This is a genomic window from Skermanella aerolata KACC 11604 (genome assembly GCF_000936425.1).
GTDB lineage: Bacteria > Pseudomonadota > Alphaproteobacteria > Azospirillales > Azospirillaceae > Skermanella > Skermanella aerolata.
This window is the reverse complement of the sequence record NZ_AVFK01000014.1, coordinates 1-56,554: the sequence shown is the minus strand read 5'-3', so window position 1 is coordinate 56,554 and position 56,554 is coordinate 1. Positions and strand designations below refer to the sequence as shown.

General features: G+C 64.5%; 53 protein-coding genes and 3 tRNA genes (1 of these 56 cut by a window edge). 18 read left to right on the top strand and 38 right to left on the bottom strand.

Annotated elements, in window-relative coordinates:
- From N826_RS17810 to N826_RS17795, 6 genes are all read right to left on the bottom strand, one after another.
- Window positions 1-237 carry the start of a multicopper oxidase domain-containing protein gene (locus N826_RS17810; RefSeq protein WP_084720855.1) on the bottom strand. The gene continues 927 nt to the left of window position 1, outside the view, so the window shows 237 of its 1,164 coding nt (coding positions 1-237); the start codon lies at window positions 235-237; its stop codon lies off the left edge, out of view.
- Window positions 238-692: 455 nt separating this feature from the next.
- Window positions 693-1,067 carry an anti-sigma factor family protein gene (locus N826_RS17805; protein WP_044431045.1) on the bottom strand — a complete coding sequence of 125 codons (375 nt, stop codon included), beginning with the start codon at window positions 1,065-1,067 and terminating at the stop codon, window positions 693-695.
- A gap of 329 nt (window positions 1,068-1,396) precedes the next feature.
- On the bottom strand, window positions 1,397-1,912 hold the full coding sequence (locus tag N826_RS17800; RefSeq protein WP_044431043.1) for an RNA polymerase sigma factor: 516 nt from the start codon (window positions 1,910-1,912) through the stop codon (window positions 1,397-1,399).
- A gap of 289 nt (window positions 1,913-2,201) precedes the next feature.
- Window positions 2,202-2,372: a hypothetical protein gene (locus N826_RS43100; protein WP_157599347.1), complete on the bottom strand. Its 171-nt coding sequence runs from the start codon at window positions 2,370-2,372 to the stop codon at window positions 2,202-2,204.
- A gap of 70 nt (window positions 2,373-2,442) precedes the next feature.
- Window positions 2,443-2,613: a hypothetical protein gene (locus tag N826_RS44215; protein WP_169789370.1), complete on the bottom strand. Its 171-nt coding sequence runs from the start codon at window positions 2,611-2,613 to the stop codon at window positions 2,443-2,445.
- 45 nt (window positions 2,614-2,658) lie between these two features.
- Window positions 2,659-3,669, bottom strand: coding sequence for an aldo/keto reductase (locus N826_RS17795; protein WP_044431041.1), 1,011 nt, complete (start codon window positions 3,667-3,669; stop codon window positions 2,659-2,661).
- Between the two features lie 70 nt (window positions 3,670-3,739).
- On the opposite strand from N826_RS17795, the gene N826_RS17790 reads away from it, so the two are divergent.
- The 3 genes from N826_RS17790 (at window position 3,740) to hpnH (ending at window position 6,580) form a co-directional block, all read left to right on the top strand.
- On the top strand, window positions 3,740-4,246 hold the full coding sequence (locus N826_RS17790) for an RbsD/FucU family protein (protein ID WP_211099323.1): 507 nt from the start codon (window positions 3,740-3,742) through the stop codon (window positions 4,244-4,246).
- A 222-nt stretch (window positions 4,247-4,468) separates the two neighbouring features.
- A complete protein-coding gene (ispH, locus tag N826_RS17785; protein WP_044431039.1) occupies window positions 4,469-5,434 on the top strand; it encodes a 4-hydroxy-3-methylbut-2-enyl diphosphate reductase in 966 nt (321 codons plus the stop codon).
- 6 nt (window positions 5,435-5,440) lie between these two features.
- On the top strand, window positions 5,441-6,580 hold the full coding sequence (gene hpnH, locus N826_RS17780) for an adenosyl-hopene transferase HpnH (RefSeq protein WP_044431036.1): 1,140 nt from the start codon (window positions 5,441-5,443) through the stop codon (window positions 6,578-6,580).
- 21 nt (window positions 6,581-6,601) lie between these two features.
- Here the strand turns inward: hpnH and N826_RS17775 are convergent, their stop codons facing one another.
- The 3 genes from N826_RS17775 to shc all read right to left on the bottom strand — a co-directional run bounded on the left by N826_RS17775 (window position 6,602) and on the right by shc (window position 9,860).
- Window positions 6,602-7,363, bottom strand: a complete 762-nt coding sequence (locus tag N826_RS17775; protein WP_147040575.1) for an Ntn hydrolase family protein — start codon at window positions 7,361-7,363, stop codon at window positions 6,602-6,604.
- 4 nt (window positions 7,364-7,367) lie between these two features.
- Window positions 7,368-7,805, bottom strand: a complete 438-nt coding sequence (locus N826_RS17770) for a hypothetical protein (RefSeq protein WP_044431033.1) — start codon at window positions 7,803-7,805, stop codon at window positions 7,368-7,370.
- A 90-nt stretch (window positions 7,806-7,895) separates the two neighbouring features.
- The gene (gene shc, locus N826_RS17765; RefSeq protein ID WP_052831511.1) at window positions 7,896-9,860 is read right to left on the bottom strand and encodes a squalene--hopene cyclase; all 1,965 of its coding nucleotides are present in this window, start codon (window positions 9,858-9,860) and stop codon (window positions 7,896-7,898) included.
- Window positions 9,861-10,223: 363 nt separating this feature from the next.
- On the opposite strand from shc, the gene N826_RS17760 reads away from it, so the two are divergent.
- From N826_RS17760 to N826_RS17745, 4 genes are all read left to right on the top strand, one after another.
- Entirely contained in the window at window positions 10,224-12,485 is a 2,262-nt protein-coding gene (locus N826_RS17760) for an AAA family ATPase (RefSeq protein WP_044431030.1), read from the top strand.
- 141 nt (window positions 12,486-12,626) lie between these two features.
- A complete protein-coding gene (locus tag N826_RS17755) occupies window positions 12,627-14,618 on the top strand; it encodes a PAS domain-containing sensor histidine kinase (RefSeq protein ID WP_044431027.1) in 1,992 nt (663 codons plus the stop codon).
- 10 nt (window positions 14,619-14,628) lie between these two features.
- On the top strand, window positions 14,629-15,075 hold the full coding sequence (locus tag N826_RS17750; RefSeq protein ID WP_044431025.1) for a YqaA family protein: 447 nt from the start codon (window positions 14,629-14,631) through the stop codon (window positions 15,073-15,075).
- A 109-nt stretch (window positions 15,076-15,184) separates the two neighbouring features.
- Window positions 15,185-16,654 (top strand): sensor histidine kinase, encoded by a 1,470-nt coding sequence (locus tag N826_RS17745; protein WP_044431024.1) that lies wholly within the window; start codon window positions 15,185-15,187, stop codon window positions 16,652-16,654.
- Here the strand turns inward: N826_RS17745 and N826_RS17740 are convergent.
- Window positions 16,617-17,408 carry a UDP-2,3-diacylglucosamine diphosphatase gene (locus tag N826_RS17740; protein WP_044431023.1) on the bottom strand — a complete coding sequence of 264 codons (792 nt, stop codon included), beginning with the start codon at window positions 17,406-17,408 and terminating at the stop codon, window positions 16,617-16,619. The genes N826_RS17745 and N826_RS17740 overlap by 38 nt on opposite strands.
- Window positions 17,409-17,806: 398 nt before the next feature.
- Between N826_RS17740 and N826_RS17735 the strand changes: the two genes are divergently transcribed.
- Window positions 17,807-19,531, top strand: coding sequence for an MFS transporter (locus tag N826_RS17735; protein ID WP_244619554.1), 1,725 nt, complete (start codon window positions 17,807-17,809; stop codon window positions 19,529-19,531).
- Window positions 19,532-19,718: 187 nt separating this feature from the next.
- The gene (locus tag N826_RS17730) at window positions 19,719-21,020 is read left to right on the top strand and encodes a tetratricopeptide repeat protein (protein ID WP_169789369.1); all 1,302 of its coding nucleotides are present in this window, start codon (window positions 19,719-19,721) and stop codon (window positions 21,018-21,020) included.
- Here N826_RS17730 and N826_RS17725 read toward each other — a convergent pair.
- Complete coding sequence (locus tag N826_RS17725; protein ID WP_044431017.1) at window positions 21,014-21,394, bottom strand: hypothetical protein; 381 nt, start codon at window positions 21,392-21,394, stop codon at window positions 21,014-21,016. The genes N826_RS17730 and N826_RS17725 overlap by 7 nt on opposite strands.
- Before the next feature lie 200 nt (window positions 21,395-21,594).
- Entirely contained in the window at window positions 21,595-23,085 is a 1,491-nt protein-coding gene (locus N826_RS17720) for a helix-turn-helix domain-containing protein (protein ID WP_044431015.1), read from the bottom strand.
- Window positions 23,086-23,291: 206 nt separating this feature from the next.
- Between N826_RS17720 and N826_RS17715 the strand changes: the two genes are divergently transcribed.
- The 5 genes from N826_RS17715 to N826_RS17695 all read left to right on the top strand — a co-directional run bounded on the left by N826_RS17715 (window position 23,292) and on the right by N826_RS17695 (window position 30,145).
- Window positions 23,292-24,824, top strand: coding sequence for an acyl-CoA carboxylase subunit beta (locus N826_RS17715; protein ID WP_044431012.1), 1,533 nt, complete (start codon window positions 23,292-23,294; stop codon window positions 24,822-24,824).
- Between the two features lie 13 nt (window positions 24,825-24,837).
- Window positions 24,838-26,823, top strand: coding sequence for an acetyl-CoA carboxylase biotin carboxylase subunit (locus tag N826_RS17710; RefSeq protein ID WP_044431009.1), 1,986 nt, complete (start codon window positions 24,838-24,840; stop codon window positions 26,821-26,823).
- Between the two features lie 44 nt (window positions 26,824-26,867).
- Window positions 26,868-27,464 carry a biotin transporter BioY gene (locus N826_RS17705; protein WP_052831509.1) on the top strand — a complete coding sequence of 199 codons (597 nt, stop codon included), beginning with the start codon at window positions 26,868-26,870 and terminating at the stop codon, window positions 27,462-27,464.
- 63 nt (window positions 27,465-27,527) lie between these two features.
- Window positions 27,528-29,663, top strand: a complete 2,136-nt coding sequence (scpA, locus tag N826_RS17700) for a methylmalonyl-CoA mutase (RefSeq protein ID WP_044431006.1) — start codon at window positions 27,528-27,530, stop codon at window positions 29,661-29,663.
- Between the two features lie 122 nt (window positions 29,664-29,785).
- Window positions 29,786-30,145 carry a NifB/NifX family molybdenum-iron cluster-binding protein gene (locus tag N826_RS17695; protein WP_044431003.1) on the top strand — a complete coding sequence of 120 codons (360 nt, stop codon included), beginning with the start codon at window positions 29,786-29,788 and terminating at the stop codon, window positions 30,143-30,145.
- A gap of 24 nt (window positions 30,146-30,169) precedes the next feature.
- On the opposite strand, the gene hypE is transcribed toward N826_RS17695, so the two are convergent.
- The 15 genes from hypE to N826_RS17620 all read right to left on the bottom strand — a co-directional run bounded on the left by hypE (window position 30,170) and on the right by N826_RS17620 (window position 41,860).
- Window positions 30,170-31,216, bottom strand: coding sequence for a hydrogenase expression/formation protein HypE (gene hypE, locus N826_RS17690; protein WP_044431001.1), 1,047 nt, complete (start codon window positions 31,214-31,216; stop codon window positions 30,170-30,172).
- Entirely contained in the window at window positions 31,213-31,491 is a 279-nt protein-coding gene (locus tag N826_RS17685) for a type II toxin-antitoxin system HicB family antitoxin (protein WP_052831507.1), read from the bottom strand. Before N826_RS17685 ends, hypE begins: the two co-directional genes overlap by 4 nt.
- A gap of 13 nt (window positions 31,492-31,504) precedes the next feature.
- Window positions 31,505-32,629, bottom strand: a complete 1,125-nt coding sequence (hypD, locus tag N826_RS17680; protein WP_044430998.1) for a hydrogenase formation protein HypD — start codon at window positions 32,627-32,629, stop codon at window positions 31,505-31,507.
- Complete coding sequence (locus N826_RS17675; RefSeq protein ID WP_044430997.1) at window positions 32,626-32,853, bottom strand: HypC/HybG/HupF family hydrogenase formation chaperone; 228 nt, start codon at window positions 32,851-32,853, stop codon at window positions 32,626-32,628. The genes hypD and N826_RS17675 overlap by 4 nt, the downstream gene beginning before the upstream one ends.
- An 11-nt stretch (window positions 32,854-32,864) precedes the next feature.
- A complete protein-coding gene (gene hypB, locus N826_RS17670; protein ID WP_044430995.1) occupies window positions 32,865-33,710 on the bottom strand; it encodes a hydrogenase nickel incorporation protein HypB in 846 nt (281 codons plus the stop codon).
- Window positions 33,710-34,057 carry a hydrogenase maturation nickel metallochaperone HypA gene (gene hypA, locus N826_RS17665; RefSeq protein ID WP_244619555.1) on the bottom strand — a complete coding sequence of 116 codons (348 nt, stop codon included), beginning with the start codon at window positions 34,055-34,057 and terminating at the stop codon, window positions 33,710-33,712. The genes hypB and hypA overlap by 1 nt, the downstream gene beginning before the upstream one ends.
- Window positions 34,044-35,222 (bottom strand): nickel-dependent hydrogenase large subunit, encoded by a 1,179-nt coding sequence (locus tag N826_RS17660; protein ID WP_052831506.1) that lies wholly within the window; start codon window positions 35,220-35,222, stop codon window positions 34,044-34,046. The genes hypA and N826_RS17660 overlap by 14 nt, the downstream gene beginning before the upstream one ends.
- A gap of 3 nt (window positions 35,223-35,225) precedes the next feature.
- Window positions 35,226-35,918, bottom strand: coding sequence for a [NiFe]-hydrogenase assembly chaperone HybE (gene hybE / locus N826_RS17655; protein ID WP_044430992.1), 693 nt, complete (start codon window positions 35,916-35,918; stop codon window positions 35,226-35,228).
- A complete protein-coding gene (locus N826_RS17650; RefSeq protein ID WP_084720853.1) occupies window positions 35,915-36,769 on the bottom strand; it encodes a hydrogenase expression/formation protein in 855 nt (284 codons plus the stop codon). Before N826_RS17650 ends, hybE begins: the two co-directional genes overlap by 4 nt.
- Before the next feature lie 38 nt (window positions 36,770-36,807).
- On the bottom strand, window positions 36,808-37,176 hold the full coding sequence (locus N826_RS17645) for a thioredoxin domain-containing protein (protein ID WP_044430988.1): 369 nt from the start codon (window positions 37,174-37,176) through the stop codon (window positions 36,808-36,810).
- On the bottom strand, window positions 37,176-37,487 hold the full coding sequence (locus tag N826_RS17640; protein ID WP_044430985.1) for a HypC/HybG/HupF family hydrogenase formation chaperone: 312 nt from the start codon (window positions 37,485-37,487) through the stop codon (window positions 37,176-37,178). The genes N826_RS17645 and N826_RS17640 overlap by 1 nt, the downstream gene beginning before the upstream one ends.
- A gap of 14 nt (window positions 37,488-37,501) precedes the next feature.
- Complete coding sequence (locus N826_RS17635; RefSeq protein WP_211099322.1) at window positions 37,502-38,113, bottom strand: HyaD/HybD family hydrogenase maturation endopeptidase; 612 nt, start codon at window positions 38,111-38,113, stop codon at window positions 37,502-37,504.
- Window positions 38,110-38,856, bottom strand: coding sequence for a Ni/Fe-hydrogenase, b-type cytochrome subunit (gene cybH / locus N826_RS17630; RefSeq protein WP_084720852.1), 747 nt, complete (start codon window positions 38,854-38,856; stop codon window positions 38,110-38,112). Before cybH ends, N826_RS17635 begins: the two co-directional genes overlap by 4 nt.
- 24 nt (window positions 38,857-38,880) lie before the next feature.
- A complete protein-coding gene (locus tag N826_RS17625; protein ID WP_044430982.1) occupies window positions 38,881-40,674 on the bottom strand; it encodes a nickel-dependent hydrogenase large subunit in 1,794 nt (597 codons plus the stop codon).
- A 76-nt stretch (window positions 40,675-40,750) separates the two neighbouring features.
- A complete protein-coding gene (locus N826_RS17620; RefSeq protein WP_169789368.1) occupies window positions 40,751-41,860 on the bottom strand; it encodes a hydrogenase small subunit in 1,110 nt (369 codons plus the stop codon).
- Between the two features lie 332 nt (window positions 41,861-42,192).
- On the opposite strand from N826_RS17620, the gene N826_RS17615 reads away from it, so the two are divergent.
- On the top strand, window positions 42,193-42,795 hold the full coding sequence (locus N826_RS17615; RefSeq protein WP_044430980.1) for a HupE/UreJ family protein: 603 nt from the start codon (window positions 42,193-42,195) through the stop codon (window positions 42,793-42,795).
- 97 nt (window positions 42,796-42,892) lie between these two features.
- On the opposite strand, the gene N826_RS43095 is transcribed toward N826_RS17615, so the two are convergent.
- The 10 genes from N826_RS43095 to N826_RS17565 form a co-directional block, all read right to left on the bottom strand.
- Window positions 42,893-43,522: a hypothetical protein gene (locus N826_RS43095; protein ID WP_147040577.1), complete on the bottom strand. Its 630-nt coding sequence runs from the start codon at window positions 43,520-43,522 to the stop codon at window positions 42,893-42,895.
- Between the two features lie 367 nt (window positions 43,523-43,889).
- Window positions 43,890-44,531, bottom strand: coding sequence for a helix-turn-helix domain-containing protein (locus tag N826_RS17605; protein WP_044430975.1), 642 nt, complete (start codon window positions 44,529-44,531; stop codon window positions 43,890-43,892).
- Window positions 44,532-44,651: 120 nt separating this feature from the next.
- Complete coding sequence (locus N826_RS17600; RefSeq protein WP_186818084.1) at window positions 44,652-45,743, bottom strand: CgeB family protein; 1,092 nt, start codon at window positions 45,741-45,743, stop codon at window positions 44,652-44,654.
- Window positions 45,740-46,837 carry a CgeB family protein gene (locus N826_RS17595; RefSeq protein WP_044430973.1) on the bottom strand — a complete coding sequence of 366 codons (1,098 nt, stop codon included), beginning with the start codon at window positions 46,835-46,837 and terminating at the stop codon, window positions 45,740-45,742. The genes N826_RS17600 and N826_RS17595 overlap by 4 nt, the downstream gene beginning before the upstream one ends.
- Window positions 46,837-47,955 (bottom strand): CgeB family protein, encoded by a 1,119-nt coding sequence (locus tag N826_RS17590; RefSeq protein WP_044430971.1) that lies wholly within the window; start codon window positions 47,953-47,955, stop codon window positions 46,837-46,839. Before N826_RS17590 ends, N826_RS17595 begins: the two co-directional genes overlap by 1 nt.
- A gap of 22 nt (window positions 47,956-47,977) precedes the next feature.
- Window positions 47,978-49,159 carry a glycosyltransferase family 4 protein gene (locus N826_RS17585; RefSeq protein WP_044430968.1) on the bottom strand — a complete coding sequence of 394 codons (1,182 nt, stop codon included), beginning with the start codon at window positions 49,157-49,159 and terminating at the stop codon, window positions 47,978-47,980.
- A gap of 81 nt (window positions 49,160-49,240) precedes the next feature.
- Window positions 49,241-51,166: an SDR family NAD(P)-dependent oxidoreductase gene (locus N826_RS45305; protein WP_044430966.1), complete on the bottom strand. Its 1,926-nt coding sequence runs from the start codon at window positions 51,164-51,166 to the stop codon at window positions 49,241-49,243.
- Window positions 51,163-52,281, bottom strand: coding sequence for an SDR family NAD(P)-dependent oxidoreductase (locus N826_RS17575; protein ID WP_044430963.1), 1,119 nt, complete (start codon window positions 52,279-52,281; stop codon window positions 51,163-51,165). The genes N826_RS45305 and N826_RS17575 overlap by 4 nt, the downstream gene beginning before the upstream one ends.
- Before the next feature lie 165 nt (window positions 52,282-52,446).
- On the bottom strand, window positions 52,447-52,821 hold the full coding sequence (locus tag N826_RS17570; RefSeq protein ID WP_052831504.1) for a hypothetical protein: 375 nt from the start codon (window positions 52,819-52,821) through the stop codon (window positions 52,447-52,449).
- Between the two features lie 200 nt (window positions 52,822-53,021).
- Window positions 53,022-53,096, bottom strand: a tRNA-Thr gene (locus N826_RS17565).
- A gap of 180 nt (window positions 53,097-53,276) precedes the next feature.
- On the opposite strand from N826_RS17565, the gene N826_RS17560 reads away from it, so the two are divergent.
- A complete protein-coding gene (locus N826_RS17560) occupies window positions 53,277-55,217 on the top strand; it encodes a bifunctional 2',3'-cyclic-nucleotide 2'-phosphodiesterase/3'-nucleotidase (protein ID WP_052831503.1) in 1,941 nt (646 codons plus the stop codon).
- A gap of 3 nt (window positions 55,218-55,220) precedes the next feature.
- Here the strand turns inward: N826_RS17560 and rlmB are convergent, their stop codons facing one another.
- Entirely contained in the window at window positions 55,221-56,054 is an 834-nt protein-coding gene (gene rlmB, locus N826_RS17555; protein WP_044430962.1) for a 23S rRNA (guanosine(2251)-2'-O)-methyltransferase RlmB, read from the bottom strand.
- A 125-nt stretch (window positions 56,055-56,179) separates the two neighbouring features.
- On the opposite strand from rlmB, the gene N826_RS17550 reads away from it, so the two are divergent.
- Window positions 56,180-56,265 (top strand) — tRNA-Tyr (locus N826_RS17550).
- 75 nt (window positions 56,266-56,340) lie between these two features.
- Window positions 56,341-56,414 (top strand) — tRNA-Gly (locus N826_RS17545).
- Window positions 56,415-56,554: the final 140 nt, after the last annotated feature.

Here is a 56,554-nt window from a genome sequence, read left to right as displayed (position 1 = left end):
ACCGTTGATGCAGAAGGCGTACATGAAGACCGTGCTGCCGTCGATCAACTCGTAATCGACATCCTGGATCGTTAGATCCACCTCGACATCACCGCCACCAACACCCGGTTCGGGATCGCCGGATGTTACCTCGTCGTCGCTCGCGAATACGAAAGACGATAGAGTGGTCGTTGCCGATGCGAAGGCGACAGCCGAAGCGCCATAACGCAGCAATTGGCGTCTGCTCAGTACAGTCATAACCGCTCTCCAAGAAGCGCGAGATGCCTCATCAAGGCCATCTCCGCTAAAAATCGAACCAACTGTCGGGAAGGTTCGGTCGGGAGCGCGGTGTGAAATTACGGTACTCGGACTTTGCCGAAACTTACAAGCATATTCTGGATCATATAACTACCGCGCTGCAACACTCATAAGTCATGGAATCTGTACCGCCGGCCAGACGCAGGGGGTAATCCTTCAGGAGTGGGAATAACGACGTTTGTACGCCCGTCGTGAAAGCGTCGGGAAGGAACGGTCGGTGCGGTTAACCGACGGAATACACGAAACGAAATCAGCAGAAAATTCAAACGAAGGAAATGAGCTTGGCATGGATGCCGGCTAACAGGGAGCTTTGCGCAATCGACCTGAACACCGATCGGCCTCGATGCCGATTTATTACTTGGGGACAATGACGCGCGGAATACCCTTTCCTGTCATCATGCCTTGCGTTGCAGGCGGACGGGCCCCGAAGCCGTACCGGTCATCGGTCGGCAGGGCCGTGTCTGCTTGATCGCAGGCGGCATGGGCGCAGCGTCAGGATTCTCACGCGTAGGAGCAACCTGTTCCCCGCTGTTCCGGGAGACGGCTTCGGCCGGTTCGGCGTCATCGAGGAACGCGGATTTCAAAAGAGCGGAACTGGAACGCATCAACTCGGCGATTTCGCGGGCTTCGGCGCTTCTTGCCAGTAGGCCTTCGACATATCGCCGACCTTCGGTATCCAGTTCGTCGTCAACATAGGCCATTATCAGGCCTTCATCGGGGATCTCCGCTCCGGCGCTGTATACTTCTCCCCCGACGGTCAACTTCGGCATGAACTCTCTCCTGCGAGACAGGCAATTAAACTAGATACCGGCAGCAACTGTCCAGCCGGCATGTGCGTACGTCCCAAGTCACCGGCAAGCCGCCAAACCTTCAACACAGATATCGGCGACTTGTTCCAAAGTCTGTAAAATTTTATTAAAAACACTCAATAATCCTAAGCCACTTTCCGGTGTGCCTTGGGTAATTACGACGGTGTTGGATTTTTTTATACAACGGGTCTGTCCTCCCCTATCGATCACACTATTATGACTGTCGCAGTCGCTCGATGCATCTCTTATGTAGACAACGATTGACGAGGCTACTTATTCCTTCAATTGGCTTAATTATCGGCAGGAGCCTTGCTGGCTGCCGTGTCAATTCGTCTTGCCAGAGCCAATCTGGCGCGCGCCAGACGGCTCATCACCGTTCCGATCGGAACGTCGAGGATTGCCGCCACTTCCCGATAAGGTAAGCCGATGATGCAGACCAGGATAAGTACAATGCGCTGTTCGGTCGACAGATGATGGAGTTCCCGGCAGGTGGCTTCCAGAATGAGCCGGGAATCCACCACCCGTTCGCCGTCATCGGCGAATAGGTCTGCCGCATCGTCAAGGGACGTTTGAAAACGGGTCCTCGCCGACTTTTTCTCGTCGCTCCAGCAATTCTGGATAATTCGGTATAGCCAGCTGTCGAGACGCGTTCCCGGCTTCCAGCGATGATCGAACGCCAGTGCGCGTTCACAGGCATGCTGCACGAGATCGTCGGCATCCGCGGGAGAGCCAGCCAGACGAAGGGCGAAGCTCCTGAGCCTTGGATAGAGATGCACCAAGGCGCGGCGCATGGCTTCATCGACCATTCGTTTAGCATCTCCGACCGCATGCCATCATAGCTATCAGAGACTAGACGCCGGCAGGAGCTATAAATTCCCTCATATGCTTTTGGGGTATGGACCGGGGGAGATGTCGAGCTACGCGCCGCCGGTCCTGCCAAGTTGGGCGCCGGGATGAACGGCGGCTAGCTTCCGAGCCCCATCCCCATAGGCCAACCCCATAAGTCTGCGCCTGGTGAGTGATCCGGGCCAGGCCCGCTCCCGGCCTCGACCGGATCCACCGAAGCGTCCTCTTCATCGCCTTCACATCCCGGTGCTAACGGGCTTCGTTTCCGAAGCGGTGCTCGGCCGTGGACTCTTCGCCGACGCGGGTGCTGGAGGTGGAAAAGGCGTCGTAGGCGGGGTTGCCCAGGAAGGTCGGCATCAGGATACCCGCGGCGATGGCGATCACGATTGCCGTCAGGGTGCCCAGCAGAAACATTTTCATCGGCTCTCCTAGTCTTGATCGTCTCACCCCCGGGAGCGCGTTGCGCGCGTTCCCGGGGGTGAGCAGGTGTCTACCGGCCTTCGCGATCCCGTCCGGCCTTGTCGCGGATCTCGTCGCGTTCGCCCATTTCCTCGAACTTGCGTTCGGGGCTCTTGTCGGTGTCGCCCGATGCCTTGCCGGTCTTTTCGTCCAGAGCCTTCTCGATCTGGGCGGCGGCGTCGGAACTCTTGCCGGTACTCATGGCGTCCTCCCTCCTGTTCGATAGCCTGAACGCCTCGCGCTCGGATCAGGGGAGCGGGGCATCCTGACGGATCAACCCTTCAGACCGCAGTTCCGCCCACATGTCGGATGGAATTTTGTGGGCCAGCAGGTCCATGTTCTCGGCGATGCGCTTCGGGCTGCCCATGCCGGGGATGACCGATGCCACGGTCGGGTGGCCCAGCGGGAACTGGAGGGCCGCGGCCTGGAGCGGGACGCCATGGCGGCGGCAGACGGCTTCGATCCGCCGGGTCTTGTCGAGGATTTCAGGAGAGGCGGGGGCGTAGTCGTAGTGGGCGCCCTCGACCGGACCGGTTGCCAGGATGCCGGAGTTGTAGGGGCCGCCCAGGACGATGCCGATGCCGCGTTTCTCGCAGAGCGGCATGAAGCTGTCCAGGCTTTCCTGGTCGAGCAGCGTATAGCGGCCGGCCAGCAGGAAGCAGTCGAAATCGCCGGCCTCAGCGAACCGCTGGCAGGCTTCCCACTCGTTCAGCCCGGCGCCGATCGCCTTGATGACACCTTCCTCGCGCAGCTTCAGCAAGGCGGGATAGGCACCTTCCATGGCTTCCTTGTAGCGCTGCTCGTAGGCATCGCCCTGGTTGCGCCGGTCGGCGTCATGGATGAAGACGATATCGACGCGGTCGGTGCCGAGCCGCTGGAGGCTGTCGTCGAACGACCGCATCACGCCGTCGTAGCTATAGTCGATCCCCCGGCGGAACGGCGGCACGTCCATGAACAGGCCGGCTTCCGTCGGTTGCCCGCGCGCCGGGAACAGGCGCCAGCCGACCTTGGTGGACAGCACGACGTCCTCGCCGCGCACGCTCCGGAGCCAGCCGCCGACGCGATGCTCGCTCAGGCCATGCCCGTAGAGCGGAGCGGTGTCCACATAGCGCACACCGGCCTTGTGGCTCGCCTCCAGCGCTTCCATGGCCGCCTTGTCGTCGATCGCGCGATACATGTTGCCGAGCGATGTGCCGCCGAAACCGAACACCGTCAGCGACACGTCGGTACGACCGAGTTTCCGTCTTTCGAGTTCCATGCCATCCTCCCTGAACAATTGTTAACCAATCATGCGGCCGACCGATCCCAGGCGATCGGACCGCCTTATCGTGAAGCCTGACCGTCCGTCGCCCCAACGCCCGATCAACCTGCTGCCCCCGATCAACCTGCCGAAGGAACATCCAGCCATGCTCAAGACCCTCGACCCGCTGCTGAGCGGAGCTCTGCTCCAGATCCTTGCCGATATGGGGCACGGTGACGAGATCGTCATCGTCGATGCGAACTATCCGGCATCGGCCAATGCCAAACGTCTGGTAAGGCTGGATGGCATCACCGCGACGGCGGCATTGAAGGCGGTGGTTTCGCTGCTGCCGCTGGACGACTTCGTGGATGCGCCCGCCGCCGTCATGACACCGGCAACCGGCCGTCCGCCCGTGCTGGACGAGTTTCAGACGCTGATCGACGGCGCCGAGGGCAAGCCGATCCGGATGACGGAGATGGAACGGTTCGCCTTCTATGAACGTGCCCGCAGCGCCTACGCGATGATCGCAACGGGAGAACGGCGGCTTTACGGCAACATCATCCTGATGAAAGGGGTGATCAGGCCGGACGAGTGAAGCCGCGGCTGTTTCCAGCTTTTTTTGGACAATAAAATGCATATCTCGATATGATGTATAGTCGCGACAGGTATCACCGTCTCGTGATCTACATGGCAGGCACACATCCGCAACTGCTCCAAATGCGTGTTTGTCGTGTTTTCGCCTGGGCGATAGCCTTACTCATCCAAACGGTGCCGTCCGGCGCCGTTCGCTCTTTGGATACTCTCAGAGGACGAACGCATGCAGGTCATCCTGGCCCAACCCCGAGGCTTCTGCGCCGGCGTCGAGCGGGCGATAGAGATCGTCGAGAGGGCCTTGACGCTTTATGGCCCCCCGATCTACGTCCGGCATGAAATCGTCCACAACGGCCACGTGGTCGAACGGCTGCGCGCCAAGGGCGTGACGTTCGTAGACGAGGTGGAGGAAGTGCCTCCCGGCAGCGTGACCATCTTCAGCGCCCACGGCGTTTCGCTGGCGGTGGACGAGGCCGCCAGGGCCAGGGGACTGAAGGTGATCGACGCGACCTGTCCGCTGGTCGCCCGCGTCCACCTGGAAGGCGCGCGCTACGCCAAGCAGGGCAGGGACGTCGTGCTGATCGGCCACGCGGGACACGCCGAGGTCGAGGGCACGCTCGGCCGGCTGACCGGTCCCGTCCATCTCGTGGCCTCGGCCGAGGACGTGGCGGACCTGAAGGTGGAGCGGCCCGACCACGTCGCCTACATCACCCAGACGACACTGAGCGTCGACGACACCCGTGGCATCATCGACGCGCTGAAGGCCCGGTTTCCGACGATCGTCGGTCCCGATACCGACGATATCTGCTACGCCACCCAGAACCGCCAGCGCGCGGTGCTGGATCTGGCGCCGAAGGTCGATCTGATGCTGGTGGTCGGCGCCGCGAACAGCTCCAATTCCAACCGCCTGCGAGAGATCGCCGGGACGGCCGGCGTTCCCGCCTACCTGATCGAGGATGCCACGTCGCTCGATCCCGGCTGGCTCGACGGCGTATCGGTCGTCGGCGTCACCGCCGGGGCGTCCGCTCCGGAAGACCTCGTCCAGGAAGTCGTTGCGGTGTTGAAACAGCGCGGCGGGGTGCGCGTCAGCACCTTGCCCGGTATCGAGGAAGCGCTGCGTTTCCGCCTGCCGGTCGAACTCGAACAGACCGCCGCCACCTACCAAGTTGCCATCCCTCCCGTTGCCGAGTGAGCTGAAATGGCCGTTCCTCTACTTCAATCCGCCATGGTCGGCGCCTATGTCGTCGGCCGCCATCTGCGCGGCGTGAAACGCTACCCGCTTGTCCTGATGCTGGAACCCCTGTTCCGCTGCAATCTAGCCTGCGCCGGCTGCGGTAAGATCGATTATCCGGCCCCGTTGCTGAACCGTCGTCTCAGCGTGGACGAATGCCTGGACGCAGCAAACGACTGCGGCGCTCCGGTCGTCTCGATCGCCGGCGGCGAGCCGCTGCTCCATGCCGAGATGGCCCAGGTCGTCGAGGGCCTGATCAAGCAGCGGCGCTTCGTCTACCTGTGCACCAATGCGCTGCTGATGGAAAAGCGCATGGACCAGTACAAGCCCAGTCCGTTCTTCACATGGTCGGTCCACCTGGACGGCAGCCGGGAAGAGCACGACGCGGCGGTGTGCCAGGGCGGCGTCTACGACCGGGCTGTCGCGGCGATCAAGGAGGCCAAGAAGCGGGGCTTCCGCGTCAACATCAATTGCACGCTGTTCGATGGCGCCGATCCGGACAAGGTCTCGGACTTCTTCACCGAGGCGATGGCCGCCGGGATCGACGGCATTACCGTGTCGCCGGGCTATGCCTATGAGCGGGCGCCCGACCAGGCGCACTTCCTGAACCGCCAGCGCACCAAGCAGCTCTTCCGCGACATCTTCAAGCGGGGCGAGGGCAAGAAATGGCAGTTCAGCCAGTCGCCCCTGTTCCTGGACTTCCTGGCCGGCAACCAGACCTACCAGTGCAGCCCGTGGGGCAACCCGACCCGCAACATCTTCGGCTGGCAGCGGCCCTGCTACTTGCTGGGCGAAGGTTATGCCAAGACCTACAGCGAGCTGATGGACGGCACCGACTGGGACGCCTACGGCACCGGCAACTATGAGAAATGCGCCGATTGCATGGTCCACAGCGGCTACGAGGCGACGGCGGTGGCCGACACCATCCGCAACCCGCTGAAGGCGCTGTCGGTAGTCCGGAAGGGCATGAAGACCGACGGCGAAATGGCTCCGGATATCCCCCTGGACCGCCAGCGTCCCGCCGAATACGTCTTCTCCCGCCATGTCGAGCAGGCGCTGACGGAGGAAGACCGGGCTTCGCCGAAGCGCCGGCGCGCCGGGGGGTGAAGCGGGAGCGGGGACGGTCGGCTAGCGCCGCCCGTCGGTCGACCGTCGGTGAGGCAAGTCGTTTTCGACCACGGTGCCGTCCTGGCCGAAAACGATCTGGCTTATCCGGCCGTTGATCTCCTGGATCTTGTTTTCGTACTGGTCCGTGTCGTCGATCGACAGGTGGTCGTAACCGGCGGAGCCATCCCGCTTGAGGAAGTATTGCAGTTGGATGGGGCCTCGGACGCCGCCCGTGTTCGTCTCGATGACGTGATCGATGATCCAGTACGACAGCAGGCGACCGTTTTCGACCTTCAGCGTGCGGAAATCGCAGGTGTTCTGAAGGAATGACATGAAAGGGTCGGCGAACTGCTTGCCGCTGCCATGGGCGACGTAGAAATAGTCCTTCGAATAGAATTGGGGCCGGAAGCCTCCGCTGAATAGAATAAGCTCCGGCGCTCCCTTGAAGATGATGCCGAGCATGATCGTGCAATCGATGCCTTTCAGGGGATCGGTTACGTATTTGCTGAACATCTTCTCCAACCCGGTGCAGATGCGGTCGCCGAGGTCGTCGGCCGTAGTCGACTCCTCCAGCCACGCCGGCAGGAACGAGGCGAGGCGACGCCTGATCCGCTCGGCCACGATAGAATTGCCCGAGTAGGCGAAAATGACGTCGTCCATCAAATAAAAGATTTTGGGCGCCTTCATCTCCGTCGTGGCGCCGTCATGGGTCGCGATGGTGATGGCGCTGTCGGTCGCGATGACCAGGCCGTCCGTGCAGAACAGGCCGATGGCGATCGTCATGGCGTCACCCGGCACTTACCCGATAGACGCTATGCTTCTTCATGGCGGGGTATTCTTTGTAGATTACCTGGACGATTTTGTCGAAATCAGAGCGCAGCAGCCATCTTACGACATCGACGATGTATTCTTCGACGTCCGGCGGGAGCGTCTTTGCCAGCTTCCTGCCTTTTTCCAAGCCTTCCGGGGTGAGCGCATAGGTCCTGTATCGGGATCTGTGGTTGACGAATCGCATCAGCTTGCGGCCGGCCAGTTCCTCCACCGCGTCGTACACGGTCTTGTCGTAAGGCCCGAAATCGTGAGGGGTGAAGTTGAATTTCTTTCCACCGATCTCATCGGCGCAGTTTTCGTCGATCAGGAAGAAGAGCTTCTGCATATGGACCGGCTGGTAATCCGCATCCGGTACGCTGGCGAGCGCAGCCAGTACGAGATCATTCCTGTCCATGCCCAGTCTCCGAAGTCGCGCCGCATTCTTTCGACTTTATGCGTGACTCGGTTTAGGCATCCTTAAAGGAACGGGGCTGCACCCGGAGACTCACAGCCCCCAGGGAACCTCCCGCTGTCCCTCTTCCATCATCGTCCGGTACCGGGCGATGGCCCAGAGCGGGAAGATGGCGGGGTAGCCGTGGTAGCGCAGGTAGAAGACGCGGGGGAATCCTACGGCGGTGAAGTCTTCCTCGTCCCACAGGCCGGCGGCGTTCCGGTTCTCGATCAGGAAGCGGACGCCGCGCGCGGTGGCGGGGTTGGCAACTTCGCCGGCCGCCATCAGGCCCAGCAAGGCCCACGCCGTCTGTGACGGCGTGCTGGCGCAGCGGTCGTCGGCGATGCGGTCGGGCCAGTAGGAAACTCCGCCCTCGCCCCAGCCGCCATCGGGGTTCTGGCGGCTGAGCAGCCAGTCCACGGCCCGCCTGACCATGGGGTTCTCCGGGCGGATGCCGACCGCGTTGAGCCCGCACAGCGCCGACCAGGTGCCGTAGATGTAGTTGGTGCCCCAGCGGCCGAACCAGGAGCCGTTCGGCTCCTGCTCCCGCCGCAGGAACTCCAGCCCCGATGCCACGGACTTGTGGTCGGCCTTGAAGCCGAGTTGCGCCAGCATGCCGATGCAGCGGGCCGTGACGTCGACCGTCGGCGGGTCGAGCAGGGCGCCATGGTCGGCGAACGGGATGTGGTTGAGATAATGCGCGCAGTTGTCGGCGTCGAAGGCGCCCCAGCCGCCGTTGGAGCTTTGCAGCCCCTCGATCCACTCGCGGCCCCGCTCGATCGGTTCGGCGAACTCCTCGGCCCCGCAGCGGTCCAGCGCCATCACGACGACGGCGGTGTCATCGGTGTCGGGATAGTGAGGGTTGGCGTACTGGAAAGGCCAGCCGCCCGGCCGCACGTTGGGCCGCCGCCAGCTCCAGTCGCCCGGCTCGTCCAGCACCTGCCGCTCGACCAGCCATGCGGAACCGGCAAGGGCCGATTGGCGGGCTTCCGGCGTGCCGACCTCCGCCACGGCGTGGCAGGCGAGCGCCGTATCCCAGACCGGAGACAGGCAGGGCTGGCACATGATCTCGCCGCCGTCCATCGGCAGCAGCAGCTTGTCCATCGCCCGCCGGGCGGTGACGGCGTCGGGGTGGTCTGCCGGATAGCCCAGGCAGTCGTACATCATGATCGTGTTGGCCATGGCCGGGAAGATGGCGCCGAGGCCGTCCTCGCCGTTCAGCCGCTCCGTCACGAACTTGACGGCGCGGTCGATGGCCGCCCGGCGGCCCGATTTCGGCAGCCTCGGCTCGATCAGAGACAGGAAGCTGTCGATCCCCCGGAACAGCCGGGCCAGCGCCGTGTCGTCGGGAGCCGAGTGCCAGTCCACCACCCTGTCGGCTGGGACGGTGAACAGTTCGGATATCCCGATGCCGCGCGGGTTGCGGGCCTGCGGCTTGTGGGCCATCACGACCAGCAAGGGCACGACGACGGTCCGCGACCAGTAGGAGATGCGGGAGATGTGGACCGGCGACCACGCCGGCAGGTTGAGGATCTCCACCGGCATGACCGGCACGCCGCGCCAGGGGATCTGGCCGAACAGCGCCAGCAGGATGCGGGTGAAGACGTTGCAGCGGGCCGCGCCCCCATGGGCCAGCACCGCTTCCCGCGCCCGCTTCATGTGCGGCGCGTCCACCGGGTCGCCCGCCGCCTTGAGGGCGAAGTAGGCCTTGACCGTGCAACTCAAGTCGAGGGTGCCGCCGTGGAACAGCGGCCAGCCGCCGTCTTCCCCCTGGTGGCTGCGGATGAATGCGGCGAGGCCGGACTCGACCTCCGGGTCGATCTCGTCCAGGAAATGCTGGAGAAGGATATGCTCGGCCGGAATGGTTGCGTCGGCTTCCAGCGGAAAGATCCAGTGTCCGTCGGAATGCTGGAGTTGAATAAGCGCCCGTGCGGCGGACTCAACCGCCTCGTTCAGGTTGGCCACAGAAATGGCCGGGTTTAGTTCATGGATATCGGTGCCCGTATTCGGGAGAAGCATGCTCGCCCACCTGTTTGTGGTCGATATAGAATGATTTCACGAAGCGGACTGCCCGTGGAATTGGTGAACCATCCCAATATGCCGCCCGTCACGGCAGTGTCATCAGCGCAAAAGGTGACCTGTGCTTCCTAATGGCGAGCGGATTCGGCACATCGCAATAATCAATGGGTAAGATCGGTCATCATACTCCAGTATGAACCGCTTGTTTCTGGAACGCTGCCAGTAAAGAGCGGCTCACTTAAAACGAAACTATGGTTAACGATAAATTTACCATGAAGGCCCAAAGAATCCATTCATGAGCGCGGCGCCGGGTCTCATGAGGGGTCCGGGAGGGCGCTCGCCAGAGACAGGAGAGGCCCGTATATGCTCAGCAGCGCCGCCGCACAGTCTGTCAGGAACGCCTATCAACTTGCCGCACAATATGGTCATGGCGGCCCCGGCCAGGAACATCTTCTGCTCTCGCTGACCGGCGATCCGGACGCGGTCGCCGCCTTGCTGGCCTGCGGCGCCGACCCGCGCGCGATCCACGCCGAAGTCGACCGGCTCCTGCCCCGGATCCCCGAGCGCCATACGACCGACAACCCACTGGAACGGGCGGTCGAGCGCGCCGAGCGCTTCAAGCCCGAGACGCCCTGCGACGGCGCCTGCCTGCTGCTGGCGCTCCTGGTCGATCGCGGCGCCTCGCCGGCGACGATCCTGCGGCGCCACGGCGTTTCCCGCGACCGTGTGGTCGAGCATATGGTCCAGCGCGACGTCGCCGCCCGCCGCCGCGAAAAGTCGCCCAGGCGCGCCCTCGACGCTTCCGATCCGGTCAAGCCGGGAGCGCCGGCCGCCGACAGCGCGCTGGCGAGCTGGTGCATCGACCTCAACGCCAAGGCCGAGGCCGGCAAGATCGATCCGGTGATCGGCCGCGACGACGCGATCGCCCGCACCATCCAGATCTTGTGCCGCCGGACCAAGAACAACCCGGTGCTGGTCGGTGAACCCGGCGTCGGCAAAACGGCTATCGCCGAAGGGCTGGCGCTGCGGATCGTGGAGGGACTGGCCCCCGAAGCGCTAGCGAATGCCCGCATCTTCACGCTCGACCTGGGTTCGCTGGTGGCGGGCACCCGCTATCGCGGCGACTTCGAGGAGCGGTTGAAGAACGTCATCGCCGAGATCGGCAGCACGCCCGGCGCCGTCCTGTTCATCGACGAGATGCACACCATCGTCGGCGCGGGCGGGGCCGGCGGCGCCATGGACGCGGCCAACCTGCTGAAGCCGGCGCTGGCCGCCGGAACGCTCCGCTGCATCGGCGCCACCACCTACCGCGAATACCGCCTCCACATCGAGCGCGACCCGGCGCTGGTCCGCCGTTTCGGCAAGATCGACGTGACCGAGCCGTCGATCGAGGATGCCGTCGCCATCCTGGAGGGCGTGGCGGAGCGCTACGCCGACCATCACGGCGTGCTCTACAGCCGCGACGCGATCCGGTCGGCGGTCGAGCTTTCCGCCCGCTACATCACCGACCGGCACCTGCCGGACAAGGCGATCGACGTGCTGGACGAGGCCGGCGCCATGGCGAGGCTGGACGCCCGCCGGGACTGGCCCAGGCGGATCGAGGCGCCCGATATCGAGACGGTCGTCGCCCGGATGGCGAACATGCCGATCCGGCGCGCCGGGACCGACGAGCGTGCGGTGCTGCGCGGCCTGGAAGGCGAGCTGAAGGCCGCTGTGTTCGGCCAGGACGAAGCGGTCGAGGCGGTCACCTCGGCGATCAAGATCGCCCGCTCCGGCCTGCGCGATGCGGAAAAGCCGATGGGGTCCTACCTGTTCGCAGGGCCGACCGGCGTCGGCAAGACCGAGATCGCGCGGCGGCTGGCGACGACGCTGGGCTTGCCGCTGCTCCGCTTCGACATGTCGGAATACATGGAACCGCACACGATAAGCCGCCTGATCGGCGCCCCTCCCGGCTATGTCGGGTTCGACCAGGAAGGCCTGCTGACTTCCGCGGTTTCCAGGACCCCGCACGCGGTCCTGCTGCTGGACGAGATCGAGAAGGCCCATCCCGACCTGTTTGCCCTGCTGCTTCAGGTGATGGACGCCGGGCGCCTGACCGACACGACCGGCAAGACCATCGATTTCCGCCACGTCATCGTCATCATGACGACGAACGTGGGTGCCGCCGAGATGGCGCGGCCGTCCATCGGGTTCGGCATGAACGGGACCGACGGCGATGCCGCCGACGCCGCTTCCGCCGCGATCAAGCGCCTGTTCTCGCCGGAATTCCGCAACCGGCTGGATGCTGTGGTCAATTTCCGGCCGCTCACGCATGAGACTGTTTGCCGCATCGCGCAGGGGCACATCGACCAGCTTGCGGCGCATCTGGCGGACCGCAACATCGCGCTGACCATTACCGAGGATGCCCTGCGATGGCTCGCCCGCCACGGTTTCGAGCCGGCGATGGGTGCCCGGCCGCTGGCCCGGCTGATCGAGCGCACCGTGAAGCTGCCGCTGGCCGAACACCTCCTGTTCGGCGGTCTTGCGGAGAATGGCGGCCGGATCACGTTGAATGTGGTGGACGGTATGCTTGATCTGGCGGTCGAGCAAACCCATGTCGCAGTCTCCGAACCAATACCGGCGTGACCACTCCTATCGCACATCGTCCGGCCGTATCCCTTCGCGGTTTCAAGTATGAACGGTCGCCTTGATACAGGGAGCCGGCGGCAGGCCGATCTGGTGGAAAGCGTCGGGAGAAACCTTGCACTTCCGGAGCTTTCCGCCCCAATGACCATCGGTAACGGCACAGCATCGACCGCATCGGCGAGCCAGACGCTGGGCCACTTCATCTCCGCGCTCGCCCAGGAGGTTCCCGACACGAACCTCCTCCTGCGCATCGTCGATCGCGTTCCTGCCGGCGTCGCCATCGTGCGCGGTCCGGATATGCGCTTCACCCTGGCTAATAAGGCCTATGCCGCGATTCCGGCGAAGCCCGGGCGGATGGTGGGGCGAAGCGTGGCCGAGGTCTTCCCCGGCATGCCCAAATCCTCCCATGCCATGCTGGAAAAGGTCTATGCGACCGGCGAGACCTTGAGTCTGCGGGGGCATCAGGCCGAAACCGACCTGGGACGCGGCCCGACCTTCTGGGACATGGACTTCATCGCGCTGCCGGAGAGCGGCGGTGGCAGCCAGCCCGACGAAAAGGGCGTGCTGATCGTCGCCCGCGACGTGACGCGGCAGATCCTGTCGGAGCGGGCGGGAGAGTCCCTGCGGGCGACCGAGGCGCGGCTGAACATAGCGCTGGAAGCGGCTGATCTAGGCGCCTGGAGCGCCCGCGACGAACTCGGCGAGTTCATGTCGTCGCCCCATGCCGCCGTGCTGCACGGCCTCAGCCCCGATACCGTCTTCGATCACGACACCGCCATGTCGGTCATCCATCCCGACGACCGCGAGGCGGTGCGGACGGCGCTGGAACGGGCCATCGCCACCAAGGGCGTCGTGTCGGTCGAGTACCGTGCCGTGCCGCCCGGAACTTCGGGTACCGGCGGCGCGGAACGGTGGATGGCGTCGCGCGGGCGCTGGATCGACGATCCGTTCACATCGGGCGGACAGCTCTTCGGCATCGTCCGCGATATCACCGGACGTAAGCATGCGGATGCCGAACGCGAAAGCCTGATCACCCGGATGGCCAGCGATCAGGCCCGGTTCGAGGCGCTGGTGGAAAGCCTTCCGGCCGGCGTCCTGGTGGCGGAAGCGCCCGAAGGCCGGATCGTCTATGGCAACCGCCGGATCGAAGAGATCCTGCGCCATCCCGTGCTGCAGTCGGCCAGCGTCGAAGCTTATGGCGAATGGGTCGGCTGGCATCCGGACGGCAACCCCGTGGCGGCGGACCAGTGGCCGCTGGCCCGCGCGCTGAAGGGAGAGTTCGTGCCGGGCGACGAGTTCCTGTACCGGCGGGGCGACGGTACGACAGGCTGGATCAGGGTCTGCGGTGCGCCCGTCATCGATGCGGCCGGCACCATCACCGGCAGCGTCGTCGTCCTCTATGACGTGGACCGGGAGAAGCAGGCGGTGGTAGCGCTGCGGAACAGCGAGGAGCGGGTCCGCAGCGTGCTGGGCGAGAAGGAAACCCTGCTGGCCCAGAAGGACATGCTGCTGAAAGAAGTCAACCACCGGGTCAAGAACTCCCTCCAGCTGGTCGCCAGCCTGCTCAACCTCCAGGGCCGCCAGGTCGAGGACCCGAAGAGCCGGCAGGCCTTCGAGGATGCCGTGTCGCGCGTCGGCGCCATCGCCCAGGTCCATGAGCAGCTCTATAAGAACGACGACGTCAGCAAGGTGGAGTTCGGCTCCTACCTGCGCACGCTCTGCACCCAGTACGGCGGCGAGAGCAGTATTGCTATCGAGGCCGCGACGACCGAGATTTCGACCGACGTCGCGATCCCGCTAGGTCTTTTGGCGGTCGAGCTGCTGACCAACGCGCTCAAGCATGCCGGTCCGGGAACTCCCAAGCAGCCCCTCGAGATCTTCTTCGGCGAGAGCCGGGATTCGAAGGCCGGAGATTCGAAGGCCGGGGGGAACACACCGGTCTTGTCCCTGTCGGTGCGCGACCATGGGCCGGGTATTGCTCCTGAATTCCTCGATGCGCGCAACCGCCGGCGCAGCGCCAGCCTCGGCATGCGCCTGATCGAGTCGCTGGCCGGTCAGATCGAAGCCCGCATCGAGGTGGAGAATACCTGTCCCGGCGTCAGGTGGACCCTGATGCTGCCCGTCGGTCCATGAAGCGGATGTCATGACCAGCGATCTCGCGGCCTATGGCGGGCTGTTCGCGGCGGCCCTCGTGGCGGCGACGATCCTGCCCGCGCAGTCGGAGCTGCTGCTGGCAGGATTGCTGAATGCCGGGCATCAGAGCCCGGTGCTTCTGGTAGCATTCGCTTCCCTGGGCAATGTACTGGGATCGATCGTCAACTGGATGCTGGGCCGGTTCCTGATCCATCTGAGGGATCGCCGCTGGTTTCCCTTGAAGCCGAAGGTCTACGACCGGGCGGTCGCCTGGTTCGGCAAGTACGGTCTATGGTCGCTTCTTCTGGCCTGGGTGCCCGTGATCGGCGATCCTTTGACGGTAGTGGCGGGTGCCTTGAGGGTCGATCTGGTGCGGTTTACCGTGCTTGTCGCCATCGGCAAGGTCGGACGATACGTCTTCATCGCCTTGTCGGTCCTTTGGTGGTCAGGACACTGAGAAGTTTGGCGGGAAGTGACAGGCGGAGCATTCGGGTCAAATCGAAGAAGCGATGAACTACCGTGAGTTGACGCTGTTTGCATGACTGGAGCCTCTGGTGAGAAAAAATATGGGTGAACGCAGCGGCATATGGCTGATTGCGGCGGCGGCGGCGGCTCCAGGGCTGCTGATGGCCGCCGCGTCGCCCATGCTCGACCGTGCTCCCGATGGGCCGCCCGCCATGGTGCAGAATGTCGGGCAGGTCGCTGCCCCGGCTTCGGCGGGAGCCATCATGCCGGCCGGCGCCATTCCCGGCTCGCCCACGGCTGGTGCGGTCGTCATGTTGCAGCCCGTCGCCATCGCCGGACTTGTCGCGGCCCTCGTCTCGGGACTGCTGGCAGCCGGTGCCGCGCGGCGCGTGATGCGGAACGCCACGGCGCGGCTTTCCCGGGCGCCGGCAGGCGGGCCTCACGCGGACGGTTTGAGCGATGCCGCCGGGTTCTGGGACGTCAGCGACGAGCGCCTGCGCGACATGGCCGAAGCCCTGCCGCAGATCGTCTGGATCACCAGCGCCTCCGGCTCGATCGAGTATTACAGCCGGCGCTGGTTCGAGTATTCCGGCGCGTCCCCCGGCACCGCCCAGCAGGCGCATTGGCGTTCCTTCGTTCATGGGGAAGACCTGGAGCGGCTTGTGTCGTCCTGGAAGGAAGCCGCGGCGCAGGGACAGCCATGGCAGGCGGAATACCGGCTGCGGCGGGCGGACGGCACCTATCGCTGGCATCTCGGGCAGGCCATCCCGGTGACCGGTCCCGACGGCACGATCCTGCGCTGGTTCGGCAGCGCCACCGATATCGACGGTCAGAAATGCGTCGAGGCGGAACTTGGCCGCACGGCGGCGGAACGCGCCCGCCTGTTGCAGCAGAAGGACATCCTGCTGCTGGAGATCCAGCACAGGGTCCGCAACAACCTGCAACTCATCTCCAGCCTGCTGAGCCTCCAGAACCGATCGATCACCGATCCTGATACGCTTCAGCAGTTCATCGAGGCGCGCGGAAGGATCCAGACCGTCGCCCAGGTCCATGAACAGCTCTACCTGACCGACGAGCCGGACCGGATGGACTTCGCGGCCTTGCTGCGGGAGATGTGCCTGAACCAGTCAAAACCCGGCATCGACGTGAACTGCCGGCGCAACCGCGCTCTGGACCTGCCGATCGACGAGGCGACGCCGCTGGCCCTGATCGCCAACGAGCTGATTTCCAACGCCGTGGAATATGCCTATCCGGTCGATGGCGGTCTGCGGACCGGCGGCGGCGAAGTGCGAGTCACGCTGGAGGGCCGCTCCCCCGGCGATGTCGAGCTGCGGGTCGAGGACGACGGGATCGGCCTGCCTCCCGACCTGGAGGGGCACCGGACAAGCCTTGGAATGCGCCTGGTGCGACAGTTGACGAGGCAGTTGCGCGGGGAGATCGAGACCCAGTCCGGCGAAGCCGGTACGCGGATAAGCATCCGCTTCGTCAGCCATCCGGTGCCGGAACTCGATCTGTTCGACGGCGGCAGGACCGTCAGGAAACCAGGGAAATCACCTCGGCCATCGGCCTGACGGCGGGCGTCTCGGGCCAGCGCAGCAGCTCCAGCTCACCGGAGTGATGCTCTACGAGGGCGGTGCGGTTATCCACCCAGTCGCCGTCGTTGTAGTAGAGGATGCCGTCCAGGATCTTCTGCTCGGGATAGTGGATATGCCCGCAGACGACGCCGTCGACGCCGCGTCTCCGCGCTTCCTCCACCAGGGCCTTCTCATAATTCGCGATGAACTGGCCGCGATGCTTGACCTTGTGCTTCAGGTAGCCCGACAGCGACCAGTAAGGGTATCCCAGCTTCAGCCGCCCCCAGTTGAACCACTGGTTCACCAGCTGGGAAGCGGCGTTGGCATGGGTGCCCAAATGCCCGAGCCACGGTGCGCGAGCCACCACGCTGTCGAACTGATCGCCATGGATGACGAGCAGCCGGCGGCCGTCGGCCAATACGTGGATCGCATCGCCGACCACCAGGATATGTCCGAACTCATGGTCGACATAGCCGCGAAGCATGTCGTCATGGTTGCCGGGAGTCAGGATGACGCGGGTTCCCTTGCGAGCTTTCCGCAGAAGCTTCTGGATCACATCGTTGTGGCTCTGCGGCCAGTAGCGCGCGCGGCGCATCCGCCAGAAGTCGATTACGTCGCCGACCAGATACATCGTGTCGCATTCGACCGATCGCAGGAAGTCTAGAAGCGGTTCCGCCTGACAGCCGCGTGTCCCGAGGTGAATATCGGAAATCCAAACCGTCCTGTAGCGATGCTGCGATCCATCGGTCATTCCTGAAGTCCCCGCTCCTGCAACGTAGCTCGCCGTTTCTTGTCTGGCATGGAGGTGCCGGTGCCGCAAGTTATGTTTAGATGATATTTTGGATGCCCCGTTGGGTGAAAAGGGCGCAAGACATCGCCGAAATATAAACGAAACGCCGTAGCGCAAACTCCAGTCGATGCTATCACCGTCAGTATCCATCGGAAAACTATGGTTAATATCAAGCACAGATCAAGCAACCACGCCGCACTGCAAAAATTCATAGTCAAAAATTAGCAAAGCTATTTAACTTCGCCTTATAAAATTTATGTTACGCTTGATGCTAAGGCGCCCTAACGCTGTATGGGGAGACGACGTGCGCCTGTGAATGCCGTCCGAAGAAGAACAAGAACGCCATGGGAGTTTAGTTCATGACGGGAGTGACCCTTTCTGAAATCGAAGCGCGCAAACGGCCGATGACCCGCGAGGAAAAGCGGGTGATCCTGGCATCGTCGGCGGGCACCATCTTCGAGTGGTATGACTTTTATCTTTATGGGGCCTTGGCTGCGGTCATCGGCGCGCAGTTCTTCTCTTCGTTTCCGGAGGCGACGCGCAACGTCTTCGCCCTTCTGGCCTTCGCGGCGGGCTTCCTGGTACGGCCGTTCGGAGCCCTGGTGTTCGGCCGTCTCGGCGACATGGTGGGACGCAAATACACCTTCCTGATCACCATCATGATCATGGGTGTCTCGACCTTCCTGGTCGGGCTGCTGCCCAGCTACGAGTCCATCGGCTGGGTAGCACCAGTCCTGCTGATCGTCCTGCGCATGCTTCAGGGGCTGGCGCTGGGCGGCGAATACGGTGGAGCGGTCGTCTATGTGGCGGAACACGCGCCGAACCACCGGCGCGGCTTCTACACGAGCTGGATCCAGACGACGGCCACGCTCGGGCTGCTGCTGTCGCTGGTCGTGATCCTCAGCGTGCGGACGATCCTGGGGGAAACCGACTTCGCAGCCTGGGGCTGGCGCGTTCCCTTCATCCTGTCGATCGTGCTGCTGGCGATTTCGGTCTGGATACGGCTCCAGATGAACGAATCCCCCGCCTTCAAGAAGATGAAGGAGGAGGGCACCCACTCCAAGGCGCCGATCTCGGAAGCCTTCGGCCAATGGAAGAATGCGAAGATCGCCCTGCTGGCCCTGTTCGGCCTCGTCGCGGGGCAGGCGGTCGTCTGGTACACCGGGCAGTTTTACGCGCTGTTCTTCCTTCAGAACATCCTGCGGGTGGACCTGTTCACCGCCAACGTGCTGATCGCATGGTCGCTGATCCTGGGAACCGGCGGTTTCATCGTCTTTGGCACGCTGTCGGACAAGATCGGGCGGAAGCCGATCATCCTGGCCGGCTGCCTGATCGCGGCGGTGTCGTACTTCCCCGTCTTCAAGCTGATCACGGCGACCGCCAACCCGATGCTGCATCAGGCCCAGCAATCGACGCCGGTCACCGTCGTCGCCGACCCTGACGACTGCTCGTTCCAGTTCAATCCGACCGGCACGTCCAAGTTCACCAACTCTTGCGACATCGCCAAGGCGTTCCTGGCGCGCAACTCGGTCAACTACTCGATCGAGAACGGGCCTCCCGGCAGTGCGGCGGTGATCCGCGTCGGCGGCGCCGGCAGTGCGGAGTTCACCGCCTACGATGCGGCCAAGCTGAGCGGCGACGCGGCCAAGTCGACGCCAGCCGCCTTCAACAAGTCGGTCGGCGACGCGCTGGCCGCCGCCGGTTACCCGACGGCCGGCAATCCGGAGATCGTCAAGCTGTCCGGCTTCTTCGACATCTTCCGCGCCCAGCCCTTTACGCTGGTCCTGGTCCTGACCTTCCTGGTGATCCTGGTCACCATGGTCTACGGGCCGATCGCGGCGGCACTGGTCGAACTGTTCCCGACCCGCATCCGCTATACCGGCATGTCGCTGCCCTATCACATCGGCAACGGCTGGTTCGGCGGCCTGATGCCGGCGACCGCCTTCGCCATGATCGCGCAGACCGGCGACATCTATTACGGGCTCTGGTATCCGATCGTCATCGCCGTGATGACGCTGGTGATCGGTGCTCTCTTCCTGCCGGAAACGAAGGATCGGGACATCTTCTCCGACGCGAAGCAGTAAGCATCGCCGCTTCGTCATGACGAGGCCGCCGGGAGCGATCCCGGCGGCCTTCGTTTTTCTTTGGATGAGCCTCTCCGGTTACAGCTTTGTCACCGTAACGTATGCGGAGTGTTAACCCGGCATTGCCAGACTGGGGACTTTGCGGTCTCAGGATTTGGGCATGTCGGAAGCCGGAATTTCGCCAGTCATGGATCGGCCCGCTGCGGATGGCGTCGAGTGGTACAAGCTCGAGCGGTGTCCGGGTTCCGACCGTCTGGTCATCGTGTTCTCCCATATCAACGAGAAGCCGGGACGCTTCTCGTTCTACGGGACGTTCCGGGATATCGCCGTCAACAAGCTGTTCGTGAACATTCCCGGCAACCGCTGGTACCAGGACGGCATTCCGGGCCTCGGCGACGGGATCGAGGCCACCGCCGACGGCATCCGCATCGTCATGCAGGAGGTAGCGCCGCGTTCCGTCATGTGCGTCGGCAACTCGATGGGTGCCTATGCGGCCCTGCTGTTCGGGACGCTGGTCAATGCCGACCACGTCCTGGCGATCGGACCGGAAACCCTGCTGAAGCTGCCCGGCAGCCGGAGCCGGGCCTATATCGGCAGCCGGCCGGACACGGGCTTCGACGATCTGCTGCCATACCTCGGTCTGCCTTCCGCCGGCCGGAAGACCGACATCATCTTCGGCGAGTCCGACCTGATCGATGTCCAGTGCGCCCGGCGCGTGGCTCATCTGGAAGGCGTCAATGTGCGGAGCCTGCGCGGCGTCGGGCATGAGGTGCCGGCCATGCTCCATCGCTTCGAGGCGTGGAAGCCGCTGGTCGACGGCTATGTCCGCGACGGCACGCTGCCCTCGACGCTGCCGCTGGAAGGCGGTTTGTTCAGGGCCGGGGATGCGGCGGATGCCCTGCTCGACGGACGCCGGCTGAAGGGGGAAGGAATGATGAAGGAGGCTCGAGCGCGGCTGCGCCGCTGCCTCGTCCTCTACCCGGATGCCGACGCGGCCCATGACGATATCGGACTGATCGACCAGCACGAAGGCGCCTTCATCAAGGCGGAGGCCGCGCACCGGCGGGCGCTGAGGCTGGCTCCCGACCGGGCGATCTACCATCTGCATCTCGGCATGGCGCTGGCTCGGCAGGGCAGGGACGAGGAGGCGGAGGCAACCCTGACCACGGCCCTGTCGGACGCCTCCGGCAGCGCCGCGGTCCACCACCAACTGGGGCTGCTGTACGCCGGGCAGGGGCGGCATGGCAGGGCGGAGGCGGCGCAGCGCGCCGCCATCGCATCCGCCCCCCGGCACGCCCATTTCCACCATCATCTGGCGCTTGCTCTGGACGCCCAGGGCCGCTTCGAGGAAGGCTTGGCGGCCCACGCCGAGGCCCGTTCGCTGAACCCTCACAATCCGGAGCTTGCCCGCTGCTTGATCGAGGCGGAACGGCGGTCAGGAGCCGATCGGCAGGGCCGCTGGGGCGAGGTTGGATTCTTCGCTCAGTAGGACGAGACGCCGTCCACTTCAGCCCCGAATCGGGTGTAGATCTGGATGGCGCGGCAGGTCATGCCGTCGTTCTCGACCACCAGCTGGCCGGGCTGGCCGGCCAGCCGCATCCAGGCGATGTAGCGGGAAACCCTGTCGTTCGTCGTGTCCAGGATTTCGGTATAGTAAAGCTCCGTGACGCTGTCGGCGGCGATGCCAGCCCCCTGCAAGGCTCCGGCGGTGCGGTCGTTGCAGCGATGGGCCGTGAACTGGTCCAGACGCGCTTGATAGGCCGGGTCGGTCGCCGCCTGCTGCGGCGGGTTCAATCCGGCACAGGCCGTCAGCAACGCGGCGCCCATCAGGAGGGGAGCCGCTTTCTTGAGGCCGTGGTTCATTGGCTTGGTCCTTGGATTTCCGGATCGTATGCTTTCGATATGGGTGTCGAGGCCGCCGGAATTGATTATCCGGGTGAGGTATGACCCAAAACCTTTTCTACGATTATCGAAGTGCCCACGCTCCCCTATGTCACAAACGTCCCCATTCCGTCATGCCAAGACTTGATCTTGGCATCTCCCATCAGCAACTTCGCACAAGCCTATCCCCCGACGCCTTCGACCACGCCGTTCGGCGTACCTGCTCCTCCCGCTTCCTCCCCAGCCTGGGTGAACAGGTAGGGCACGAAGCTGCGGTGGTGTTCGTCGACCGTCAGGTGGCTGCCGATCGGGGGGAAGGCGCGTTGCTGGCAGTCGGCGCGCTCGCAGATGCGGCAACTGACGCCGATCGGCACGGCGGCGTCGGCGTTGCTGGTGTCCAACCCGGCCGAATAGACCACCTCCGATGCATAGGCCGCTTCGCAGCCAAGCCCGATGGCGAACTGGCGGGTCGGCTTCAGATAGGCGCCGGCGCGCTTGGTGACGCTGCGCGCGACGCAGATATAGGCGACGTTGTCCGGCATACGCGCCAGCTGGACCAGGATCTTTCCTGGCTGGGCGAAGGCCTCGTGGACGTTCCACAGCGGGCAGGCGCCGCCGAAGCGGGCGAAGTGGAAGCGGGTGGCGCTGTGGCGCTTGGTGATATTGCCGGCCATATCGACGCGGACGAAGTAGAACGGCACGCCGCGCGCTCCCGGCCGTTGCAGGGTGCTGAGCCGGTGGCAGACCTGTTCGAAGCTGACGCCGAAGCGGCTTTGCAACTGTTCGATATCGTGGCGAACGGCGCGGGCCTGGGTCGCGAAGGCGCGGTAGGGCATCACCAGAGCGCCGGCGAAGTAGTTCGCCAGCCCGACGCGGCAGATCGACTTGGCGTCTTCGGTCGTGAAGTTGGCTTGGCCGATCAGTTGCTCGATCGCGTCGCTTTGTCCCAGCAATGCGATCTGATGCGCCAGATGGAAGGCGCGGCTCGGGCCGCTGAGCAGGGCCGACAGATACAGCGTGCCGCTGGCCTTGTCGTAGATCCGCATCGCCGACTCGCCGTCATGGTCGGCGATAATCTTGACGCGGACATCGTGCTTGTCCTTCAGGTGCCGCATCAGGTCCACCTGCATGTCGGCCGGGCGGAAGCCTTCCTGTTCCGACAGCTTTTCCGCCGCTTCGTCGAGCGGACCGACATAGTTGTTGGAGTAGTGGAAGTAGTCGCGAACCTCTTCATAGGGGAACTGCGGGCCGGCCAAGGCTTGGCCGCGCTCGTGGCTGGACAGCGTTTCCGCCAGCGACTGCACCCGTTCCTGGAGCTTCTGGTAAGCGTGGTGGAGCACCAGGGTGCGGCGCGCCAGTTCGGGCGAGGCGGCGGTGGCGTTGCGAAGTTCGGCGGTGCCGGGGGCGCCGCCGGTGAACAGCGGGTCGGCCAGCGCTTCACGCAGGTCGGAGACCAGCCGCGCTTCCTCGTCCTCGACGAAGGTGGCAAGATCGATCTCGAAGATGCTGGCGATGCGCAGCAGCACCGGCAGCGTCAAGGGACGCTGGTTGTTTTCGATCTGGTTGAGGTAACTTGGCGACAGCTCGAGCTGCTTCGCCAGCGCGGCCTGGGTAAGGGCGCGCTGCTCGCGCAGGCGGCGCAGCTTGTAACCAAGAAACAGCTTCTTTTGCATACTCGTCTATGTCTAAAAATTCGCAAACTTTGCAAGCTGAGTGTCCTTCCTGGCGAAGTAGTTTGCAAGTTCGCTCTTTTGTTAACTGACAAACGTTGCATGCCTGCCAAGGATGCAAATAAGGTGCGCTGCCGTTCTGGGAAGCCGATGACGGCTCTGGTGCGCGTGCGTTCAGGTGGCGGGTAGTACGGGGGAAACGACGGATCATGCAGGAAGTTCTTGCGAGGCTCGAACAGATGCGCGCCGCAGCGCGCGCCGGCGGCGGTGAGCGGCGGGTCGAAAGCCAGCACGCCAAGGGCAAGCTGACCGCGCGTGAGCGGATCGAACTGCTGCTGGACGAAGGCTCATTCGAAGAATGGGACATGTTCGTCGAGCATCGTTGCGCCGATTTCGGCATGCACGAGCAGAAGGTCCCCGGCGACGGCGTCGTCACCGGCCACGGCACCGTCAACGGCCGTCTGGTCTTCGTCTTCTCGCAGGACTTCACCGTGTTCGGCGGCTCCCTGTCGGAAGCCCACGCGGAGAAGATCTGCAAGGTCATGGATCAGGCGCTGAAGGTCGGCGCCCCGGTGATCGGCCTGAACGACAGTGGCGGCGCCCGCATCCAGGAAGGCGTCGCTTCGCTTGGCGGCTACGCCGAGGTGTTCCAGCGCAACGTGATGGCCTCGGGTGTCGTCCCGCAGATCTCGCTGATCATGGGTCCGTGCGCCGGCGGCGCCGTGTACTCCCCGGCCATGACCGACTTCATCTTCATGGTGAAGGACAGCTCCTACATGTTCGTGACCGGTCCCGACGTGGTCAAGACAGTGACCCACGAGATCGTCACCGCCGAGGAACTGGGCGGCGCCGTCACCCATACCGCGAAGTCCGGTGTCGCCGATCTGGCGTTCGAGAACGACGTGGAAGCGCTGCTCCAGACCCGGCGCTTCATCGACTTCCTGCCGCTGTCCAACCGCGAGAAGCCGCCGGTCCGGGTGACCGCCGATCCCGCCAACCGTGACGACTTCTCGCTCGACACGCTGGTCCCGGCCAACCCGAACAAGCCCTACGACATGAAGGAGCTGATCCTGAAGGTCGTGGACGAGTCGGACTTCTTCGAGATCCAGCCCGACTATGCGAAGAACATCCTGACCGGTTTCGCCCGCATCAACGGCGGTTCCGTCGGCATCGTGGCGAACCAGCCGATGGTGCTGGCCGGCTGCCTGGACATCCAGTCCGCCATCAAGGCCGCCCGTTTCGTCCGGTTCTGCGACGCCTTCAACATCCCAATAGTGACCTTTGTCGACGTTCCGGGCTTTTTGCCGGGCACCTCGCAGGAATACAACGGCATCATCAAGCACGGCGCCAAGCTGCTGTTCGCCTATGCCGAGGCGACCGTTCCTAAGGTCACCGTCATCACCCGCAAGGCCTATGGCGGCGCCTACGACGTCATGGCGTCCAAGCACCTGCGCGGCGACGTCAACTATGCGTGGCCGACCGCCGAGATCGCTGTGATGGGGCCGAAAGGCGCCGTGGAGATCATCTTCCGGGCCGACATCGGCGATCCGGAGAAGATCGAGCAGCGCACCGAGGAATACCGCCAGAAGTTCGCGACCCCGTTCGTCGCCGGCAGCCGCGGCTATATCGACGACGTCATCATGCCCCATGGGACCCGGCGCCGCGTCTCCAGGGCTCTCGCCATGCTGAAGAACAAGCAGCTCGAGAATCCCTGGAAGAAGCACGACAACCTCCCGCTCTGAAGGCGCCGCCACCATGTTTACAAAGATCCTGATCGCCAACCGTGGTGAAATCGCCTGCCGCGTCATCAAGACGGCGCGGCGCATGGGCATCAAGACTGTCGCCGTCTATTCCGAAGCCGACGCCAACGCGCTGCATGCGGAAATGGCCGACGAAAAGGTGCTGATCGGCCCAGGCCCGTCCGCACAGAGCTATCTGGTCGCCGACCGCATCATCGAAGCCTGCAAGCGCACCGGCGCCCAGGCGGTCCATCCCGGCTACGGCTTCCTGTCGGAAAAGGCCGAGTTCTGCGAAGCGCTGAAGGCCAACGGCATCACCTTCATCGGTCCCGATGTCCGCGCCATCGGCGCGATGGGCGACAAGATCGAGTCGAAGAAGCTGGCGCGCGATGCCGGCGTCAACACCGTCCCCGGCTATCTCGGCGTCATCGCGGACGAGGACGAAGCCGCCCGGATCGCCAGCGGCATCGGCTATCCGGTGATGATCAAGGCGTCGGCCGGCGGCGGCGGCAAGGGCATGCGCGTCGCCTGGAACGACGAGCAGGCGCGCGAAGGCTTCCGCTCCGCCAGCAACGAGGCGCGCTCCAGCTTCGCCGACGACCGCGTCTTCGTCGAGAAGTACATCGAGCAGCCCCGTCACATCGAGATCCAGGTGCTGGGCGACAGCTTCGGCAATGTGCTGTACCTGGGCGAGCGCGAATGCTCGATCCAGCGCCGCCACCAGAAGGTGATCGAGGAGGCGCCGAGCCCCTTCATCGACCCCGAGACCCGCAAGGCGATGGGCGAGCAGGCCGTCGCCCTGTCCAAGGCGGTGGAATACAAGTCGGCCGGCACGGTCGAGTTCATCGTCGATGCCAACCGGAACTTCTACTTCCTGGAAATGAACACCCGGCTCCAGGTCGAGCATCCGGTGACCGAAATGGTCGTCGGGCTGGATCTGGTCGAGCAGATGATCCGCGTCGCCGCCGGCGAGAAGCTGAAGTTCCAGCAGAGCGACATCGAGCTGAACGGCTGGTCGATCGAGGCGCGCGTCTACGCCGAGGACCCGACCCGCGGCTTCCTGCCCTCCACCGGCCGCCTGACCCGCTACATCCCGCCGGCCGAGGACGAGCATACCCGTGTCGATACCGGCGTCTACGACGGCGGTGAGATCAGCATGTTCTACGACCCGATGATCGCCAAGCTGGTCAGCCGGGGCGCCGACCGCAACAGCGCCATCCACCACATGCGGGAAGCGCTGGACAAGTTCCAGATCCGGGGCGTCGCGCACAACATCAGCTTCCTGTCGGCGCTGATGAACCACCAGCGCTTCGTCGAAGGCCGCCTGACGACCAACTTCATCGCCGAGGAATTCCCCGACGGCTTCCACGGCCTGTCGCTTGACACCGACACCAACGAGCGCCTGATGGCGGTGGCTGCCGCCATCCAGCTTCAGGTCGAGCAGCGCGCCGGCACGATCAGCGGCCAGCAGGCCGGGGGCCGTCACAAGGTGGCGCGCGACTGGGTCGTGCGGACCGAGCGGACCAACCATCCCTGCACGGTCGAGGCGGTCGACGACGGCTACGACGTGGTGTTCGGCGGCAAGCGCTTCGAGGTCCGCAGTTCGTGGGAGATCGGCCAGCCGCTGTGGAACGGCACGGTCAACTATCGTCCGCTGTCGATCCAGCTCGACCGCCTTGGCACCGGCTATCGCCTGATCCATGCCGGCGCCGAGATGAAGGCGCAGGTCCTGTCGCCGCGCGCCGCCCAGCTGGCCGACCTGATGCCGGTCAAGCTGCCGCCCGACATGTCCAAGTTCCTGCTCTCGCCGATGCCGGGCCTGCTTGCCCGCGTCGCCGTGGAAGTGGGGCAGGAAATCAAGGCCGGCCAGGAACTGGCCGTCGTCGAGGCCATGAAGATGGAAAACCTGCTGCGCGCCGAGCAGGATGGCAAGGTCGCGAAGATCCATGCCGAGCCGGGCAGCAGCCTCGCGGTGGATCAGATCATCATCGAATTCGCGTGATCGCCGAATTGTAGAATAAGAGTTGTAGAGCAAAGGGTTTCTCCATGACGTCTCTTTCCGCGACCCATCCGACGCTGCTGAACACGCTGGCTCCCGGCAACGGCCTGATCCGGTCCGCCGGCTTCGCCATCGCCGGCAGCCTGCTGCTGGCACTGGCGGCCAAGGCCCAGGTCCCGTTCTGGCCGGTGCCGATGACCCTGCAAAGCCTCGCCATCATGATGATCGGCATGGCCTATGGCAGCCGTCTCGCAATGGCGACCGTCCTGCTCTATCTGGCCGAAGGTCTGGCGGGTCTGCCGGTCTTCGCCGGGGCGGGCGCCGGCTTCGCCTATATGACCGGCCCGACCGCCGGCTATCTCGTCGGCTTCGTCATGGCCGCCGGCCTGATCGGCTGGCTGGCCGAACGCGGCTGGGACCGCAGCCCCGTCAAGGCGCTGGCCGCCATGTCGGTCGGCCATGTCCTGCTGTTCATCCCCGGTGTCGCATGGCTTGCGGTGCTGTTCGGCGCCGAAAAGGCCATCGCCGTCGGCTTGACGCCGTTCATCGCCGCGACCCTGCTGAAGACCGCGCTGGGTGCGGCCCTGATGCAGGCATCCTGGATGGTCGTCGCCCGCCGGTCGCAGGGCCGCATCGACGGTTGACTCCTGTTACCTGACACCTGACTCCTATTGGTAGAACGAAGCTGGCCCCGGAGGTATTGTCCCATGGTTGATTTCCCCAAGAAGACGCTGGCCGACTGGACCACGCTGGCAACCAAGGACACCGGGGGCGCGTCGCCGGACACCCTCGTCTGGAACACGCCGGAAGGCATTCCCGTCAAGCCGCTCTATACCGCCGACGATCTGGCGGGGCTGGAGCTGGAGACGCTCCCCGGCTTCGCGCCCTATACCCGTGGGCCACGGGCGACCATGTACTCCCACCGGCCCTGGACGATCCGGCAATATGCCGGTTTCTCCACGGCTGAGGAGAGCAACAAGTTCTACAAGGCGAACCTCGCGGCCGGTCAAATGGGCCTGTCGGTCGCCTTCGACCTCGCGACTCATCGCGGCTATGACAGCGACCATCCGCGGGTCGTCGGCGATGTCGGCAAGGCGGGAGTTGCGATCGACAGCGTCGAGGACATGAAGATCCTGTTCGCGGATATCCCGCTGGACAAGATGACCGTGTCGATGACCATGAACGGCGCTGTCCTACCGGTGCTAGCCGGATATATCGTCGCGGCGGAAGAGCAGGGCGTTTCCCAGGACAAGCTGGCCGGGACTATCCAGAACGACATTCTGAAGGAGTTCATGGTCCGCAACACTTATATCTACCCGCCCGAACCCAGCATGCGGATCGTTGCCGACATCATCGAGTACACGGCGCTGAACATGCCGCGCTTCAACTCGATCTCGATCAGCGGCTACCACATGCAGGAAGCCGGCGCCACCGCCGTGCAGGAACTGGCGTTCACGCTGGCCGACGGGCTGGAATATGTCCGCGCCGCCAAGTCGAAGGGCCTGAAGGTCGATCAGTTCGCGCCGCGCCTGTCGTTCTTCTTCGCGATCGGCATGAACTTCTTCATGGAGATCGCCAAGCTGCGCGCCGCCCGCCTGCTGTGGGCGCGGCTGATGCAGCAGAATTTCGAGCCGAAGGACGCCCGCTCGCTGGCGCTGCGCACCCACTGCCAGACCTCCGGCGTTTCGCTGACCGAGCAGGACCCGTACAACAACATCATCCGGACCACGGTCGAAGCGATGGCCGCCGTGCTCGGCGGCACCCAGTCGCTGCACACCAACGCCTATGACGAGGCGCTGGGCCTGCCGACGCAGTTCTCCGCCCGCATCGCACGCAACACGCAGCTGATCATCGCGGAAGAGACCGGCATCCCGCACGTGGTCGATCCGCTCGGCGGCTCCTACTACATCGAGGCGCTGACCAACTCGCTGGCGACCCACGCGCAAGCCCTGATCGATGAGGTCGAGGGCCTCGGCGGCATGACCAAGGCGGTCGAGAGCGGCATGCCGAAGCTCAAGATCGAGGAAGCCGCAGCGCAGCGTCAGGCCCGGATCGACCGGGCCGAGGAAGTCGTGGTCGGCATCAACAAGTACCGGGTCGCCAACCCCGAGAAGGTCGATGTCCTGAGCATCGACAACACCGCCGTCCGCGAACAGCAGGTGGCGCGCCTTCAGCAGATCCGCGCCAGCCGCGACGAGGCGGCATGGCGGGCGTCCCTGGACGCCCTGACGGCGGCGGCGCGGGATGGTTCCGGCAACCTGCTCGATCTCGCCGTCAAGGCGACGCGGGCGCGGGCGACAGTCGGCGAGATTTCCGACGCGCTGGAGGCGGTGTTCACCCGTCACCGCGCGGTCATCCGCTCGGTCAGCGGCGTCTATGGCGCTGCCTACGAGGGCGACGCGGGATTCGCCGCCATCCAGAAGGACGTCGCCGACTTCGCCGAGGCCGAAGGCCGCCGGCCGCGCATGCTGGTGGTCAAGATGGGCCAGGACGGTCACGACCGGGGCGCCAAGGTGATCGCCACCGCCTTCGCCGATATCGGCTTCGACGTCGATGTCGGACCGCTGTTCCAGACTCCGGAGGAAGCGGCGCGGCAGGCGATCGAGAACGACGTCCATGTCATCGGCGTGTCCAGCCAGGCCGCGGGTCACAAGACGCTGGTCCCGTCGCTGATCGAGGAGTTGAAGAAGGCCGGATCGGACGACATCATCGTCGTCTGCGGCGGCGTCATTCCGCCCCAGGACTACGACTTCCTGCGGGAGTCCGGCGTCGCCGCGATCTACGGTCCGGGGACCAACATTCCCAAGGCGGCGGCGGAAATCCTAAGCATCGTCCGGGGCTGAGTTCCGGCACAGGGCAACCCTGCGGCATAACGCCAGGACGGCCCGCGCTTGCGGCATCTCAATGATGCCAGGGCGCGGGCCGTGGCATTTTCGGGCATCACTCGCGTGCCTGGAGATTTGCCGTGCGTTTTGCCCTGACCAGCCTGGACCTTGAAACCGTCACTCCCCATGCCGGCCGCTGCCGCAGCTTCCTCGTCTTTGAGGCGGAAGCCGGGGACGAGCCGGTCAAGGTGAAGGACCTTCTCCTCGCCGAAGACCAGATCTTCCACGTCTTCGAAAGCGACGGCCCGCATCCGCTGGACGAGGTCAAGGTGGTCATCACCGGCAACGCGCGGGAGAAGTTCATCAAGAAATGCGCGTCGCGCGGCATCCAGGCGGTGCTGACTTCCGAAACCGATCCGGTCGCCGCCATCAAGGGCTTCTTCGCCGGCACTCTGCCGGCACCGGCTCCGCTTCCGGAGAAATGCGATCACGATCACTGATCGGTCGGTGGGTTGGCGAGAGTGTCAGCAGATTCGCGGTAGCTGCTCACCGGCCAGCCAATCGGCGATCCGCTTGCCGCCGAACGTGGTCTCCAACTGGACGAAGCGGTGGCTGTCCTCCCGCACGGTCCCGATAACAGCAGCATCAACGCCGAGCGGATGACTTTTCATGACATTCAGCAACGTTTCGGCATCTTCGGGCGCGCAGATCGCCACCAGCTTGCCCTCGTTCGCGACGTAGAGGGGATCGAGTCCCAGCAGCTCGCAGGCGGCGGCGACTTCCTCCCGAACGGGAATGGAGGCCTCGCTCAGGACCATGCCGACGCCGGACTGACGGGCGATTTCGTTCAGCGTGGTCGCCAAGCCGCCTCGGGTCGGGTCGCGCATGACGTGGATGCCGGGCACCGCCGCAACCATGGCGGCGACGAGTCCGTGAAGCGCCGCGCTGTCCGACAGGATGCTAGTTTCGAAGCTCAGTCCCTCGCGGGTGGACATAACAGCGACGCCGTGGTCGCCGACCGTGCCGCTGACCAGAACGGCGTCGCCCGGACGGGCGCGGTCCCCGGACGGGCTCACCCCAGGCGGAACCACGCCGATGCCGGTCGTATTGATGAAGACCCCGTCGCCCTTGCCGCGCTCCACCACCTTGGTATCGCCGGTGACGATGGCGACTCCGGCGGCCCGCGCCGCTTCCGCCATCGACATGACGATGCGGTCGAGGTCCTTCAGGGCGAAGCCTTCCTCGATGATGAAGCCTGCCGTCAGATAGAGCGGCTTGGCGCCGGCCATGGCGATATCGTTGACCGTCCCATGGACCGCCAGCGAACCGATATCGCCGCCGGGGAAGAACAGCGGGGAGACGACATAGCTGTCCGTCGTCACGACCATCCGCCCCGTCGCAACCTCGAACATCGCCTGATCGTTCCGCTGCTCCAGCAGCGGGTTGGCGAAGGCCTTGACGAACACCTCATCGACAAGCTGAGCCATGGCCTTCCCGCCACTGCCATGACTCATGTCGATCCGCCCGTTCTTCAGGTCGAGCTTGCGGGTATAGGGTTGGCGGTTGGTCATCTCGTCACTTGCTGGAAATGAATTGACACAGATACTTGGATAGCGATTGCATCAGTATTGCGAGGATCGGACATGATGACATCCAGTGAGGTTTGGGCAGGAATAAGAGCCCCGTCCTCCACCATTCCTTCGATGTGGAATTGGAGAGCCTCACTAGCCATCAGGCAGGCCTCTTCGAATGTAGTTCCAGCGGTAATGCAGCCCGGAAAATCAGTGAAATCGACGCCGTAATCACTTCCGGGCTCTTTCCGGACAAGAGCGAAGTACGTTCTCATTTCGGAGACATCCTCAAGCATCGCGCCAGCGGCCGTAGAGGTAATAGGCGGCGCAGGAGCCTTCGGGGGAGACCATGCAAGAGCCCATGGGGTTTTCCGGAGTGCAGACGGCGCCGAAGATCTTGCAGTCGAGCGGCTTCTTGGCGCCGCGCAGGATCTCGCCGCAGGAACAGGCCTTGTTGTCCGCGACGGTGGTGTAGCGGAGTTGCCAGCGGCGCTCGGCGTCCCAATCGGCGAAGGCTTCGCGGATCTGGAGTGCGCTGTCGGGGATGGTGCCGAGGCCGCGCCACTCGAAGCTGTCGCGGAGCTCGAAGACTTCATCGACCAGGGCCTGCGCCTTGGCGTTGCCGTCGCGCGTCACCGCGCGGCTGAACTGGTTCTCGACCTCGCAGCGGCCCTCGTTGAGCTGGCGGACCAGCATCAGGATCGACTGCATGATGTCGAGGGGCTCGAAGCCGGAGACGGCGATGGGGCGGCGGTAGTCGCGGGCGAAGCGCTCGTAGGGGGCGGAGCCGATGATCGTGCTGACATGGCCGGGGCCGATGAAGGCATCGACGCGGACGGCGCCGGAGGATGCTACTTCCGGACTGTCCAGGATCGTCTGAATGGCCGACGGCGTCAGGACGTGGTTAGCGAAGACGCTGAAGTTGCGGAGGCCGAGTGCCGCCGCCTGCTTGATCGCGACGGCCGAGGTCGGCGTCGTCGTCTCGAAGCCGATCGCGAAGAAGACGACTTCGCGGTCGGGATTCTCCTGAGCCAGACGCAACGCGTCGGCGCTGCCGTAGACCATACGGATGTCGGCGCCCTGGGCGCGGGCCTTGGTCAGGCTGGTGCGGTCGCTGCCCGGCACCCGCATCATGTCGCCATAGGCGCACAGGATGACCTCGGGGCGGCGGGCGAGGTCGATCGCCATGTCGAGCCGACCGATCGGCAGCACGCAGACCGGGCAGCCGGGGCCGTGGATCATATCGACGTTGGCTGGCAGCAGGTCTTCGATGCCGTAGCGGCAGATCGCGTGGGTGTGGCCGCCGCAGAACTCCATGATGGAGTACCGGCGGGAGGGATCGGCTTCCGCCGCGATGGCGGCGGCGATCCGGGATGCCAGCGTGCCGTCGCGGTACTCATCGACGTATTTCATGCTGCCGCACCGGCATCCAGCGACGTCAGCAGCGCCAGCGTCCGTTCCGCTTCGGCTGGGTCAAGCTTCGACAGGGCGTAGCCGACATGGACGATGACGTAGTCGCCCACTTCGGTGTTCTCGACCAGGGCGAGGGAAACGTGTTTGCGGACTCCGCCCAGCGTCACCGTGGCGGAGTCGTCATCATGGATTTCAGTAATCCGAGCGGGCAGGGCGAGGCACATGTCAGGCTTCCTTACGCGGTGACGGAAGGAGACGACGGCTGGTGAGCGCCGAGCCATTCGTACCAGCGGTCGAGTCCGGCGCCGGTGGTCGAGGAAAGCTCGATCACCTCGAGGCCGGGCTTGACCTGTCGGGCGCCTTCGATCAGGCGGGGCAGGTCGAAGCTGAGATGCGGCAGCAGATCGATTTTATTGATGATCATCAGGTCGGCGGTGGCGAACATATCGGGGTATTTGAGGGGCTTATCCTCCCCTTCCGTCACCGAGATCACGACGACCCGCTTCGACTCGCCGAGATCGAAACCGGCGGGACAGACCAGATTGCCGACGTTCTCGATGAACAGCACCCCGTCGCGCGGGGTCGGTTGCACGCCGAGCGCCTGGATCACCATTTGCGCGTCCAGATGGCAGCCCTTGCCGGTGTTGACCTGGATGGCGGGAACGCCGGTCGCCCGGATGCGCTCGGCGTCGAAACTCGTCTGCTGGTCGCCCTCGATGACGGCCATCGGTCTGGTTTCCCGGAGGTCGGTCAGGGTGCGGACCAGCAGTGTGGTCTTGCCGGAACCGGGACTGGACATGAGGTTGAGCGTCAGCGTGTTGGATGCCGCGAAGAGCTGGCGGTTGACGGCGGCGAAGCGGTCGTTCTTCGCCAGGATATCCTGCTCGACCTTGATGAGACGGCTTGGCTGAATGTCATGGTTATGGGAATGGCCGTGGTGGCGATGATGCGTGTGCCGCGTCACCGTTCCGTCCGGGCCGATATGTTCGTGCTCATGGTCATGCTCGTGCTCGTGCTCGTGCTCGTGTGCATGTCCCTCGATCCGGGTCTCGCCGGGGCCGCAGCCGCAGACCGTACACATCACGAAACCTCCAGTTCATCGACACGCAGTTCGTCGCCGCCGACGACCATCAGTTGATGGCTGCCGCAGCTTGGGCAGGGCTGTCCCCGCGTCGGGATCGTCACCGTGGAAGAGCAGGCCATGCAGAAGGCCTGTCCGGGCGGCTGGTCTATTTCGAGCACCGCACCGTCGGCGACGGTGTCGCGGGTCACCACGTCGAAGCCGAAGCCGATCGCCTTGGGATCGACGTGGGAGAGGGCGCCGATGCTCAGCCGCACCTTCGTCACGCGGCTGAAGCGGTCGACGGCGGCTCGCTCCTCGATGATGTCGAGGATGCCCTGGCACAGCGACATTTCATGCACCGGCATGCTCCTCGATCATGACGCGGCATGGTACGCAGGGGTCCAGCGCCGCGATCAGCAGATCCGTCCGGCGCCGCAGATCGTCGCAGGCGGGCAGGCCGACGAGGCCGCGCACGAGCGCGCCTTTGGGATGAAAGTTCCATTCATTCGGTGCGACGGTCCGGAAATCCCTGACGATGCCCCGGTCGAGAGCGATCCAGTGGGCCAGCCGTCCCCGTGCCGTGTCCGCCAATCCGGCGCCCGATCCTGTCGGTTCCGGCGGCGTTTCGCCGGGGTGCTCGGGCGACAGGTAGCCGGACAGGGCGGCGAGGCGGGCCGGCAGGCTGGCCAATTCCACCAGCTTGGCGGCGAAGCGCGTCAGGAGGCCGTTGCCGTGGCGCCGTTTCAAGTCGGCGATCAGGGGCGTCGACGCAATGCGGTGCGCAGCACCGGTTTCAGCCGGCTTGCCTTCGAAGTGCGGCAATTGGGAGAAGTCCGGAGCCGAGGTCAGGTGCTCCGCGAACCAGCCCGGCAGCAGATCGGGCAGCGCCGCGACGCCGCTCCGGCCGAAGCTGCCCATGTCGTCGGCGACGATGCGGGCGATCAGCCGAGATGCGGGGTTGTCATGACTCTGCGCCCAGTCCTGGAGGTCGTCCGCGTTTTGGAGCCTGGAAAAGCCGTCTCCGATCAGCCTGTCGATCGCTACGGAGAGGCGCAGGCGGGTGTCGCTCAGCTTCTCGGCATCGGGCAGCAGCATCCCGCCGCCGGGCCGTATCCAGTCGCGGGCGGGATAAAGGGCGGGAACGAGCGCGGATGTCGCCTTGCGGAGCGGCAGGAGCAGGCCGTGGCCGGGGCAGCCGCCGCCGAAGCGAGGCCATTCCATGGCGATCTGCCAGCCATGGCTGTCTGCTATTTCTCCCAGGATCAGGATCTCGCGCGCCGCCCGCTGGGCGGCCGAGGGTGTGATGCCGATAGCCGCTTCACAGGCATTCGCGGCGGCGGCGCCCTGGGCGATGCCGCACAGGCTGAACAGCATCGGCACCAGCGAAAGCGCCTCTCCCATCGGGCGGCCCATCAGCATCGCACCGACGCCGGTTGTGCGGGTGGAGCGCAGCCGGACGTCGGCGACGGTCGCGTCGACCACCAGGATACCGACGGCGAGTTCGCCTTCGATGCCGGAGAGAGCGGTCATGGCTCAGCTTCCAAAGCTGCCGCGCAGCAGATGGCGGCGACTGACTTCCGCCGGCGGCGCCGGCAGGGGCAGGGGAGATGGCGGAGGTGCTTCCGGTTCGGAGAACTCTTCAGGGGCGAGCAGGGCTCCCATCGCGGCCTCGGCGGCTTCGATCACGGCTGCCTGTTCCTGGAACTCGAACATCGGGGAGAACAGCGAGCAGTTGAGGATCGTGCCGATACCCTCGATATTGCCGGCGACGAACTCGTAGCTGCCGGAGGGCAGGGCGCGGGTGACCTTGATGCCGTCGCGGATGCCGTTCCAGGCGCCGGCTTTCAAAGGAGCCAGCACGGCGTTCATGAACCATGGAGTGGCGACGATGCCGAGCCAGCCGTCGCCGAACCGCTGGAAGCCGACGGCTTCCACGGCGAGGCGGTGGTTGTAGAACGGCAGGTCTCCCATCCGGGTCGTCGCGATGTGCCGGTACGCGGCGGCCAGCGAATCGGCGGGGCTGGCTTCGGCATCGGTAGCCGGGTGGTCGCCGAATGCCAGGAAACGGTGCTTCTCGCCATTGCAGGTCGGGCAGCGCCAGTCGTCGTGCAGCGCCGAAAACGGCGTGCCGGCGGGGATCTGGGCGACTGCGTCGCCTTCGGCCGGATCGTAGCGGGTCCAGCAGACGCCGCATTCCATAACGGTGCCGGCGTGCTGCCCGGTCATTGGAAATAGGCCTCCAGGATCTCTCCCAGACGCTCCGCGCTGTCCTGAAAATCCTCGTCGGCGGCGCGGAGCGATACCGGGACATCGCCGACCTCCAGGGTGTCCAGGATGATGGTGTCCATCGCGTTGAGGTACTGGACGCTCCAGACGTGGCGCTGCCCGGTCAGGGTGACGCGGCAGGTGCCGTAGCCGCGCGAGACGGCCTGGACGGGACCGAGGTTCAGCGTTCGCTTCAGAAAGCCCATGTCCACCTCGTTCATCGGGAACAGGGTGAAGCTGATGACATGGTTGGGCTGGCCCGGATGGTATGCCGCCGTGCGGGCGCGCAGTTCGGCCAGGACCGGCATGACGTTCATACAGCCGGCGGGAGGGTCGCCGATGACCAGTTCCGGCCGCGTCGCGGCCGTCGCGGCGGCGCGGACGACGCTGGGCACTTCGGCGACTTCGACATGGTCGCCGATCGGCTTGCCGGCCTGCTCGAACGTCTTGACGCGCCAGACGCCGGGCAACACGGATTCCTGGATCTGGTATTCGGCGGCGCCCGCTACGATCATGCCGACCTCGCCCTCGCCGAGCGCGTCGTCCAGCAGGGCCAGGGCTGCCTCGCCCAGGTGACCGACCGGGAACAGCGCGGGTTCGGCTCCGGCGGAAAAGCCGGCGAGGGCTTCGCGCACCTGCTCCAGAAGGGATGCCACTTCCTGAAGACCGGCGGCGGCTCCCGGCAGGGTCAGGCGATCGACCCGGCGGACGGCAGGCGGCATCTGGAAAAGGTCGACCGTTTCCGCTGAAGGGCCGCCCAGGAAAACGCCGGTCGGCTGTTCTTCGTCTTCCCATTTCATGGGGTGGCGCATGATGGTCGGTCCCGTCGAATGGCTGTGAAGAATAAGGTTCAGGCGGCGGCCAGGAAGCCGCGCGTCTTTTCGATGTAGACCTGCCAGTCCTGAATGCGGGGAATCAGGCCGACGAACTTGCCCTGACGCAGGTAGACAAGCGTCGGGACGACCAGCACGCCGAAACGGGGCTTCAGCGACTCTTCCGCCGCCTGATCGACGATGCCGACACGGATCTGGCCCGGAAAGACGGAAGACATCTCGCGGAGGACGACGGCGACGTCGTTGCTCTCCGGCCGCTGTCGCGGATCGCCGGTGAAGAACAGGACAACCATGCCGTCGAGCGCCAGGAACTCGTCCACGTTCTCCGCCGTGACGACGGGGCAGCCTTCGATCCCGATCAGGCGCTCGATCACAGGATTTGCCATCAGGCCGGTTCCTTCGCATGCGGTTTCAAATGGTCGGGAAGCTGCGGCTCGCGTCCGATCAGGTCGGCGAACAGATGCTCGAAAGGATCGCCCCGGCTGACCGCCTCGAGTGCGTCGAGCGCGTCGTTCAGCAGCGGAACCTCGGCCGGGTCGAGCGTGCGGATCGCGGTGTCGACATGGACCATGACCCAAGCGTCCACCGGCTGCTCGCCGGTCAGCAGGAGGCTGACGCGGCGCTCCTCGCCGCGACCTTCGCACAGAGCGGTCAGTCCATCCGTAGAGCGTATCCGCATGGGAAGGCCGATGCACATCGGTGCGGGTCCTCTTAGCCGAAGAAGCGGGAGTCGCCGACGCGGCACGCGTCGTCGGGGGAAGGGCGGCCGGCTTCGTAATCGCCCAGTGCAATGCCGCCGTGGAGCAGCGGCGCCGGTGCTCCGGATCGCGGATTTGCCGGGTAACCCCAGTCCGCCAACTGGCGGCACGCGATTGACAAGGCGGGCTCGAGTTGTGCCCGCACCGGATCGGTCAGGCTGCCGCCGTAATCTTCCAGTTCCTCGGCCTGGACGCCGATCAGCAGGATGTCGTCCAGGACGCCGCCCAGCAGTTCCGCCGCGCTCAGCACGTCCTGAAAGCCGGTCTGGTGCAGGCTCATCTTCTTGGCGCCGGTGAATTTCGGCACCTCTTCGCCGCGCACCAATTTCAGCGTGCCGGGCTGCTCGCCGTAATCGATTGCGTCGAACACGATCACGCGTTTCGCCGCCTGGACGTAGTGGACGAGGTAGAGGCCCTGCGTGCCGCCGTCCATCACCAGAACGTCGTCGGGAAAGCTCCAGCGGCGGTGGAGTTCTTCCACGCAGCGCACGCCGAAGCCCTCATCGGCCCACAGGATATTGCCGATGCCGAGGACGAGGACGGGGCGCGCCGCATCGATCGTCACTTGCCGTCATCCTTGAACATGCGCCAGCCGCTGACCATGGTGCTGATCATGCTCTGCCGGCTCATGATGTCCTCGCGGACGGCGGCGTAGACGTGGATCATCACGAAGACGATGATCGCCCACATGCCGAGATGATGGATCGTGTGGAGGTTCTGCGAATTGCCGGTCAGCGGGATGACCAGGTCGTATGCCATGTCGAACATGCTGCCCTTGCCGGCGCCTTCCGCATACAGCGCCATCCCGGTGACGATCATGAAGATGCTGCCGACGCTGTAGATCGTCACCATGGCAAGCTGGGCTAGCGGATTGTGGCCGACATATTTCTTCGGATAGTCGCGCAGGAAGGCGTACCACTGCGCCTCGATCAGCACTTCCCGCCAGAACTTGCCGGACCAGAACGGCAGGACGAACATCTGCCGGGCGTGGACATTGCCGGCGAAGGCCCAGTAGATCCGACCGACCATGCCGGCGGCCATGACGAAGCCGGCAGTGAAATGGGCGAAGCGGATATACCCCATGAGGTACTGGTCGCTCGCCTCTCCCGGCAGCGAGGGCAGCGGCGAGGCGATGAAATAGCCGGTGACGGCGAGCACCAGGATCGCCGCCGCATTGACCCAGTGCCACAGGCGCACCGGCCATTCATAGACGTAGATGGCGGTCTGGCGGACCTGGAGGTGATGCTTCGCGGTGCTGAGATCGGCGATCTCGTCGTCCGCCGATCTCTTGTCTACATGGGCTGTCATGGCGGCGATCCTTCTCCGGTCGGCTCAGCGCACGGTGACGCGGGTGACTTCCTGTCCGTCCGGCGCCATCACGTGGGTGGAGCAGGCGAGGCAGGGATCGAAGCTGTGCAGCGTCCGCAGGATCTCCAGCGGCTGGTTGGGATCGGCCACCGGCGTATCGAGCAGCGACGCTTCGAACGCGCCGATATTGCCCTTGGTATCGCGCGGAGACCCGTTCCAGGTGGTCGGCACGACCGCCTGATAGTTGGCGATCTTGGTGTCCTCGATCCTGATCCAGTGGCCGAGCGCGCCGCGCGGCGCTTCGGTGAAGCCGACGCCCTTAGCCGATTTCGGCCAGGACGAGGGTTCCCACTTGGCGGTGTTGGCCGTGCTCTCGTCGCCCGACTTGATGGTGCGGATCAGCTTGTCCTGGTAGTAGCGCATCTTCTCCGCCGCCCAGGCGCATTCCAGCCCGCGCGCCGCCGTACGGCCGAGGGTCGAGAACAAGGCGGTGACCGGAACGTCGAGCGCCTTCAGCAACTGGTCCACCGGCTCCTTGAACTCAGGCTTGTTCTGAGCGTAGCCGATGACGTAGCGGGCCAGCGGACCGACCTCGACGGCGTGGCCCTTCCAGCGCGGCGACTTGATCCAGGAATACTTGGCGCCTTCGTCCACCGCCTCGATCCTGGTCTTGGTGCCCTTGGCGTTGGGGCCGAGCACGTAGTTCGGTTCGGTCACGCCGTCCCAGGGGTGGAGACCCTTGGACTCGTCGGCGTATTTGTACCAGGAGTGGTTGACGAATTCCTGGACCTGATCGGCGGCGGTCAGATCGACTTCGTGGATCTCGTCCAGCTTGCCGTTGAGGATGACGCCGCGCGGGAGCTGGAGGCTCTTGTCGGAGTAATCGTTCGCGCGTTCCGGAATGTCACCATACGACATCAGCGACGTGCTGGAGAGGCCGCCGCCATAGAGCCAGCCCTTGTAGAAGCCGGCGATGGCGACGAGGTCGGGGATGTAGACCTGATTGATGAAGTCGATCGACTGGTCGATGATCGAGGAAACGAGGTTCAGGCGCTCGATGTTGATGGCGCCGACGCCGCCGTTCCCGTCGATGTTGATCGGACAGGGAACGCCGCCGACCAGCCAGTTCGGGTGGGGGTTCTTGCCGCCGAAGATCGTGTGGATCTTCACGATCTCCTTCTGGAAATCCAGCGCCTCGAGGTAGTGCGCCGTCGCCATCAGGTTGGCTTCCGGCGGCAGCTTGTAGGCCTCGTGCCCCCAATAGGCATTCTTGAACGGGCCGAGCTGGCCGCTCTCCACGAACTTGCGCAGGCGGGCCTGAACGTCGCGGAAATAGCCCGGCGAGGACTTGGGCCAGGAACTGATGCTCTGCGCCAGTTCGGACGTCGCCTTGGGGTCGGCCTTCAGGCCGGAAACGACATCGACCCAGTCGAGCGCGTGGAGGTGGTAGAAGTGGACCAGATGGTCATGCACATACAGCGTGAGCTGCATGATGTTGCGGATCGTGTTGGCGTTTTCCGGGATACTGATGTTCAGCGCGTTCTCGACGGCGCGGACCGAGGTCAGGGCGTGGGTGCCGGTGCAGACGCCGCAGATCCGTTCGGTGAAAGCCCAGGCGTCGCGCGGGTCGCGGCCCTTGAGGATGACTTCGAGGCCGCGCCACATCGTGCCGGTCGAGACCGCGTTGCGGATGACGTTGTTCTCGTCGACATTGACCTCGACCCGCATATGGCCTTCTATCCGGGTGACCGGATCGACGACGACCCGGCGGCCGCTGTTGTCGAGGGAAAATCCATTCGGCGTGGAAACGGTGACCATCGCGCTGTTCCTTTAGTCCTGCGGCGTCCCGCTTGGGGGACGCCGGATGTCATGTGTGGCGGTCGAGGACTGGGGATCAGTCGCGGGAGGTGGTGGAGGGAGCGGGAGCCTGGGTTTCGCCGGACTTCATGCGGGCACGCTTGACGGCGCTGACGGCGGCATGGGCGGCGATGCCGGTCCCGACGACTCCGGCGACCGTGCCGCCGATCTGGTCGGCGTTCGCCTCGATCCCGAACTGCTTGACGTTGGTCAGGCGGTCGTAGAACGGACCGTTGTCCCAGAAGCCGTCTTCGGAGCACCCGATGCAGCCATGGCCCGACTGGATCGGGAAGGACACGCCGCCGTTCCAGCGCGTGGTCGAGCAGGCGTTGTAGGTTGTCGGACCCTTGCAGCCCATCTTGTAGAGGCAATAGCCCTTCTGGGCCTGCTCGTCATCCCACTGCTCGACGAACTGGCCGGCGTCGAAGTGCGGGCGGCGGTAACATTTGTCGTGGATGCGCTGGCTGTAGAACATTTTGGGCCGGCCCTGGCGGTCCAGTTCCGGCATCTTGTCGAAGGTCAGGATGTAGCTGACGACGCCGGTCATGACCTCGGCGATCGGCGGGCAGCCCGGCACCTTGATGATCGGCTTGTCCAGGATGACTTCGTGGACGGGGGTCGCCCTGGTCGGGTTGGGCTTCGCCGCCTGGACGCAGCCCCATGACGCGCAGGAGCCCCAGGAGATCACGGCCATCGCGTCGGAGCAGACTTCGCGGAGTTGCTCGACGAACGGACGGCCGCCGACGATACAGTACATGCCGTCCTCGTTGAGAGGCGGATTGCCTTCCACGGCGGCGATGTAGCGGCCTTTGTACTCGTGCCGGATCTCGTCCAGGATGGCTTCCGCCTGATGGCCGGCCGCCGCCATGATGGTGTCGTCGTAGTCCAGGCTGATCATGGACAGAACGACGTCCTTGACCAGCGGATGGGCGGAGCGGATGAAGCTTTCCGAGCAGCAGGTGCATTCCAGCCCGTGGAGCCAGAGGACGGGAATGCGCGGCTTGGTTTCCATCGCTTCCGCGATGCGGGCGCCGAAGGCCGGAGCCAGCCCCAGGGATGCCGCCGTCAGCGAGCAGAACTTCAGGAAACTGCGGCGACTGATCCCCTGACGCCGGATCACGTCGTAAAAAGTTTCCACCCTCGCCATCGGCCCATTCCTTCTCGTTTTCCGCGTTGGCTGGCGAGCGTGATCCCTCCGTGCGGAGGATCGCCGTCGTGCGCGTGCATTCCCCGCACGAGAGCGATTTTTCCCCGCTCGCCTCATGCAGCGCTTGCTTTCCGCAGCATACCCGGCGATTCATTGGACCGGGCATCACCATACCAGCCTGGTCATAGACAATCCGTCCTGGGTCATATGCACACATTGATCTGGATCAACCACGGTCCGGCAATTTTCGATAATATCTTGGGCGTCAAGGTTGCCGACTCAGTCCAGGTTGCGTAACGGTGATAAAACTTCTTTATTTGGGAGACTACTACATGAGGCGAACAGGTCTCGCTCTCGGCCTCGCCGGTGCAGCGCTGATGGCATTGCCGGCCGCCGCATTGGCTCATCCGGGGCATATGGAGCCGGCCGGCTTCGTGCATGGCTTCGAACATCCGCTGGGCGGGCTGGACCATCTGCTTGCCATGGTTGCCGTCGGTCTTTGGGCCGCCCAATCGGGCGGGCGCGCGCTTGTGGCACTGCCGGCGGCCTTCGTCGTCGCAATGATCCTGGGCGGTTTCGCTGGCATGGCCGGCCTGCCGTTGCCGGCGGTCGAGTTCGGTATTCTCGGGTCCGTGCTGGCGCTGGGCGCCCTCGTGGCGTTTCAGCCGAAGCTGTCGGTCGGCGTCTGCGTCGCGATCACGGCTGCGTTCGCGGTCTTCCACGGCTTTGCCCATGGTGTCGAAATGCCCGCGGCGGCTTCTCCCTGGGCCTACGGCCTTGGCTTCACGGTGGCGACCGCGTTGCTGCACGCCGGCGGCATCGGTCTGATCGTCGCGGTGCGGCGTTTTGTCCAGGGCAATGCCGGCCGTGCAGCCGTGCGTGGCAGCGGTGCGCTGGTCGCTTTCGGCGGCGTGGCCCTGGTGCTGCTCGGGTAAGCTGAATCTTTCTTGAAGATCGAAGAAGCCCCGCTGCCGGGTCGACCGGCAGCGGGGCTTTTTTCATTTCGGAACAAGCAGGTCCCTGCGCCGGGTTTCAAGGAAACTCGACGCTGACGATCTTCCAGAAACCGGTCAGTGTCGCGAGCTGGACGCTTTCGTCGCGACCATTGCCGGTATCCACGACGATGCCGTCCGCAGTGCGGCCGCGATAGATCGCGATCCTTCCGGTCCGTCCGCTCTTTACAAGTACGAAATCGGCCGGCCGCAATGGCTTGCTCGGGTCGATATAGATCAGGCTGCCGACTGGCAGCCAGGGACCCAGTTCCGGGTCGTGTATATAGGCGGCGAAGGCATCGACGACGCGCAGCAGCGAGGGGGGGCAGTCTATCTCGGCAACGGGGGCGGTCATGTCGATGCCGGGTTCGGACCCGCGCCCGTAAACCATGAGCCTTGCGCGAACTTCCGACTGCTGCGTGGCGGGAGGGTCGACACTGACGAATAATTCCGGTTCACGAAGTCGGTTTTCAGCTATACCCAGGTATTGAGCGAGCTTGATCCTAACATCTTCCGGCAAGAAGCGTGGTTTGCTCTGGAAAAGGTATTGATGAAAATAGCCATGGTTACGTCCACAAGCTATGCTTGCGGCCTTGAGAGTACTCTTGGTCCTGATTAATGCAAGAACCGACTGCCGATGAACATCCGCCCCATCCATGACCATTTTCATCGCCCGCCCCCAACTGCTTCAAGCTGCAGTCATAACAAAAAGAAAATTGTCTGTGATGGGGAATTTTCGAATTTGGTAAGGATGAAATATCATTAGATATCAATGCTATCGGATGTCGTCAGACCCATTTCTGAAATAGTTACCGGATTTTAACCATCAAAGAATCATTATGTATCCCACTTAGTGGGATTCTGCCGAATCGAGCCGGATTCTGCATGGATATATGTGCCGAATCAGATTCGTGATCCGAATCCGCACACCGGATCCGCGACAAAGTTGTTCGGTCAGCCTACCGTAGGACGGGCGGAATTTTGACTTTTCCGGGCTATAACCCGAGGGTTAAATTGCGACTCGGAACAATCCTTTTTCAGTCGCCATTGGGGCCGTTCATCCAGATACCGACGACCTTATGCAATCGCTCGGTGTCCTCCGCCTCAAGGTCCACCCGCTTCTTCGACAAGGTCAAGCCGTAAAGATCGCCGTCATCCGACTGCCGGAGGTAAAAGGCGAGCGGGGACCAAGTGACCCGGTTGATCACGAGGTCGTTGATCATCACGGAGCGTTCGGGGTGAACGTATAGAACGATCCCGGGGAGCAATGCAGGTGCGTTGGTCATATCGCCGATGCTGACCGCATAGGCGCCGGGAACGTCGGCGAGCTGGATCGGGCAGGGCGTCCTGCCACCGGCGCGGGCGGCTTCCTTCTGCGAGCTGAGAGACTTGCCGTCAAACAGGGGAAGGTCGGATGAGCCGGTCTTGCTGGTATCGGATGCCCGCTCCACAAAGGCACGAAGCTTGCTTTCGGGCGTCAGCAGGTCCAGCGGCGTAATCCCGTAGACGCCAGCAAGCTTGATGACGTGGTCCGGCCGGACCGGCCGCGCTCCGGATTCGAGCTTCGACAGTTCGCTCTTGGACACTCCGCAGAGGTTAGCGGCCTTGGTGAGCGTGATGTTCTTCATGACGCGATAATTGCGCAGGCGCACGCCGTCATGCTCGATTTTTGATTCCATGTCTCATCTCGAATGTACGCAAGTCGCAAAGCTATCTGGAGTTTATATAAAATTGTCGAAATATTGAAACAAATTTCAGCTAGGCATTGAAGGGCTCCCCTGGAGGGAGCCCGCCCATGCTCAATGGTTTCGCGAGGAAACTATCGCCCCCGCCTCCGCGACATGTCGCTCCAGCTCCATCGCGCGGTGATCCGCCGTATGGCTGCTAAGGATGCGGTCGCGCGCACGTTGTCCCATGGCTTGCCTGTCCTTGTCTGACATCGTGCGCAGCGTTTCCAGAACCGTTGCCGCATCGGGCGCGATGACGATCTCGTTTCCCGGATTGAACAGGCTGTCGAGACCCGGCCACCAGTCGCTGATGATCGGCGTGCCGCAGGCGGCGGCTTCGAACAGGCGGACGCTGGGGGACCAGCCCGCCGCGATCATGTCGGCCCGTGTCACGTTCAGGGTGAAGCGTTGCGCGTTGTAGAAGTCGGCATGGTCCGCCGGCGGAAGGTGCTCGATCCTTTCGACATTTGCAGGCCAAACGATCGAACCGGGGTATTGGGGACCCGCCACCACGAACCGGCCGTCGGTCCAGGATCGGGCCGGTTCGACCAGGAGGCGGTTCACGGAAGGCTGCCGGTCGTCGCTGTACGTGCCGAGATAGCCGAGATCCCAGCGCGGCTCCGCCGGCTCCGGACCATAGCGGTCGGGGTCGACGGAGCAATAAAGGGCGCGGGCCATGGGAGACCCGTATTGCCGCTCCAGCCGGTCCAGCGTCGGGCCGCCGGTGAACGACAGGTATATGTCGTATCGCGGGATCAGATCGGGACTGAGATATTCGGCATCGCCCCGTTCCAGCTTGGCGAGGGTCACGGGCGTGTCGATGTCGTAGAAGGCCGTCAAACCTTGGGCCGTGGCGATCACCCATCGGCCGACCTCAACTCCGTCAGGCACATAGGATCCGACGACCACCAAGTCTGCGTGGCGGACCTCCTGCTCGAAACGGTCGCGCAGATCGTCCAGCGACCCGTATAGGGCGGTCCGGCCGAATGGCGGATCGGGCAAATCGCGGTTCTCCGCGTACCAGGGGCGGTCGGCTTCCAGGAAAAGCACGTCGTGACCCCGGCCGGCCAGCGCCCGGACCAGCGCCCGGTAAGTCGTGGCATGGCCGTTGCCCCAGGAAGACGTGATGCTCAGGCCGAGAATGACGATCGACAGCGGCGTCATGCCGGCACCTTGCCGGCGGGAGTGCCGGTAAGCAGCAGCGACTCGACCTCGGCCGCGCGGTGGCCATAGGTGTGGGCATCGAGCATGCGGCGACGTGCCGCGTCCCCGATCCTGCGCGAACGCTCCGGCGTCAGGCCGTCGACAAGGGCGGCGACTTCCGCCCCATCCTTCGCCACCAGGATTTCGGTGCCCGGTTCGAGAAATTGCTCGACGCCTTCCCATGCGTCGGTGATGACGCAGGCTCCGGCTCCGGCCGCCTCGAACACGCGGGTCGCGGGGGAAAAGCCGACGGCGGCCATGCTGTCGCGGGCGACGTTGAGAACGGCGAGCGCGGAGCAGTTCACCGCGTTGTGGTCGGCCGTATAGACGTGGCCGACATAATTGACGTTGGACGGCATCTGCTTGTCGCCCCAGCCGCTGCCGCCCAGCAGGAAACGGCGTTCCGGCAGGCGGGCGGCGGCGTTCAGGAAGAACTGCTCGACGCGGGCCTCGCGGTCGGGCAGCCGGTTGGCCATGAAGCTGAGATCCGCTTGGAACCGCTTATCCGGGGCGACCGGATGGTGGGTTTCTGGGTCAAGCGCATTATAGATCGGAATGCAGTCGCGGGCGCCGATCGCCCTGTAGGCGCCGATTACCGGATCGCCGCCACCATATGTCAGCACATAATCGAAGCGTGGAATCAGAGGGCGCAGCGTGTCGCCGGGATTTTCCCGCATCGACGCGAGTGTCGCCGGAGCGTCGACGTCCCAGAAGATCACGGCCGCATCCGACCGGCGGACTTCAAGGACTCCCGCTTCCAGCAGGCTGTCGAAGACGCCGACACCGCTCGCCTTGACGATGACGTCGGCGTCGCGGCCCTGTTCCAGCGCCTTCCGGGCACTCGCCTCGTCGTTCGGATAGACGACGACGCGTGCCCAGTCCGGGTCGGCGATGTCGCGGTGCTGCTGCCGCTCCCAGGCGTCAGGCTCGAAAAACGTCACCGTGTGGCCTCGGGCTGCGAGAGCCCGGATGATGCCCCTGTAGTAGGTCGCTGCACCGTTCCAGTAGGCCGATACCAAGCTGGAACCGTAGAAGGAAATATTCAGTCCGGCCATCAGCGGGCCTCCAGCAGCAGGGGATTGGCCTGTTTCAGCTCGCGGCAGATGTCGAGCAACTCGTCCACGCGGTGAGCGCAGGTATGACGGGCCTGGATGGTCTCGTACCCGCTGCGGGCAAGGGCGGCGGACAGGTCGAGATCGTTGAGAATATCCCGAAGGTGCTTTGTCATTTCGGTACCGTTATGAGCAATCAGGTAATCGTTGCCGGGCCGGAACAGTCCCTCGGCGTCGTCCCAGGGCGAGCAGACTAGGGGAATGCCGCAGGCCATCGCCTCGAACGGACGGATGGTCGGGATGCCGCGCAGCATCTCGACATAGGGACGGCGCGGGACATGGACCGTCACGGCGAAGCGGGCGAAGGCTTCGGGGGCTTCGTGATTGGGCAGGTAGCCGGCGTATTCGGCCCCCGCGAGGTTGACGGCGGCCTTGGCCTCGGCCGGGTAGCGGACGCCGTGGATGCGGGCCTTCAGCCGGAGCTGGCGGATCGGCAGCAGCAGGAACTCGCCCAGTTCGACCGACCTCTCGCCGTCGCCCCAGTTGCCGATCCAGACGAGGTCGCCTTCGCGTGGTCTTGCCGGCAAAGGACGGAACAAGGCGGTATCGGCGGCTTCGTGCCACGTCCAGGCCCGCTTGCCCCAGCCCATGCTGAGATAGATCTCCCGGATCACGGCGCCGTAGGCCAGCACGCCGTCATAGGACGTCAGGTCGTAGGCCGCCATCGACTTGGGATCGCTGACCGAGCGGTGATGGGTGTCGTGGAACAGCAGATGGAAGCGTCCGCCGCCGGCGCGCTTGCGGCCGATGCGCGCCACCAGGTCATGGTCGTTCCATTCGTGCACGATCACGACATCGGCGCCGTCCAGCGCCCGGTCGAGATCGAGCGTCGCCAGATCGTATGTAGTGGAGCGCAAGCCCGGAAATGCGGTGGCGTACCGGGCGACCGCTTCCGGCCCCTGGTCCGCAATCAGGTTCTGGAGGCTCCAGTTGTCGCGCGGCTCGAACAACTGCACTTCGTGGCCGCGGGATGTGAGTTCACGGACGATGCCGCGCAGGAAATGGGCATTGCCGTGATTCCAGTCGGACACCAGCGAGTGGGTGAAATAAACGAAGCGCATGGGTCCCCGCATGGTTCGAAGATCAGCTTCCCAGCGGGACTGCGGCGACTTCGCGGTGAAGCGGGACCGTCTGCGGCACGTCCAGCAGGTCGGCATAGACGTTGAGATAACGCGCGACCATGCGTTCGGTGCCGTAGCTCCGTGCGCGATGGCGCGCGGCCAGGGAAAGGGTGCCCAGATGCGCCGGCTGGCCGATCAGGCGCTTGAGCTCGCGGGTGAGGGCTTCGTGATCGTCGGGCGGAACGAACACCGCGGCACCGGTCCAGAGTTCGCGCAGGCTGGGCAAGTCGCCGAGCACCAGGGCACAGCCCGACAGGGCCGCTTCCAGAACCGACAGGCCGAACGGCTCGTAGCGGGCGGGCAGGGCGAAGATTGCGGCGTCGCCGTAGATCCGGGCCAGCGCATCGGGCGGCACGACCCCATGGCACCGGAGATTGGCCGGCGGCTCGCCGCTGCCGTCCGGACGTTCCCACGAGCCGGCGACCGCCACCGGCCACTCGAGCGAGGGAGCGACGCCGTCCAAGGCGCGGATGTTCTTGGCTTCGTCCCAGATGCGGCCGACGCTGACGATGCCGCGGCGGCTGCCCGGCTGATGCAATCCGGTCCGGCCGTGCCAAGTCCCGGCATCGCGGCCGTTCCAGATCACCTGGCTTCGGGGCCGGGGACCATAGTGAACCTCCAGCGCATCCAGCATCGCCTGGGTCGGGGCTACCACCTGATCGGCCGCCGCGAGCCCCGCCGCGACACGGCTGGCATAGGGCTGCCAGCCGACAGGCGCGGCGGTCTGGTGGACGGCCTGCCACCATGACAGCACGCAGGAATGGGCGACTACCAGGACCGGAAGTCCCCAAGGCAGCGCCGCGTGGGTATAGCCGTTCAGGTGGACCATGTCGGGCGCGGTCCGTTCCGCCAGCTCCAGCAGCCAGTCGCCGGCCCGGCGGAGATCGTCTTCCGGCTCCTCCATCCATTCCAGCCGGAAATCGCCGTGGTGGAGATCGAGACCAGGAATAGCGACGGCCTTCGACCGCTGGGCCGGCGACGGTTCGCGCCCCATCACCGCAAGGGTGATCCGTACGCCGCGCCGGGAAAGTCCTCCGGCCAGTTCGAGCGCGTAGTCCCAGATGCCGCCGACGGCGTCGGCGGTCATCAGTACCCGGCGCGGAGCGCCGCTCCCCAAGGGCGGTTCCGGAAATCGGATGGTCATCTCAGTGACAATCCGCCACGGCCAGTTCCAGTTCGTGCAGATGCAGGCGACGCCGGTCCTGGATGTCGCTGAAATCGACGTTCACGATGCCGCTCTTCGGTCTTTGTACTTGGAAAGAGAGGAGGGAGCGACGACGCGGTTCTCGGCCAGCCAGTCGGCCAGCAGCCCTATGCCCTTGGCGATGCCGGTCCGCGGCTTCCAGCCGGTCGCTTCGCCGAACTTGGACGTGTCGGAAACGTAGTAGAGCTGATCGCCCGGCCGCCAGGGACCGTAAGCGATCTCGGGCCGGCATCCGGCGGCCTCGCCGATGCGGTCGAGCAGTTCCACCAGGCTGGTGGCGTTGGCGGGACCGCCGCCGATGTTGAAGGCCTGCCCCCGGATCGCGGGCATGTTGGCCTGGGCCAGCATGAAGGCGTCGACGAGATCCTCGACGAACAGGATGTCGCGGACCTGATAGCCGTCACCGTAGAGGGTGATCGCCTCGTCCTGAAGCGCACGGATCAGGAAATGCGCGACCCAGCCCTGGTCTTCGGTGCCGAACTGGTGTGGACCGTAGATGCAGCTCATCCGGAACACCGCCGTCGGCAGGTCGTAGGTCCGGCAATAGTCGAGCACATACTGATCGGCACTGCCCTTCGACGCGCCGTAAGGGCTGTAGAAGTCGAGCGGACGGGACTCGTCGATGCCGCGGGCATCGATCGCGGCATCGGTCGGCGCATAGCGCTTGCCGTCCAGTTCCAGCGCCACGTCGGCCAGCTTGCCGTAGACCTTGTTGGTCGAGGTGAAGACCAGCGGCGGCGGCTCTGGGTGGGCACGGATCGCTTCCAGCAGGTTCACGGTGCCGCGCGCGTTGATCTCGAAATCGGCGACAGGGTCCACCAGACTGGTCGTGACGGCCACCTGGGCCGCGAAATGGAACATCCGGCCGGCGTGGGACACCGCGTCGCGCAGGACATAAGGATCGCGGATGTCCGCCAGTTCGAACGTCACGGCGTTGCCGTGGGTGGCCTTGAGCCACTCGATGTTCTGCTCGACTCCGGGACGCGACAGGTTGTCGTAGACGATGACCCGGTTGCCCTCGCGTACCAGACGGTCGGCCAGATTGGTGCCGATGAACCCGGCGCCGCCGGTGACGACCACCGGCTTGTCCGTACGGGCCGGCGTGACCGGGATGGGGCGGCCGAGCCGGTAAAGCGACCGGACCGCCGCGATGCCGCCCTTCTCCAGCAGGCGGCCGAGCAGCTTCGGCGAGCCGTCGGCCCTCAGAATGCCGTGGAAATAGTCGCGCTCGTCCGCGTGGAAGCCGTGGGCTCCCTGTTCGGAGGGGTCGAGATCCTGGAGCGACGACCAGTAGACCCGCTCGGCCGGCGCATCGGCAGCACCGAGGAACGCCCGGATCTGGCCCCTTTCGTCATGGCGCCATGTCGAGAAGCTCGATTCGGTGATCCAGAGGCGGATCCGCGCTCCATGGACTTCCAGAGCCTGGGCATAGGCGGCGATCGCGTCGCTCCAGCCCGGCTTCTGCGTGGCGCCGGTGCCCTGATGCGACTCGATGCCTAGGACATCGACGGCATCCAGTCCCTTGCCGGGAGCTACAAGGTCGAGCGCCGTCAGGTCGATGCCACTCACGACCGTCAGGAAGCCGAGACCCTTGAAGTGGGCGGCGAGTTGAAGCGCCTGGGCGGCCTTGCCGGGCGCCGCCGCGATTTCGATCTCGCCGAGAAGGCCCGACTGCCGTGAAACGGCGTCGACCAGAGCTTCCGGTGCATCCGCGGACAGGCAGGGCAACACTTCGAAGCCGACGGCAAGCCGGGACAGCAGGGTGCCTACCCATTCGGCTTCGTCAGCTTCGATGCCGGCGGCATCGGGCGCCAGGGGAACCCGTAGACGCCGGAAACCAAGCCGCTTGAGCGCTTCGACGGCCTGCTCCGTCCGCTCGCCTTCGTCGGGGTGGAAGGAGACGGTCAGGCCGGGCAGTTCGATGGGATGATCCGCCGCACCCGTCATACCGCCAGTCCCCGCTGCGCCAGTTCCCTGCTCGCCTGATCGACCCGGTCGACGGCGATCTGCCCATCCAGCCAGTCGGTCAGTTCGGTCATGCCGTCGGCAAGGGTGACTTCCGGACGGTATCCCAGGATGCGCTGGGCCTTGCCGATATCGGCGAAGCAGTGCCGAATATCGCCGACGCGGAACTTGCGCGTCAGGGTAGGGGCGATCCGCGACTTGCCCAGGGCGGATGCCAGCTGTTCGGCCACTTCGGCCACGCTGATGCTCTCGCCGCTGCCGATGTTGAAGACTTCACCGGCCGCCTTTTCCGCATGGAGCGCCAGGTGGCAGGCGCGCGCCACGTCGGCGACATGGACGAAGTCGCGACGTTGCAGGCCGTCTTCGAAGATCATCGGGGAATTGTCGTTAAGCAGGCGGGAGGCGAAGATGGCCAGCACGCCGGTATAGGGGTTGGAGAGCGCCTGACGGGTGCCGTAGACGTTGAAGAAACGCATCGCGACCGTCGGAATATTGTAGGCTTGTCCGATCATCAGGCACATGCGCTCCTGGACGTATTTGTTGAGCGCATAAACGGACGACAGGGTCGGGGACTTCGATTCGGGTGTCGGCTGCGGCTCCAGCCTGCCGCCGTCGGGGCCGACCGGCTCCCATCTACCTTCCTTCAGGTCGGAAAGGCTTCGTTCCCCGGCCGTGACGATATGGCCCTGGGCATCGCGGTAAAGGCCCTCGCCATAGATGCTCATGCTGCTGGCTACCACCAGACGTTCGACGGGCCGCTCGATCAGGGCCTGGAGAACGATGGCGGTGCCGAGGTCGTTGACGCCGACATAGTCGTCGACCTGATACATGCTCTGGCCGACGCCGACCATCGCGGCGAAATGGTAGACGGCATCGACGCCCTTAAGGGCGGACTTCACCGCTGCCGGGTCGCGGACGTCGCCGACTTGCAGTTCCGCCGCGCGGTTCAAGTATTCGGGTCGCGATTTACCCGGGCCGTGCACCTGCTCAGATAAATTATCCAAAATACGAACTTTATGACCGGCTGAAATGAGTTCATCGGCTAAGTGAGATCCAATGAAACCAGCCCCGCCGGTGATAAGTATTGTTTTCGACATAAGATTGTTTTCCCTGGGTATCTTTCTTGCCAGTGGTGAACGCGGCGCGTCGTTGCAGGTTCCAATCGTCTTGAAGGGGTATGACTTGCTGAAAAATGCATATGACGAGGTCGGTATATGACCCAAGGTTCTAGGATTTAGATCTTGGGTGATAGCGTGTCGGTCTCAGCCGGCTGAAAATAGAAGCACTAAGCCCAGTACCAGGCAGACGGCCACGATCCCGACGGCGATCATGGGACCCTGGCGGCTCGGCGGGGTATTCTCCGAGTGGGAACCTTCTGGAGCGCGGGCGGGCGCCGCAGGACTTTCGTACTTCACGGTCGAGGCGGGAGTGGGCGATCCGGCGGCTTCGTCGTCGGTGCCGAGCGGCGATGCCGCCGGATCGGGAGCGGCGACCTTGTCGCGGAACTTGCCGCTGTCGATCTGGTCGCGCAGATGTCCACGCTCGACCGGATCGTCGGTGGCCGAACTCGCGGGATCGGGAGTCACGGGAGCGTCATGGGCGGCGCCCATGTCGCGAGAGATTTCACGGTCGGCCATATCTGTACTTCCTGCATTTCTAAGCGATGATCGCCCAGGATGCGGCGATGGCGCGCGAGGCGCATCGCTTCATCCGGCAGGAGGGTGAACCGGCGGGCAGGAGGGTTGGTTCCGGGGCTGCCGCTTGACCAGCACGCACAGCTCGAAGCAAATACAAGTGCCGATGGATGTATGGATCTATAGCGGGGGTCGTCCGAGACTGGTGCCGGCTGAGGGATTTGAACCCCCGACCTTCGGTTTACAAAACCGCTGCACTACCACTGTGCTAAGCCGGCCCACCGTCGAACGGCGGTGACACTAGCGCCACGAACGGCGTTGGACAAGTCCGGGGTGATAATTTTGCTGCGGAGGTCGCTTGCGTCAGCCTTGGGCATTCGGTTGACCTGGCCGGGTTCCTGCGGTTACCCCTGCTTCTTCAGCCGGCGTATTTCAGACCGGAGTCAGGAGAGGGTTTCATGGACCGCAGGAGTTTCATTTTCGCGCTCGCTCTCGGCGCCGCAACGGCTCTGGGCGGGGCAGGGACGGCTTCGGCCGACTCCACGGTCCACCTCCGGCTGCTCGGCACGACCGACCTGCATGTCAACGTGCTGCCCTACAACTACTACTCCGACAAGGAAGACGTCACTGTGGGGCTGGCGCGGACCGCCGGCCTGATCGCCAAGGCGAGGGCCGAATCGAAGAACAGCCTGCTGCTGGATAACGGCGACACGATCCAGGGAAACCCGCTGGGTGATTTCGTGGCGCGGGAGCGGGGGCTGAAGAAGGGCGACGTCCATCCCGTCTACAAGGCGATGAACCTGCTGAAATACGACGCCACCACAGTCGGAAACCACGAGTTCAACTATGGCCTGGATTTCCTGGCTTCCGCCCATTCAGGCCTGACTTTTCCGGTCGTCGCGGCCAATGTGGAAATTGCCGGTTCGGACAGGACGTACCTCAAGCCTTACGAGATCCTGACCCGGCAGGTAACCGACGAGCAGGGGCAGGTTCATTCCCTGAAGATCGGAGTCATCGGTTTCGTCACGCCGCAGATCACCACCTGGGACAAATCGGCATTGGCGGACAAGGTCACGACGTCCGATATCGTCGATGCCGCCCGGAAATACGTACCCGAACTGCGCTCCCAAGGTGCCGACATCGTCGTGGCGCTGTGCCACAGCGGCCTGTCCGCCGATCCTCGCCACGGGATGGAGGAGAACGCCGCGTGGTACCTGACGGAGGTGCCGGGGATCGACGCCGTCGTGACCGGCCATCAGCACAAGGTCTTTCCCGGCCCCGATTTCGTCGGACTGCCCGAAGCTGATTCGGCGAAAGGGACGATCCACGGGGTGCCCGTCGTCATGCCTGGGTTCTGGGGCAGTCATCTCGGCGTGATCGACCTGACCCTGACGAACGGCGACGGCAAATGGTCGGTCGCCGATAGTGCGGTCGCGGTCAGGCCGATCTACGAGACCAGGGACAAGCAGCGCGTAGCGCTGGCCGACTCCGATCCGGCCATCGTGGAGGCGTTGAGCGCCGACCACGAGGCGACGCTTGCCTATGTACGCCAGCCGGTCGGCGAAACCACGGCGCCGATCAACAGCTATTTCGCCCTGGTCCAGGACGATCCCTCGATCCAGATCGTGACCAATGCCCAGGCTTGGTACGTCAAGCGCCTGCTTCAGGGCACCGAATACGAAAGTATGCCGGTCCTGTCGGCCGGCGCCCCGTTCAAGGCCGGCGGACGCGGCGGGCCGGACTACTACACGGACATTCCGGCGGGAAAGATCGCGATTCGTAACACTGCGGATCTCTACCTGTATCCGAATACGGTGCGGGCCGTGGTCATGACCGGCGCCCAGATCCGGGAATGGCTGGAAGCGTCGGCCGGCGCGTTCAACCGGATCGACCCGAACGCATCGGGCGAACAGGCGCTGCTGAACCCGTCGTTTCCCAGCTATAATTTCGACGTCATCGACGGCGTGAGCTACCGCATCGACGTGTCGCAGCCCGCGCGCTACGACGGCGACGGCAAGCTGGCGGCCCCGGAGGCGCACCGTATCCGGGACCTGTCCCATGGCGGCAAGCCGATCGACGATGGGCGGAAGTTCGTGGTGGTGACCAACAACTACCGCGCCGGCGGGGGCGGCAAGTTCCCCGGACTGGACGGCACCAACATCGTCGTCGAGGCGCCGGACGAGAACCGGACGGCGCTGGTCAACTATATCTTCGACCAGAAGACCATCGATCCGGCGTCCGATGGGAACTGGTCGCTCAGCCCGATCGGAGGGGCGGCCGAGGTCACCTTCCTGTCATCGCCGAAGGCCCGTGACGCCATCCCGCCCGTCAGCCGGATCGCCTATCTGGGGGACGGCGGCAACGGCTTCGGCAAATACAGGATCGACCTGACGAAATGAGCGTCAGCGCAGCCGGGCAAGCTCGTAGAGCGCAACGGCTGCCGCGTTGGAGACATTGAGGCTGCCGATCGGTCCACTGGTCGGCAGGCGGGCGATTTCGTCGCACCGCTCCATGGTCAGCCGGCGCAGCCCGCTGCCCTCCGCGCCCAGGACAAGGGCGACACGGTTCGGGAATGGCAGCTGGGCCAGCGTCTTGCCACCCGACTCGTCGAGCCCGACGCACAGGTAGCCGGCTTCCCGCAACTCCGTCAGGGAACGCGAGAGATTGACGACGCGGACCAGGGGAACGACCTCGGCGGCGCCGGACGCGCTCTTGGCCAGCGTCCCCGTCATCTCCGGAGCGTTCCGGTCTGGCAGCACCACGGCGCTGGCCCCGAAGGCGGAAGCGGAGCGGAGGATGGCGCCGACATTGTGCGGGTCCGTCACTTGATCCAGCAGCACGACGAGGTCACCGTCCTTCAGCGAGCCCTCCCGGATGATATCGCCCAAATCGACCTCCGGGAGCGGGGCGGCGTCGAGCACCAATCCCTGGTGGACGGCGCCGGCCGGCAGCAGCCGGTCGAGGTCGGTGCGCTCGACCAGGGTCGGCGCGGGACGGTCGAGCTTCGCGGCCTTGGCCTGTTCCAGGGCGGCCGTGAGGCCGGCAAGAGCCGCCTCGGTCGCCAGCAGGCGATGCACGCGGCGCTCCGGATTGATCCAGGCGGCCGCTACGGGATGAAGCCCGAACAGCAGGCCCGGACGGGCGGATTGCGCAGGTGCGGGCTTGTGATGGCGCGCGGGTTGCCCGGACTGGGCGGACGGGCGGGGCGGCTGGCGCGGGGGCTTGTGTCGGGTCATGATGTTGGGACAGTGGCGTATGACGATTTGCGATGCCAGCGCTCATATCGGATATCTTTAGACGTTGACAACGCGGCTGAAATTCCCATAGTGCGCATCTCCGTTCCGGGCGACCGGGGCGGTTTGGAAGGGTGGCCGAGTGGTTAAAGGCAGCAGACTGTAAATCTGCCCGCGATAGCGTACGCTGGTTCGAATCCAGCCCCTTCCACCATCTCTGCTATCAGGACCGGATCCGCCGGTCCGGTCGGCAGACCGGTGTCGATGGCGCCGTAAGGAAATGGCTCGGGCGGGTGTAGCTCAATGGTAGAGCTCCAGTCTTCCAAACTGGTGACGAGGGTTCGATTCCCTTCACCCGCTCCATTCCTGAAGGTCGACGGGTGCCGGCTCCGGTAATATGTGTGTTTAGATCTTCGGATGGATGTCGGCTAAAGCCGCGGGGACAGAAAGAGCGATGGCGAAGGCTAAATTTGAGCGGAACAAGCCGCACTGCAACATCGGCA

Bases quoted from the DNA above. Each gene is read 5' to 3' on its own strand.
- N826_RS17560 (WP_052831503.1), top strand. From the start codon at position 53,277: ATGGACCGCAGGAGTTTCATTTTCGCGCTCGCTCTCGGCGCCGCAACG.
- N826_RS17605 (WP_044430975.1), bottom strand. From the start codon at position 44,531: ATGGAATCAAAAATCGAGCATGACGGCGTGCGCCTGCGCAATTATCGC.
- N826_RS17685 (WP_052831507.1), bottom strand. From the start codon at position 31,491: ATGAGAACGTACTTCGCTCTTGTCCGGAAAGAGCCCGGAAGTGATTAC.
- N826_RS43100 (WP_157599347.1), bottom strand. From the start codon at position 2,372: ATGAAAATGTTTCTGCTGGGCACCCTGACGGCAATCGTGATCGCCATC.
- hybE (WP_044430992.1), bottom strand. From the start codon at position 35,918: ATGACCGGGCAGCACGCCGGCACCGTTATGGAATGCGGCGTCTGCTGG.
- hypD (WP_044430998.1), bottom strand. From the start codon at position 32,629: ATGAAATACGTCGATGAGTACCGCGACGGCACGCTGGCATCCCGGATC.
- scpA (WP_044431006.1), top strand. From the start codon at position 27,528: ATGGTTGATTTCCCCAAGAAGACGCTGGCCGACTGGACCACGCTGGCA.
- N826_RS17775 (WP_147040575.1), bottom strand. From the start codon at position 7,363: ATGACGATCGCCATCGGCCTGTTCTGCACGGACGGCCTGGTCATCGCG.
- hypA (WP_244619555.1), bottom strand. From the start codon at position 34,057: ATGCCGGTGCATGAAATGTCGCTGTGCCAGGGCATCCTCGACATCATC.
- N826_RS17650 (WP_084720853.1), bottom strand. From the start codon at position 36,769: ATGCGCCACCCCATGAAATGGGAAGACGAAGAACAGCCGACCGGCGTT.
- N826_RS17800 (WP_044431043.1), bottom strand. From the start codon at position 1,912: ATGGTCGATGAAGCCATGCGCCGCGCCTTGGTGCATCTCTATCCAAGG.
- N826_RS44215 (WP_169789370.1), bottom strand. From the start codon at position 2,613: ATGAGTACCGGCAAGAGTTCCGACGCCGCCGCCCAGATCGAGAAGGCT.
- ispH (WP_044431039.1), top strand. From the start codon at position 4,469: ATGCAGGTCATCCTGGCCCAACCCCGAGGCTTCTGCGCCGGCGTCGAG.
- cybH (WP_084720852.1), bottom strand. From the start codon at position 38,856: ATGACAGCCCATGTAGACAAGAGATCGGCGGACGACGAGATCGCCGAT.
- N826_RS17640 (WP_044430985.1), bottom strand. From the start codon at position 37,487: ATGTGCATCGGCCTTCCCATGCGGATACGCTCTACGGATGGACTGACC.
- N826_RS45305 (WP_044430966.1), bottom strand. From the start codon at position 51,166: ATGACGGGTGCGGCGGATCATCCCATCGAACTGCCCGGCCTGACCGTC.
- N826_RS17735 (WP_244619554.1), top strand. From the start codon at position 17,807: ATGACGGGAGTGACCCTTTCTGAAATCGAAGCGCGCAAACGGCCGATG.
- N826_RS17615 (WP_044430980.1), top strand. From the start codon at position 42,193: ATGAGGCGAACAGGTCTCGCTCTCGGCCTCGCCGGTGCAGCGCTGATG.
- rlmB (WP_044430962.1), bottom strand. From the start codon at position 56,054: ATGACCCGACACAAGCCCCCGCGCCAGCCGCCCCGCCCGTCCGCCCAG.
- N826_RS17715 (WP_044431012.1), top strand. From the start codon at position 23,292: ATGCAGGAAGTTCTTGCGAGGCTCGAACAGATGCGCGCCGCAGCGCGC.
- hypE (WP_044431001.1), bottom strand. From the start codon at position 31,216: ATGACCAACCGCCAACCCTATACCCGCAAGCTCGACCTGAAGAACGGG.
- N826_RS17575 (WP_044430963.1), bottom strand. From the start codon at position 52,281: ATGTCGAAAACAATACTTATCACCGGCGGGGCTGGTTTCATTGGATCT.
- N826_RS17805 (WP_044431045.1), bottom strand. From the start codon at position 1,067: ATGCCGAAGTTGACCGTCGGGGGAGAAGTATACAGCGCCGGAGCGGAG.
- N826_RS17645 (WP_044430988.1), bottom strand. From the start codon at position 37,176: ATGGCAAATCCTGTGATCGAGCGCCTGATCGGGATCGAAGGCTGCCCC.
- N826_RS17675 (WP_044430997.1), bottom strand. From the start codon at position 32,853: ATGTGCCTCGCCCTGCCCGCTCGGATTACTGAAATCCATGATGACGAC.
- N826_RS17570 (WP_052831504.1), bottom strand. From the start codon at position 52,821: ATGGCCGACCGTGAAATCTCTCGCGACATGGGCGCCGCCCATGACGCT.
- N826_RS17705 (WP_052831509.1), top strand. From the start codon at position 26,868: ATGACGTCTCTTTCCGCGACCCATCCGACGCTGCTGAACACGCTGGCT.
- N826_RS17710 (WP_044431009.1), top strand. From the start codon at position 24,838: ATGTTTACAAAGATCCTGATCGCCAACCGTGGTGAAATCGCCTGCCGC.
- N826_RS17595 (WP_044430973.1), bottom strand. From the start codon at position 46,837: ATGGCCGGACTGAATATTTCCTTCTACGGTTCCAGCTTGGTATCGGCC.
- N826_RS17590 (WP_044430971.1), bottom strand. From the start codon at position 47,955: ATGCGCTTCGTTTATTTCACCCACTCGCTGGTGTCCGACTGGAATCAC.
- shc (WP_052831511.1), bottom strand. From the start codon at position 9,860: ATGCTTCTCCCGAATACGGGCACCGATATCCATGAACTAAACCCGGCC.
- N826_RS17600 (WP_186818084.1), bottom strand. From the start codon at position 45,743: ATGACGCCGCTGTCGATCGTCATTCTCGGCCTGAGCATCACGTCTTCC.
- N826_RS17755 (WP_044431027.1), top strand. From the start codon at position 12,627: ATGACCATCGGTAACGGCACAGCATCGACCGCATCGGCGAGCCAGACG.
- hpnH (WP_044431036.1), top strand. From the start codon at position 5,441: ATGGCCGTTCCTCTACTTCAATCCGCCATGGTCGGCGCCTATGTCGTC.
- N826_RS17730 (WP_169789369.1), top strand. From the start codon at position 19,719: ATGGATCGGCCCGCTGCGGATGGCGTCGAGTGGTACAAGCTCGAGCGG.
- hypB (WP_044430995.1), bottom strand. From the start codon at position 33,710: ATGTGTACGGTCTGCGGCTGCGGCCCCGGCGAGACCCGGATCGAGGGA.
- N826_RS17795 (WP_044431041.1), bottom strand. From the start codon at position 3,669: ATGGAACTCGAAAGACGGAAACTCGGTCGTACCGACGTGTCGCTGACG.
- N826_RS17770 (WP_044431033.1), bottom strand. From the start codon at position 7,805: ATGGACAGGAATGATCTCGTACTGGCTGCGCTCGCCAGCGTACCGGAT.
- N826_RS43095 (WP_147040577.1), bottom strand. From the start codon at position 43,522: ATGAAAATGGTCATGGATGGGGCGGATGTTCATCGGCAGTCGGTTCTT.
- N826_RS17585 (WP_044430968.1), bottom strand. From the start codon at position 49,159: ATGACCATCCGATTTCCGGAACCGCCCTTGGGGAGCGGCGCTCCGCGC.
- N826_RS17620 (WP_169789368.1), bottom strand. From the start codon at position 41,860: ATGGCGAGGGTGGAAACTTTTTACGACGTGATCCGGCGTCAGGGGATC.
- N826_RS17740 (WP_044431023.1), bottom strand. From the start codon at position 17,408: ATGACCGATGGATCGCAGCATCGCTACAGGACGGTTTGGATTTCCGAT.
- N826_RS17725 (WP_044431017.1), bottom strand. From the start codon at position 21,394: ATGAACCACGGCCTCAAGAAAGCGGCTCCCCTCCTGATGGGCGCCGCG.
- N826_RS17625 (WP_044430982.1), bottom strand. From the start codon at position 40,674: ATGGTCACCGTTTCCACGCCGAATGGATTTTCCCTCGACAACAGCGGC.
- N826_RS17660 (WP_052831506.1), bottom strand. From the start codon at position 35,222: ATGACCGCTCTCTCCGGCATCGAAGGCGAACTCGCCGTCGGTATCCTG.
- N826_RS17745 (WP_044431024.1), top strand. From the start codon at position 15,185: ATGGGTGAACGCAGCGGCATATGGCTGATTGCGGCGGCGGCGGCGGCT.
- N826_RS17750 (WP_044431025.1), top strand. From the start codon at position 14,629: ATGACCAGCGATCTCGCGGCCTATGGCGGGCTGTTCGCGGCGGCCCTC.
- N826_RS17760 (WP_044431030.1), top strand. From the start codon at position 10,224: ATGCTCAGCAGCGCCGCCGCACAGTCTGTCAGGAACGCCTATCAACTT.
- N826_RS17720 (WP_044431015.1), bottom strand. From the start codon at position 23,085: ATGCAAAAGAAGCTGTTTCTTGGTTACAAGCTGCGCCGCCTGCGCGAG.